This window comes from Brevundimonas viscosa (assembly GCF_900116065.1).
In the GTDB taxonomy this organism is placed as follows: Bacteria; Pseudomonadota; Alphaproteobacteria; order Caulobacterales; family Caulobacteraceae; genus Brevundimonas; species Brevundimonas viscosa.
The window spans coordinates 1-57,671 of record NZ_FOZV01000001.1 but is presented as its reverse complement, the minus strand read 5'-3'; the positions used below and the strand labels follow the sequence as shown (position 1 = coordinate 57,671).

Genomic DNA, 57,671 nt, shown 5'->3' with positions numbered 1-57,671 from the left:
CGCCCGCGGGCATGGCCGACGGCCTTTGGGCGCGCGAGTACGCCGGCCTGCCCGGCGTGCGCCTGATCCGGGTCGACGGCAGCCGGCACTTCATCATGGCCGACCAGCCGGCCCGGTTCGCCGGGCTGGTGGATCAGTTCCTGGCGGACTGACGCGCGGCGGTCACCGTGGCCACATTGCCCGGGAGCCGGCATCCTTCGAGGGGGCTTTCCTCGCGGCCGGCCGACCCGTCCGTCAGCCCCAGGTCGAGACAGTCGGTGGCCTGGATCGGAACCGTATCGGCGATGACCAGGCCGCCGCCCTCGACGCAGTCCACCTCGATCACCGGGGTGAAATCGGGGGTGCGGGCCACGATCAGGGCGTCGGCCACCTCGCACTGGATGTCGGCGCGGTCGAGAAGCTCGCCGGCGGCCCGGCGCGTTTCCGGCCGCGACATGTTCACCTCGAAGGGCGTGGTCCGGCCCCGGTTCAACTCGCGCCGCGAACTGCGCAGCCGACTGGGCGTGGTGGACATCAGGCCGACGTCGGACGGATTGCCGAGGACGTCCCGGCGGCTGTTGCCCGGGCCTTCGTCGATTCTTCCGCTCGAGGGAGGCATCTGCGCGGCGGCGGGCGTCGCCGCGATCACGAGCAGTCCAGCCGCAGCCAGCAGGAGAAGTTTCATGTCCGACCTCCAGTCGGCGTGACGTCCCCGGCCCTCACCGGCTGGCCGCCGAATTCATCGATATATGACACAGCCAGCAGCGAACGAAAAGTTGTGGAGGGGATGGCGATCTCGTAGGCGCCCTCGGCATAGGGGCCGACCTGGTAGGGCCCGATCAGGAAGGTCAGCCCGCCCGCCTTCCCCTGCACCGTGCCGCGGGTGAGGACGAACGGCGTGGTCGCCGCCCGCGGACACGACCACTCGCCGCCGCCGAGGGTCAGGGAGGCGCTGTCCGGCACGCGGGCGCGCTTGGCGGCGTTGACGGCCGAGCAGAGCGCCTGGTCCAGCACCGTCAGGTCCACGCCCTTCCGGAACAGGTCAGCCAGCCCGATCTCGCGCTTCAGCGCCTTGTCCCACAGCACCCCGGTCGCGAGCGTGTTGGGATGGGCGCCGCCCGAGTAGTCGTAGTCGACCCGCTTCAGGCTGAGCAGCTTTCCGGTCTCTGCGGCGACGCTGTACTCCACGGTCTTGGCGTACGGCGGCATCGACTCGTCGAAACCGGCCTCGGTGCGCTCGCCCTGGGCTCCCTCGACGAACTGGCGCAGCTTGCGCACCTCCTCGCTGTAGAGGCGGGCGTGCAGATCCGGCTGGGGCTTCAAGCCCTCGGGCAGGGTCAGGCCGACCTCGGCCCAGGGCGTCTTCGACTCGAACCTCAGCGGGGCCGCGGCGTCGGCCGGGGTGACGGTCGCGGCGGCGCCGCGCGCGGCGGGGGCGGGTTCCGCCTCACGCTCGCGGTTGCAGGCGGCGAGCGTCGCGGCGACGGCGGCGGCGATCAGCAGCAGGCGGGCGGGTGCGGTCATGCGGAACTCCTTCACAGCGGAAGCGTAACGGCGCCGAGGATGATGGCGAGAAGCAGGACGAGGCCCGCGTCGCGGTTAGACCTGAACAGTCTCAGGGCGAGGGCGGGGTCGTCCGGCCGCAGCCGCCGGGTCTGGCGCAGCAGGTGCAGGGCGTAGAGCGACAGCGTCAGCCAGAACAGCGGCCCGAGTCCGGCCGTCGCGCCCGCCGCGCCGGCGAGGACCGCGGCGACGAAATAGAACAGGCTGACCCCGGAGCGGACGCTCCCGCCCAGCCGCCGCGCCGAGGACTTCACCCCGACCATGGCGTCGTCCTCTATGTCCTGCAGGGCGTAGATGGTGTCGTAGCCGAGGGTCCAGAACACGCCGCCGAGGTAGAGAAGCAGGCCGGGGATCCAGGCCTGCCACGCCATGGCCAGCGCGTGGCTCCCCTCAGGCGGCGCCTGCCACCAGAAGGGACGCAACTCCTCGCGCAGTTCCGGCGCCAGGATGACGGCGGCGGCCAGCGGCAGGGCGGCGGCGGAGCCCATCAGGGCGCCCCAGTTGAAGGTCAGCCCCAGCCACGCCTGCGGCCACCAGGTGATGCGCTTCATGAAGGGGTAGGCGGCGACGAGGGCGAGGGAGGCGACGCCGAGCAGGATGGCGGTCCGGTTCAGGGTGAGCAGGACCAGCAGGCTGACGAGCGAACAGCCAATGACGAAGGCCCAAGCCTGCTTCACCGAGATGCGGCCCGAGGGGATCGGCCGCAGGGCCGTGCGCGCCACCTTCGCGTCGATGTCGCGGTCGACGATGTCGTTGAAGGCGCAGCCGGCGGCGCGCATCAGGCAGGCTCCCAGGGCGAAGCCGAGGAACAACCAGGCGTCGTAGAGGTCTGGCGCCTTGCGATACTGCGCCAGCGCCAGGGCGATCCCCTGCCAGCCCGGCAGCAACAGCAGCCAGATGCCGATCGGCCGGTCGAAGCGGCCCAGCCTGAGCCACGGCTTCAGCCCCTCCGGCGCATGCCGGTCGACCCAGTTGGCGCCGGCGTCGGGCAGGGGGGCGGAACTCATGGCGGAGGTTGTAGCGGGGAGGGGGCCTCGTTCCAACCGCCGGCGCCGCCCGGAATCAGAGCTCCAGCTTCTTCAGCACCGGCCGCAGGTTCGCCTCGGCCGCGCGGAAGTCCTTCCAGGGATCGGCCTTCCTGAGCAGGGCGGCGGCGTCGTGCAGCGTGTAGGCCTTCGGGTCCAGCCCCTTCCTCACCTGACCCCAAGACAGCGGGAAGGCGATTCCGGCGCCGGGGCGCGCGCGGGGGGACCAGGGGGCGACCGCCGTCGCCATGCGGCCGTTGCGCAGGTAGTCGAGGAAAATCTTTCCGCCGCGCGCCTTCTTGGCCAAGGTGGTGGTGAAGCGGTCCGGATGCGCCCGGCGCATGATCTCGGACACCTCCTTGGCGAAGGCCTTGCACTGGTCCCACTCGACACGGGCCTTCGCGTCGGCGCGGATGGGCACGACCACGTGCAGTCCCTTGCCGCCGGTGGTCTTGACGAAGGGCGTCAGGCCCAGCCCCTCCAGTTCCCTGCGCACCATCTTCGCGGCGTCGATGACGTCGTCGAAGTCGAGGCCCTCGTCGGGGTCGAGGTCGAAGGTGACCTGCTCCGGCGTCTCCGGATCGTCCGGCTTGCAGCCCCACGGATGCAGTTCCAGCCCGCCCGACTGGCCGATGGCCACCAGGCCGCCGACGTCGCTGACGCCGACGTAGGGCTTGCGCTCCTTCACGTCGATCAGTTTCAGCCGCGGGTTCGAGCCGGGCATGGCGTGGCGCTGGAAGAACTTCTCGCCGGTGATGCCCTCGGGCGCGCGGATGATCGACACCGGCCGATCGGCGACGTGCGGCAGGATGCGCTCGGCCGCCATCTCGTAGTAGCGGACCAGCTCCGCCTTGGTGATCGCCGGCTTTCCGTCGGCGGCGGGCCAGAGGACCTTGTCGGGGTTGGAGATGGTCACCCCGGACACGACCAGCTTGCCCTTGCGCGGCTTCTCGCCGGGGACGGTCAGGCCGGGCAGGTCGGCGGGGTCGCCCTTCTCCTTCGACGCCCTGGCGGGCGCCTGGGGTCGGTCGGTGACCTCCGCGGCCGGCTTGTCGTCGCGCAGCCCCTTGAAGGCCGCCTGGCGGATCGAGCCGGTGTCGGTGTAGCCGCCGTGCTCGATCTCGGCGACGAGGGTCGGCGTCGTCCAGTGGGTGGTCTGGCCGGCGGTGCGCGTCTTCTTCGGCGCGCCCTTGCCGACGAAGGGGCTACGGTCGGTCTCGGCCGCCTTCAGGGCCGGCAGCAGGGTCTTCAGCAGGGTCTGGTTGTAGCCGGTGCCGACGCGGCCGAGGTGGCGCAGCCCGTCCTTGTCCCTGACCCCGACGATCAGCGAGCGGAAGCGGCTGCCGCCCTCGGAGGTCCAGCCGCCGATGACCACTTCGTCGCGGCCGCGGCATTTGGATTTCAGCCAGGTCGTCGAGCGGCCGTCGGTGTAGGCGGCGTCCAGCTTCTTGGAGATGACCCCTTCGAGGTCCATGCGGCAGGCGCTCTCGAGGATGGCCTGGCCGGTGGTGGCGAAGTGGTCGACGTAGCGGATGCGCCCGCGCACCTTCTTCGGAATGCGGTCGATGTACGCCTGCAGGCGGGCCTTGCGGTGCGAGAGGGGCAGCTTGCGCAGGTCCTCGGGGCCTTCGAAGAGCAGGTCGAACGCGAAGTAGACCAGGTCGCCGGTCTTCCCGTCCGAGATCGCCGCCTGCAGGGCCGAGAAGTCCGGCATATGGTTCTCGGCCAGGGCGCACAGCTCGCCGTCGATCACCGCATCCGGCCACTGCGCCGCGTCGGCCGCCAGCTCGGGGAACTTGGTCGACCAGTCCAGCCCCTTGCGGGTGCGGATGGTGGCCCGCCCTCCGCCGGCCGCCACCTGAAGGCGATAGCCGTCGAACTTGATCTCGTGGGCCCACCCGCTCCCCTGCGGCGGATAGTCGGCCACCTTGCACAGCTGGATCGGCACGAAGGCATGCGGCCTGGCGGACTTCTCCGTCACCGCCGCCCGCGCCTTCGGCTTTGGCGGCGCCTTTCGGTCCGTCTTCTTCGGTGAGCCCCAGCTCTTCTTCCCCTCCGCGATCTCGGCCAGCGAACGGCCGGTGGTCACCGAGGCGTCGATCTCCATGTTGGCGTCGCCCTCGCCGGGCACGGCGAAGGCGTCCTTTTCCTTGATCAGCAGCCAGTTGTTGCGTTTGGACGGCTTGCCGCGGTCGCCCTTGAGCCGGATGAGCGCCCACTTGCCCGAGAGCCGCTCGCCGTGGAGCACCATCTTGACGTTGCCGCGGGCGAAGGCGGCGTCGAGGTCGTCCTCCTGCGGCTCCCACTCGCCAACGTCCCACATCTGCACCGTGCCGGCGCCGTAGTTGCCCGCCGGGATGGTCCCCTCGAACGAGCCGTAGTCCAGCGGGTGGTCCTCGACCTCCACCGCCAGCCGCTTCACCGCCGGGTCGCGCGACGGCGCCTTGGTCACCGCCCAGGACTTCAGCACGCCGTCCAGCTCGATGCGGAAGTCGAAGTGCAGCCGCGTCGCCGCGTGGCGCTGGATCAGGTAGCGCAGGCCGGACTTGCGGGCGCGGCCCTTCTTCCCGGCGGGCTCGGGCGTGGCGGAGAAGTTCCGCTTCTTCTTGTAGGTGTCGAGTTCGCCCTTGGCCGCCATGTGTTCCCGAACGCCCAAGCTGCGCCGTCGTTGCTAGGGATGAACGGTCTCGCCGTGCTGGGTGTAGTCGAGACCCTCGATCTCCTCCTCCCGGGTCACCCGCAGGCCGGTGGTGAAGCGGCAGACCATCAGGATCAGGAAGGTGCCGACGGCGGACCAGGCCATGACCGCGACGAGGCCGATCACCTGCTTCAGCACGTCGGCGCCGGCGGCGGCGGGGTTGACCGCCTCGCTGGCCAGGACGCCGGTCAGGATGGCGCCCACGATGCCGCCGACGCCGTGGACGCCGAAGGCGTCGAGGCTGTCGTCGTACTTCAACGAACGCTTCAGCCAGGTCACGCCGGCGTAGCAGGCGGGGCCGCAGAGCAGGCCGATAAGGCAGGCGCCCTTCGGGTCCACCAGCCCCGCCGCCGGCGTGACGCCGACGAGGCCGGCGACGAGGCCGGAGAGAAGTCCAAGGAGGGTCGGGCGACGGCGGGCGATCCACTCGACCGCCAGCCAGCCGAGGGCCCCCGCGGCCGCGGCGAGCAGGGTGTTGAAGGCCGCCAGTGCGGCGATCCCGTCCGCCGCCCAGGCCGAGCCGGCGTTGAAGCCGAGCCAGCCGACCAGCAGCAGGCCGGTCCCGATGGCGGTCAGGGCGAGGTTGTGCGGGGCCATGTTGTCGCGGCCGAAGCCGTGCCGGGGGCCGAGCACGAGACAGGCCACCAGACCCGCCACACCGGCGTTGACGTGGACCACGGCCCCGCCGGCGAAGTCGAGCACGCCCAGCGATCCCATCCAGCCGCCGCCCCAGACCTGGTGACAGATCGGCGCGTAGACCACGAGGTGCCAGAGGGTGAAGAACAGAAGGGCGGCCGGGAACCTGATCCGTTCGGCGAAGGCGCCGGCGATCAGGGCCGGGGTGATGATGGCGAAGGTCAGCTGGTAGGCGATCCAGAGGAACTCGGGCAGGCCGGGCGCGAGGGCGTGGGCGGTGGCGGGACCGACGCCATCGAGAAACGCCGACTGCAGTCCGCCGACCACGCTGTTGACCGGGCCGGGACCGGCGCCGAACGCAAGGCTGTAACCGGCGACGAACCAGAGGACCGTGACCACGACCATGGCGGCGGCGGCGTGGGCGATGGTCGCGATCAGGTTCTTGCGCCGCACCATGCCGCCGTAGAACAGCGCCAGACCCGGCAGGGTCATCAGCAGGACCAGGGCGGTGGACGTCAGGATCCAGGCGGTGGCGGCGGCGTCGAGATCCAGCGCCGTCTGGTGCGGCAGAAGCGGCAGGGCCAGCGCGGGCGTGGGCCCCGCCGCCGCAGCGCCGAGGAGGACAGGCAGAAGGAGGACTGATCGGCGCATGGCGCTCCGCGTTCGGCTGATGCCGGTCCGTGGCCCCACGCCCGACCCGCGGAACCGGATAGGAGCTTATTGCGCTGCAACGCGCAATATTTTTTCTTGTGCGCCGCAGCATGCTGCGGCGCCGCTTCCTGCCGCGGCTCGCGTCGCATGCCTGATGCACGAATTTGCCGGGCCGCCCCGACGAAAGAGGCTTGCCACCGGGCCGTGCGCGTTTACCACTTGCGTTTGCACGTTCCAGCGTCGCTCAGGGGGTTCTTCATGCGCACCATCCGCCTTGCCCTGCTCGGAGGCGCGGCTTCGGCCGTCCTGTTGCTCGGCGCCGCCGGCGCCCAGGCCCAGGTCGTCGACCTCGCCGCCGTCGCTCCGGCCGCCTCGGCCGTCCAGGCCAGAGAGCAGCTGCCGCCTCTGCCCGAGGTCGATATCCCCTACACCCGGTTCACCCTGAACAACGGCCTGACGGTGATCGTCCACGAGGACCACAAGGCCCCGATCGTGGCGGTGAACATCTGGTACCACGTCGGCTCCAAGAACGAGCCGCAGGGGCGGTCGGGGTTCGCCCACCTGTTCGAACACCTGATGTTCAACGGCTCGGAAAACTACAACACCGACTTCTTCAAGGGCACGGAGCTGCTGGGGGCGACCGACCAGAACGGCACCACCAACACCGACCGGACCAACTACTTCCAGAACGTGCCGACCTCGGCGCTGGACTCGGTGCTGTGGCTGGAAAGCGACCGCATGGGTCACCTCCTCGGCGCCATCGACCAGGCGCGGCTGGATGAGCAGCGCGGCGTGGTCCAGAACGAGAAGCGGCAGGGCGAGAACCAGCCCTACGGGCGGGTGTGGAACGCCATCACCGCCGCGACCTACCCGGACGACCACCCGTACGGCCACACCGTCATCGGCTCGATGGACGACCTGAACGCGGCCGACCTGCCGACCGTCCAGCAATGGTTCCGCGACTACTACGGCCCCGCCAACGCCACCATCGTGCTGGCCGGCGACATCACGCCCGAGGAGGCGCGCGAGAAGGTCGAACGCTACTTCGGCGACATCCCGCCCGGCCCGCCGGTGACCCAGCCGGTGCAGATGATCTCGCGGATGACCGGCGAACTGCGCGAGACCATGTACGACCGCGTCGGCCAGCCGCGTCTCTACAAGGTGTGGAACACGCCGCCGGGCGGCACGGCCGAGTCCGACTACCTCGGCATGCTGGCTCAGGTCCTGACCTCGGGCCGCAGCTCGCGGCTGTACCGCCGCCTGGTGTTCGACGAGCAGATCGCCACCCAGGTCGCCGCCTTCAACGCGGAGCGCGAGATCGGCAGCCAGTTCATGGTCATGGTCACCGCCAAGCCGGGCCAGGATCTCGACCGCATCGAGGCCATCGTCGACGAGGAGATGGAACGGCTGCTGCGCGACGGCCCGACCGCCGAGGAGCTGGAGCGGGCCCGCACCAGCGTCGGCGCCGCCTTCGTCCGCGGCATCGAGCGTATCGGCGGCTTCGGCGGCAAGTCCGACATCCTCGCCGAGAGCCAGGTGTTCCAGGGCGACCCCGGCGCGTGGAGGGCCTCCTACCAGCGCCTGCTGTCCGCCCGGCCGGCCAATCTGACCGAAGCCGGGCGCGAGTGGCTGACCGACGGCAGCTATTCGCTGCAGGTCCTGCCCTTCCCCGACTACGCAGCCAGCGCGACGGGCGTGGATCGCAGCCAGGGCATGCCGCCGCCCGGATCGACCGAACAGGCGGTCTTCCCCGACATCGAGCAGGCGCAGCTGTCGAACGGCATGAAGGTGCTGTTCGTGCGGCGCGAGAGCGTGCCCACGGTGTCCATGAACCTGATCCTCGACGCCGGCGCGGTGGTCGATGCGGACGCCCGGGCGGGGTTGGCCCAGCTGACGCCGTCGGTGATGACCAACGGCACCGATACTCTCGACGCGCTCGAGATCAGCGACCGGCTGCAGCTGCTGGGCGCCACCCTTGGGGCCGGCTCCGGCACGAATTCGACCAACGTCTCGATGACGGCGTTGAGCTCGCGGCTCGATCCGTCGCTGGACCTTTACGCCGACGTGATCCTGAACCCCGCCTTCCGGCCCGAGGACTTCGAGCGCGCGCGGGCCCAGCAGATCGCCGGCATCCAGCAGGCCGACCGCAACCCCGGCGCCATCGCCCGCCGGGTGCTGAACCGGGACATCTACGGTCCGGAGAGCCCCTACGGTCGTCCGGCTTCCGGGACCGCCGAAACGGTCGCCGCCCTGACCCCCGCCGACGCCGAAGCCTGGCACGCGACCTGGTTCCGGCCCGACAACGCCACCCTGGTGGTGGTCGGCGACACGACCCTGGCCGAGCTGACGCCGAAGCTGGAGCGGGCCTTTGCGGGCTGGCGGGCGCCCTCGACGCCGTTGCCGGAGCGGCCTGGCCCCGCCGACGCGCCGGAGGCGGGGCAGCCGCGGGTGCTGATCGTCGACCGCGCCGGACCGCAGTCGACCATCATCGCCGGCCGCGCGGTGGCGGCGTTCGATCCGGCCACGGAGGCGGCGATCGACACCATGAACACCGCCCTGGGCGGCGCCTTCACCAGCCGCATCAACATGAACCTGCGCGAGGACAAGGGGTGGTCCTACGGCGCCGGCGGCGGCGTACCCTTCGGGCGTGGTGAGCGGATCTATGCAGTCAGCGCCGGCGTGCAGTCGGACAAGACCGCCGAGAGCCTGGTCGAACTGCGGCGCGAGCTCACCGAGGTGGTCGGCGATCGTCCGCTGACCGACGAGGAGATCGCCGCGGCCCGCGCCAATATGGTCCAGGGCATGGCCGGCAACTGGGAGACCAACGCCGCCATCGCCGACGAGCTCCAGAACATGGTCGTCTGGGGGGTGCCGCACGACTACTACGACACCTACGCGACCCGGGTGAGCAGCATGGACGGCGCGCAGGCTACCGAGGCCGCCCGCGGGATCGTCGGCGACGGACCCACGACCTGGGTGGTGGTCGGCGACCGGGCCTCTATCGAGCCGAAGATCCGTGCGCTCGGCATCGGCGACGTGCAGGTGGTGGACATCCACGGCCAGCCGGTCCCGTAGGGCCGGGTCGCCGCGGACGAAAAGCGGGGGCGGGTCCGGCGAGGGCCCGCCCCTTCTTCGTCGGCGGCTCCTAATCGGGGGCCCGGCGCATTTCCGTGACGACGTCAGCGGGCGGTCGGCTGCTCATGGTCCCTGCGTTCGCGAGCCACGCGTCCAGTCGCGCGTTGATGGCGCGACAGGGGGCGATGTCGATGACCTGGGCGATGCAGGCGGTCTGGAAGGCGACGACCTCCGCGGCGGTGCAGGCGGCGCCCTCGCGCCAGCCGGTCTCGCTCAGGCAACCGCGTCCGTAGCGCCAGTGGTACTCGCTGCCGGCGGTGCGGCCGTAGCGCCAGAAGTAGGACGAGCCCGCTTCGCGACCGTAGCGCCAGAAGTAGGCCGACCCGCTCCGATTGCCGAAAACCAGATAGTAGAAGGAGCCCGTCCGGTCGCCGTAAAACAGATCGTGGCCGGAAGGGTAGCGGTCGCCGTACTCGAAGTAGTGACGGGAAAGCGGTCCTCGCCCGTCGTCCCATTCCCGTTCGCCCCAGGCGTAGCCGGGCGAGGTCTGGGGCGCGGCGGCGAGCACGGCGGCGGCGAGGGCGGCTGCGAGCATGGCGGGTCTACCGGTCGGAGTGGCGCATGCGCGCAAGGATGTCGGCGAAATAGCCGGGGCCCGCGAAGTCGGAGCGGGTCGCCCAATCGTCGAACAGGGCGTTGACGGCGCGGCAGGGGGCGATGTCGATGGCCTCGGCCACGCACAGGACCTGCAGGACTCTCACCTCCGCCGCGGTGCAGCTCGTGGTGTTGGCCCACCCGTAGCGGCTCAGGCAGCCGCGGCCGTTCTCCCAGTAATGCCGGCTGCCCGGCTCGTGCCCGTTCCTCCAGAAGTGGCGACTGCCGGGACGCACGCCATTCTCCCAGAAGTGGGACGACCCCGCCGAGGTGGCGTTGAACAGGTGATGGATGGACCCGGGCCGGGTGCTGTTGAGCAGGTAGTGGGCTGACGGAAACCCGGTCCGGTTCTCGAAATAGTGGCGCGACAGAAAGCCGGCGCCGTTGCGCCACTCGTGCTCGCCCCATCGTGCGGGTTCGCCGGCCGCTGGAGCGGTGGTCTGGGCGACGAGGGCGAGGGCGATGGCGGCGGCGAGCATGCAGGCTCCGTCGTGGCGCTGATGCCGCGAAGGCTGCTGCGGAGCCGCCGCAAGGTCAATGCCGCGGCCCTTCCGGAACCTGACGGGCCCGATGGTCGTCCAAGCGCTGAAAAACACCTCGTGGGGGCTGCCTCGGATGATCCGCTTGAAGGTGACGCTATGGGAGCCGTTGATCCGTACAGACAGATTCGATGAACCTGTCTGTACGCGCGGCGCCGCAGGCGGGCGCGCCAACAGCTTGCCGGGTCGCAACATTCGAAAGCTTCAGCAGCCGTTGAAGGCCTTTTGCAGCACGCTGGGTTCAGTCGGGTGCAAGGTCCGTGATCCCCAGCTCTTGCAGTGAGCGGGAGATGGGGCGCCGCCAACCCGTCTCGCCCCGGGCTCGAGCATCCGCGAGCGCATCCTCAAGAGCGAAGGGGTCATCGACGCGCAGCGCCTCAATGAGTGCGCCGGCCTGTGCGAGATCCTTGGCTCTCTTCAAGCGGCTCGCGGCGTCTCTCCGTTGGGCGAGGATCAGCTTGTGCACGGCGAAGCGCGCCGGCTGAGGTACGTTGACCAGAACGCCCGAACCCCAAAGCGCGGCTGTGCGCACCGCATCTTCGATCAGCCAGGCCAGATGCTGCAGCGGCGCCGCTCCTGCAGCCAGGGCTGCAAGTTCGAGCGGATTGGGATCGTCTCGTTTGCGGGTGGGCGTTACGAGCTCCACGAGATAACCGTCGGCGTTCCGAAATCTCGACCGAGACGCCTTGCGCGAAAGCTGTGGGAGCCCCTCGAACGTCTCGTCCGCGCGCTTGAGGATGGCCTCAAGCTTCTCGGGCGGATCGGCCGTGAGCGCAAGGCTGGCTGCAGCGACATCGACGTCGCCGGTCATGAGCGTCGGAGAAGGCAGACGGCTCCCCACCAAGGGTTCGCTGAGAAGGTAGGCAGAGGTTCCGACGAGCACGGCCCCAGCGCGGAACAGCCCGGCATGTGCGAGTGCATCCAGCACTGCTCCCATTGTTCGATCGGGAGCGGCAATTCCCTGGCTTCTGAGCGTCGACACCAAGCGCCGTCGTTCCGCTGCAAGCGACGCCCCGAGTTGAAGAGCCTTCGCATGCGCCTCGGCTTCCTTGTCGCCAGCCTTGCCGACAAACTGATCTATACGGGTGCTGCCGACCCGGACTTTCGCATAGATGTATTCGCCGGCCTGTGTCGTCCGACGATAGACGGATCCAGCCGCGGGAGCGGTCTCGAGCTGTTGTTGCAGCTCTGCGATGAGGGTGCGCAGCGTCGGGCTGATGGGTCGCCTCATACAGACACTTATGCCGAACCTGTCTGTATAAAGCGAGCGGTTCGTGACCGACGGTACGCGTGCGAGCGTGCTGTCTGCAAAGCGACCCGCGGCAGTCGCCTCAGACGTCGTAGAAGCCCCGGTACCACTCCACGAAGCGGTGGACGCCGACGTCGATGGGCGTCTTCGGGTCGTAACCGAGCGCCAGACGAGTCTCGGTCACGTCGGCTTCGGTGCGGGTCATCTCGCCCTCCTGGGTCGGCAGGACGTTGAGGATCGCCTTCCGCCCCAACGCCTGTTCCAGCACCTCTATGTAGCGCGACAGCTTTTCGCGCCGGCCGGCGCCGAGATTGAGCAGCCGCCAGGGCGCGACGCCGCTGGTCGCCTGGCCCGGTGCGTCGGCGCGCCAGGCCGGATCGGCGGCCGGGACGTCATCGAGGGCGGCGACCACGCCGTCCACGATGTCGTCGACGTAGGTGAAGTCCCGCTCCATGACGCCCTCGCCGTAGACGTCGATCGGCCGGCCCTCGAGAATCGCGCCGGTGAACTTGAACAGGGCCATGTCCGGACGGCCCCACGGGCCGTAGACGGTGAAGAAGCGCAGGCCCGTCGAGGGGATGCCGAAGATGTAGGCGTAGGAATGCGCCATCGCCTCGTTGGCGATCTTGGTGGCGGCGTAGACGTTGAGCGGGTGGGCGACCCCCTGCTGCACCGAGAAGGGCAGGGCCGCGGAGGCGCCGTAGACCGAGCTGGTCGAGGCGAACACGAGATGCTCGGCCTGCACCGCGCGGGCGCCCTCCAGCACGGTCAGGAAGCCGATGACGTTGGAGTCGACGTAGCTCTCCGGATTCTCGACGCTGTAGCGGATGCCGGCCTGGGCCCCGAGGTGAACGATGCGGCGCGGCGCGTGCTCGGCGAACAGGGCGCGCATGCCGTCGCGGTCGGCGAGGTCGAGGGTGTGATGGACATAGCCCGGCAGGGCCTGGAGCCGCTCAAGCCGCGCCCGCTTGAGGGCCGGGTCGTAATAGGCGTTGAGATTGTCGACGCCGACGACGGTCTCGCCGCGCGCCAGCAGCCGGCGCGCGGTGTGATAGCCGACGAAGCCGGCCGAGCCGGTGACGAGGACGGGACCCTTGCTCATCCGCCCTCGTTAGCTCCGGCGGGGCCGTTGCACCAGCGTCAGCGGGCGTAGCGCTCCTCGACGGGGGCGTAACGATCCCAGACGGCGCGGTCGGCCAGCGAGCGGAGCAGCTTGACGTATTCGGCGTGCGTCCAGGCCAGGGGAGTGGCGGAGTTGGTGCCCTGGCCGAGCTCGTAATCATGCGCCGTCGGGTGGCCGACGCCGTCCCATGCCTGCTCCGGCAGCAGCAGTCCGCCGTTGGCGAAGGATTCCATGCCGCGAACGTAGACGTTGCGGATCGGGGTCAAGTCGCTCTCGCCCCGCGCGAGGCGGACCGACAGCTCATAGTGCCCGCGCTCGCCGGTGAAGAAGGGCCACAGCCGGCCGCGCTGGCCGGGGTGCATCTCGCCGCCGACGCCGTAGTTCCCGCCGGTGTCGGTCTGCTCGCCGTAGCCATCGTTGCCGTAGCGGCGGAAGGCGGGGACGCCGTTCACGTCGTAGCGGACGCGAAAGCGATCCTCGCGGGTCTGGTCGTCGTATTCGGGCAGGGTGGCGAGGATGGAGGAGGCGCCCGGCGCGCGCACGCCGTAGCGGACCAACTCAAGGAAGCCGCCGTCGATGATCTTGTCTTCCGCATGCGCCGGCTGGCCGTTGTTCTCGCCGATCGGGGCCTTGTCGTTGGGATCCTCGTTGCGGGTGATGCGCACGAAGTAGCGGCCGTCGCCCCATTCGCCGTTGGTGGTGAACATCCGGCTCTCGATCTTCGAGGCGTAGTCGTCAGCGGCGGCCTGGTAGCGGTCGGCCGAGGCCGGATCGCCCGAGGCGCGGGCGATCTCGGCGGCCGTGGTCAGGCCGGCGATGACGGCCGCGGTGGTGGAGGGCGAATAGCCCTCCTGCTCCTCCCAGCGTTCCTGCTGGGTCCACGGCGGGGTGATGGTTCGGTCGTTCCAGAGGATGCCGACCGTGCCGCCGTCGACGAGGAAGTCGGCGGCCGGCTTGATCATCCGGCCGTACATGGCGGTCATCTCGGCGTCGGAAACGAGGCCGGCCTTCCACAGCTTCCAGCCCAGCATGATCGGCATGGCCGTCTGGTCGAGCTGGACCCCGACCCATTCGATCTCGCCGTCGACGTGGGTCTTCTGCAGGAACCAGCCGGTCGCGCCGGTATTGCCGGGGGTGTCGGCGTCGACCTGCACCTGCGGCAGGTATCGGAAGGCGGCCAGCGGGCTCTCCGTGTCGCCGAGCGCCAGCAGCGCCATGGCGACCTGGTAGAAGTCGCGCGGCCAGACCGCCTTGTAGCCGGTCGAGGGATTGGAGGCGTCGACGGTGTCGCCCCACGGGTTCGACAGCGAGGCGATCAGGGCGCCGGCGTGGGTGCGGTCCTCCTGCACCTTGAGCATCAGGGCCGAGGCGTAGGCCAGCCGGCCGCCGTCGGTGGACTGTTCGGCGAGGCGGGGCAGCTGGTCGAGGGAGGCGATGTAGTCCTCCCAGCCGACGCGCTCGCCCTCGCCGTTGAAGCGCGCGAGGACCTCGTCGAGGCCGGCGGCAAAAGAGGCGTCGGCTGCAGCGGCCGCGGCGGCGCGGGTGTCGCCGAAGCCGATCACGAAGTCGCGGGTCAGCGACTGACCGGCGCGGATCGTGGGCAGAGCGCCAGTCAGCATGATGTTGCCGGGGGCGTCGCCGGTCGTGCGGTAGAGGGCGTCGAGATCCCCGTCGGCGAGGTCGGTCAGACCGTCCGAGGCGCCGACGAAGCCGGCGCTGGCGGCCGCGAAGGGCTGACTGGGGCGCAGCGCCATGTGGACGTCGCCCTCCGAGGCGAAGAGGCCGCTCGTCATCGCCTCGCCCTGGTCGCCCACCCCGGTGTTGGCCATGTGCGGCTCAAGCAGAAGGTAGGGCGTGATGTCCCCCTCCAGCGCGCGGAGCGTCGTGCGGACCACCAGCGCCTGCCGCTCGGGATCCGTGAAGATGCGCTTCTCGATCTGGTAGCGACCAGCCTTGTCCGTGGTGATCACACGGTAGGCGGGGGAGAGGGGGCGCCCTTGCGCGTCCACGTGCAGATATTCCGTGCGGTGGGTGGTGTCCGTGCCCTCGACCGACGAGCCGTCTTCGGTGACCACGGCGAAGCGCAGCTGCTTGATCTGGGCCTCGTGGATCAGGCCGTACATGGTCTCGGTCAGGACACCGTCGGCGATGGAGAACCAGACGCGGGACACGTCGCCGGTGGAGCCCCCATCGCGGTACTGGCCGTCGACGTAAGCCTCGTACGAGGCGCCGGCGCCAGTCTTGGCGGCGTTGACCCATGTGGGCGCAGCGCCGGGCGCGCCGGGGGCGACCGAGGGGACAGGGTCGAGCGCTACGCTCCCGTCCGGCATGGCCGGCGTCGAGGCGCAGGCGCCGAGGGCGACGAGGGCGGTTCCGGCGAGGAGGGTCGGGATCAGGCGCATGGCGGGCTCGTCAGGCTAAAGGCGGCAGCAGGAAGGTCAGGGGGACGTCGAGGCGCTGGTTCCAGCTGGCCTCGTTGTGCGCGGCGCCGGGGAAGACCAGCGAGCGAAAGCGGTCGGGGCCCCAGCCGGCGGCGCGAACGGTTTCGTCGATGCGCGACTGGAACTCGGCGTAGAAGGTGTCGAGCGTCTCGTCGCCGCGATCGAAGTAGAGGCGATGGGCTCCGGGCGGCGGCAGGCCGTCGCGCACCACGCCGGTCCAGGCGGCGACCAGCCGCTCGCGCCACTGGTCAAGGGCGGCCGGGTTCTCCAGCGCTTCGATCTTCAGCGGCCAGTGGGTCGAGACGCAACCTGCCGCGCCGAAGACGTCGGGCCGGGTCATCAGGGCGTGGAGCGAGATCAGCCCGCCCATGCTGGAGCCCATGATCACGGTGTCGTCGCGGCCGGGGCGGGTGCGGTAGGCGCTGTCGACGAACGGCTTCAGCTCGTTGACGAGGAAACGCAGGTAGCCGTCCGAGAGCGGTTCGCCGCCGTAGATGCCGAGGAGGTCCGTCCGCATGTCCCCGGGCAGGGCGCGGATCAGGCCGGAGGGCAGGTATTCGCGCAGGCGCAACGGCGTGTTGCCGACGCCGACCACGATTGGCGTGCGGACCTGGCCAGTTGCAGCCAGGCGGGCCAGGTGCTCGTCCACGCCCCATTCGGCGCCATAGGGTGCGCGGCCCGCGTCAAACAGGTTCTGGCCGTCGTGCATGTAGAGCACCGGCCAGCGGGCGGCGGGGTTCTCGTCATAGCCGGGCGGCAGCCAGACGGTGATGTCGCGCGGCCCGGCGTGGGCGGAGGGGAAGGCGGGGTGTTCGACCAGCCGACCCTGCCGGGGGGCGTCGGCGCGCGCGGCCGAAGCCATGGGCAGGGCGGCGAGCCCGGCCAGCAGGCTGCGCCGCGACGGGGTCACGCGCCCTCCTTGGGGACCAGCAGGCTGGCGCCGGCGGCGATCAGGAAACTGACGGCGCCGAGGATGAGGGCGAAGATCGGCTGGCCGCCGAAGACGCCGTTCAGCACGGCCCCGAGGAGGGTGGCGGCGACCAGCTGGGGCACGACGATGAAGATGTTGAAGACGCCCATGTAGAGGCCCATCTTCCGGCCCGGCACGGCGTTGGCGAGGATGGCGTAGGGCATCGACACGATGCTGGCCCAGGCGAAGCCGACGCCGATCATCGGTAGCCACAGCATGGCCGGATCGCGGATCAGGAAGACGCCGAGGAAGCCGGCGGCGCCCAGCGTGAGGTTGACTGCGTGGGCGCCGCGCAGGCCGGTGCGGGCGGCCAGCACCGGGATCAGGAAGGCGGCGAGGGCGGCGACGCCGTTGTAGACGCCCATCAGCACCCCGACCCAGTTGGCCCCCTCGCCGTAGCCGGCCGAGGTCGGGTCGGGCGAGCCGTAGTGAACGGCGGTGACCGCCGGGGTCAGGTAGATCCACATGGCGAACAGGGCGAACCAGCTGAAGAACTGGACCACGGCCAGGCCCTGCATGGTCTTCGGCATGGCGAAGATGTCGCCCATGATGGCGGTCAGGGCGTTGGAGCGCCCGGCCGCCTCGAGGGCGCCTGCGGCCATCTGCATCAGTCCGAAGGCGAGCACGAAGCCGGCGAGGATGTAGAGCTCCTTCTGCAGCTCGAAGGCGCCCACCGCCGCCACGCTGAGAGAGCCGGCGAGAGCCCACAGAAGCCCGCCGGTGTACCAGGCCGATTGCGTGCGGGCGGCGCCCGGCGCGTGACCCGCGTCGCGCCCGGCCTCGAAGGCGTCGAGCTGTGCGGGGCTGTATTCGCGGGTGGTGAAGACGGTCCACAGCACCGCCGCCAGCAGGGCCGCGGCGCCGACGTAGAAGGAGATGCGGACCGCCATCGGCACCACGCCCTCGGGCGCGGTGGACGCAACCGAGAACCACTCAGTCAGCATCCACGGCAGGCAGGAGGCGAACACCGCGCCAGCGCCGATGAAGAAGCTCTGCATCGCATAGCCCGCAGTGCGCTGCTCCTCGGGCAGGTTGTCGCCGACGAAGGCCCGGAACGGCTCCATGGTGATGTTGATCGAGGCGTCCATGATCCAGAGCATCGACGCCGCCATCCAGAGCCACGGGCTGTGGGGCATGATGATCAGCGCCAGGGTGGTCAGGATGGCGCCGACCAGAAAATAGGGCCGGCGCCGGCCGAGCCGCGTCCAGGTGCGGTCGCTGAAATAGCCGACGATGGGCTGGACCAGCAGGCCGGTCAGGGGAGCCGCGATCCACAGGATGGCAAGGCTGTCGACCTCGGCGCCGAGGGTCTGGAAGATGCGGCTGGTGTTGGCGTTCTGCAGGCCGAAGCCGATCTGGATGCCGAAGAAGCCGACGCACATGTTCCATATCGACCATCCGCTCAGGCGCGGGCGCACGGCGGCGGCGGCGCCGGGAGCGAGGCCTTCGGGGGTGGTGGTGGTCATGGGCGTCGGCCTCCCCGCCGATCGTCAGGTCAACGGCGGGCGCGGCCCAGCGGCACGAAGCGGATGGCCTGGCCGCCGCCGGGGGCGAGGCGCAGGGTCAGCACGTCGGCCGAGGTGACCTCGCGGGCCGAGATGTCGATGGCTGTGCGGTGGTCGGTGAAGTTGGCCCCCGGACCGTCGGCGTAGATCTCGGCGCGGTAGCGGCGGCCGGGATCGAGGAAGCCGAGCGGGGCGGTCAGCACGCGCGGGCGTTCGTCGGTGATCGAGCCGAGGAACCACTCATCCGAGTTGCGGTCCTTGCGGGCGATGGTGACGAAGTCGCCGACTTCGCCGTTCAGCACCCGGGTGTCCTCCCAGTCGACGGCCACGTCCTTGATGAACTGGAACGGGGCCGGATTGGCCTCGTAGTTCTCCAGCAGGTCGGCGGCCATCTGGATCGGGCTGTAGATGACCACATAGAGGGCCAGCTGCTTGGCCCAGGTGGTGGCCACGCCCTCAGGGACGCGAGTCTGCATGCCGAAGATGCCGGGGGTGTAATCCATCGGCCCGGCCAGCAGGCGGGTGAAGACCAGGTTGGGTTCGTGCTCCGGCGGATTGGCCGGCTGGCCCCAGGCGGCGTACTCCATGCCGCGCGCGCCCTCGCGGCTGATGGTGTTCGGATATGTCCGGCGCAGGCCGGTGTCCTTGATCGGCTCGTGGGCGTTGACCGCGACCTCGTACTTCGCCGCCGTCTCGACGACGTGCAGGTGGTGCCGGGCCATGTGCTGGCCCTCGTGCCAGGCCAGGGCCGAGCCGCCGTTTCCGTCGGCCACGCGGGCCCCGCCGGCGTCGGCGACGTAGCCGGTCTTCACCGAATGCCAGCCGAAGCGCTGCATCTGCGCGAAGGCGGCGTCCAGCTGCTGCTCGTAGTGGAAGGCGTTGCCGCCGGTCTCGTGGTGGCCGACGATCTCGACGCCCTTCTGGCGGGCGTAGGCGGCGACGCGCTCGATGTCGAAGTCGGGGTAGGGCTGGGTGAAGCTGTAATTCCAGCCGGTCCCGAACCACTCGCCGTCCCAGCCGACGTTCCAGCCCTCGACCAGCACGCCGCCGAAGCCGTGCTCGGCCGCGAAGTCGATGTGGCGCATGGTGTATTCGGTGGTGGCGCCGTGCTTGGGACCCGAGTTCCAGCTTCTGGTGTCGAGGTGCATGTCCCACCAGATGCCGACGTATTTCATCGGCTTGAACCAGCTGACGTCGCCCAGCTTGTTGGGCTCGTTGAGGTTCAGGATCAGGCTGGATTCGACCAGCCCGCCGGCCTGGTCGGCGATCTGCAGGGTGCGCCAGGGGGTATGGAAGGGGGCCTCGCGCACGACCGCCGCGCTGGTCAGGCCCGGCGTCAGCATGGCGCGGAATTTGCCGCCCTCGACCCGGCGCAGGTTCATGCCGGAATAGTCGACCAGCGCCGCCTCGTGGATCGAGATGTGGGTCCCGTCCTCGAGCCGCATCGTCAGCGGGGTCTGGCTGACGCCGACCGCGTCGATGTCGGTCCGGTTGTAGAGGTATTCGGCGCGATTGTACTCGAAGGCCGGCAGCCACCAGGCCGTGCCCGGGTCGGCGACCGCGAACTCGGTCAGCTCGGCGCCGATGTTGACGGTCTTGAGGTTCTCCTGCTCCGGGAACTCGTAGCGGAAGCCGAGGCCGTCGTCGTAGAGGCGGAACACCACGTCCATGCGGCGCATGTCGCCCCAGCGTTCCTGCAGCTGGACGCGCAGCTCGTTGTAGCGGTTGCGGATGAAGCGGCGCTCGCCCCACGGCTGCTCCCAGGTCTCGTCATGGCTGGTGACGCTCTGATCGAGGATGCCGAAGGCGCGCTCCAGCTTCTTCGCGTCGGTGAGCAGGAAACCCAGCCGGGACGGGGCGATGATCCGCCGTCCCAGCCGGCTGACCGAGTACGAGACGAAGCCGTCGTTGTTGGCCTCCACCTCGACGGAGAGCACACCCTCCGGGGAGGCGGCGCGGGCGACGCCCGGCTGCGGCCCGCCGGCCGGGGCGGCTTCCTGGGCCGAAGCGGCGACCGGAACCGCGGCGATCGCGGCGCTGGTGGTGATCAGGGAACGGCGGTTGATCATCGGGAGACGCTCCGGGAACAGGGACTTGCCAAGCGCGGCCGCAGCGGCGCAGAACAAGCAAGGTTTGCAGCAAAATTTGCAGCCATGCCATTCGCGAGAAACCAAACGTGAGCCGCCGCAACACCCGCCTCGAGGATCTGGCCCGGCTGGCGGGCGTGTCGATCTCGACGGCCTCGCGCGCCCTCAACGACAGTCCGGCGGTGAACCCGCGGACCAAGCAGCTGATCTGGAAGCTGGCGCGCGAGCATGATTATCCCTTCCGGCGCTACATGCCCTCGGGCCCGGTCGGCGCGGAGGGGGTGATCGCCCTGGTCACGCCTCGGCCGCAGGGACGCGAAGGGCGGCTGAGCGACCCGTTCTTCCTGGAACTGCTGGCCGGCGTCGGCGAGGCGGCGCGCGAGCGCGGCTGCGACGTGATCCTGAGCCATTTCTCGCCGATCAGCTATGAGGATCTGGTCGCGGCGATGAACACCCGGGCCGACGGAGTGATCTTTCTCGGGCAGAGCTTCCTGCACCAGAGCCTGAACCGGCTGGCCGAGACCGACGGCCGCTTCGTGGTCTGGGGCGCCCAGATGCCGGACCAGCTGTACTGCTCGGTCGGATCGGACAACCTCGCCGGCGGCCGCCGCGCCACGCGGCATCTGGCGCGGCTCGGCCGCAAGCGCATCGTCTTCCTCGGCGATCTGGACCCGCCCGAGGCCATGCAGCGCCACCGCGGCTACCTGGAGGCGCTGGAGCAGACCGGGCTCGGCGTCGACCCGGAGCTGATCATCGAGGCCCATTTCGAGGTCGAGTCGGCCGAGGCCTCGGTCGACGGCCTGATCCGGCGCGGCGTACCCTTCGACGGCATCGTCTGCGCCTCGGACCAGATCGCGCTGGGCGCCGTGCGGGCCCTGTTGCACGCCGGCCTGCGCGTGCCGGAGGACGTGTCGGTGATCGGTTTCGACAACGTCCCGTTCAGCCGCTACGCCCGCCCGGCCCTGACCACGATCGCCCAGGACACCATGAAGGCGGGGCGGCTGCTGGTCTCCAAGCTGATCGACAACCCCGGCGACTCCGTCGGCCGGTCGGAACGGATCCCGACCGACCTGATCGTGCGCGAGAGCTGCGGGGGCTAGACTCATCCCTCCGCCAGGACCAGTCCGCCCATCGGCGGCAGGGTTCCGGCGGAGCCGGACGGAAGGTTGACGCTCTCCACCAGCCGCCAGCCGGGCGGCGGGCTCCACTCGACCGGATCGAGGCCGAGGTTGAACACGCAGAGCAGACGCTCGCCGCCGAGGACGCGTTCGAAGCAGATCGCCCCGTCCGGCGCGTCGAGCAGGCGCATGTCGCCGCGCGCCAGCGCCGGATGCGCCTTGCGCAGGGCGATCAGGCGGCGCGTGGCGTGCAACATGGAGGCGGGGTCCGCTTCCTGGCGATCCACCGCGAGGGCGAGGTGGCGCGGATCCAGCGGCAGCCAGGGTTCGCCGGTGGAGAAGCCGGCCCCGGGCGCGTCGGCCTTCCACGGCATCGGCGTGCGGGCGCCGTCGCGGCCGAGGGTCTGGGGCCAGTTGGCGATGGCCTCGGGGTCCTGCAGCCGTTCGAAGGGAACCTCCGCCTGGGGCAGGCCCAGCTCCTCGCCGTAGTAGACGAAGACGTTGCCGCGCAGGCACATCAGCAGCAGCATGGCCATCTCGGCGAAGGCGCGCGGATCGCGACCCCGGGACCAGCGCGAGATGGCGCGCGGCGCGTCGTGGTTGGAGAAGGTCCACGACGGCCAGCCTTGACCGTCCCGGCCGTGCCAGGCCTCGGCGCCCGCGCGCACCAGCTGGCATTCGAGCGTCGGGGCATAGAGGTAGAGGAAGCCGTAGGCGCTGTTCAGGCGATCGTCGCCTGAGGTGAAGGCCTGCATCTCGCGTTCGGCGTGGTCGCCGCCGACCTCGGCGACCGAGAAGCGGCCGCCGTAGCGGTCGGTGAGCGCGCGGATCCGCTTCAGGAAGTCGACGATGGCCGGGTGAGACTGGTTGTGGACCTTGTCCTGGAAGTCGAATGGCCGCGTCCGCTTGCCGCCCGGGGGCAGGGGCGGATTGTCCCGCAGTTCGGGGTCGTGCATGGCGAAATTGATGGCGTCGAAACGGAAGCCATCCACCCCACGATCCAGCCAGAAGCGCGCCGCTTCCAGCAGGGCGTCCTGCACCGCCGAATTGTGCACGTTCAGCTGCGGCTGCTCGGGCAGGAAGTTGTGCATGTAGTACTGGCCGCGCCGGGCGTCCCAGGTCCAGGCGGGACCGCCGAACACCGACTGCCAGTTGGTCGGCGGCGAGCCGTCGGGCCTTGCGTCGGCCCAGACGTACCAGTCGGCCTTCGGACCGTTGCGCGACTGGCGGCTCTCGCCGAACCAGGCGTGCTGGTCCGAGGTGTGGGCGAAGACGAGGTCGGTGATAACCTTCAGGCCCAGGCGGTGCGCCTTCTCCACCAGGGCGTCGAAATCGGCCAGCGTCCCGAAGATGGGATCGACGCCGCAATAGTCGGCCACGTCGTAGCCGAAGTCGCGCATCGGCGAGGTGTAGAAGGGGCTCAGCCACACCGCGTCGACGCCCAGCGAGGCGATGTGGCCGAGGTGGTCGGCGATCCCCTTGAGATCGCCGACGCCGTCGCCGTTCGAGTCGGCGAAGCTGCGCGGGTAAACCTGATAGATGACCGCCCCGCGCCACCATTCGGCGGCGTCGGCACGGGCGGCGGGATGTTCGAGAATCTGGGCGGTCACTCGGAGCCTTCGGAAACGCAGACGAGGTAGCCCAGGGCGGGCACGGAGACGGAGAGGGCGCCCGGCGCGGCGGCCCGGGCGGGACACTGGCCCAGCGCGGCGCGCCAGGCGAGGGAGGTCGTCTCGACGGGCACGTTGACGTCGCGCGCCGCGGTCGAGGTGTTGAAGACGACAAGGGTCTCGCCGGTCTCGTCGAGGCGCGAGAGGGCGAGGATTCCCGGCTCCTGGTCGGCGACCCGCACCTTGACCGCGCCGCGACGCAGGCGGACGTCGGCGGCGCGGACCCGGGTCATCTCCGCGATCCGCCGGTACATGTCGGCGCCTTCGTCGAAGGGGCCGGCGGCGGAACCGATGCGCCGGTCGTCGGCGTAGGAGGCGACGCGCGTTTCGAACATGTCCTGGCGCGCACGGCGGTCGTCGCCGTCGCCGGTGAAGCCCTGTTCGTCGCCGTAGTAGATCACCGGAACGCCGCGGCCGAGCAGGACCAGGGCGTGGGCCAGCGTCGCGCGGTCCAGCAGCTCCGCATCGGAGATGTCGGGCATGGCGTGCAGGATCAGATGGCCGATGCGGCCCATGTCGTGGTTGCCGGTGAAGGTCGGCAGCCGCCGGGCCGTCTCCACGCCGCCGGCGTAGATGGCGTCCTCCATCAGCAGGTAGCCCATGGCGTCCGGATGCTGGACGCCGGTGACCATGTTCTGCACCACCCGCTGGTAGGCGAAGTCGAGCACGGTCGGCAGTCCGTCGACGACCGTGTGCATGGCCGCCGTTCCGGATTGGAAGTCGTAGGTCTCGCCGAAGATATGGAAGTTGGGAATGCCGCGCGCGCGCGCCTTTTCCATGATCGCCGGCACGAAGGCCTGCCAGAATTCCGGGTTGACGTGACGGGCGGTGTCGATGCGGAAGCCGTCGATCCCGTAGTCGTCGATCCAGGCGCCGTAGATATCGATGAAGCCCTCGATCACGCGCGGATGCTCGGTGAACAGGTCGTCGAGACCGGCGAAGTCGCCGTCCATGCGCGCCTCGCTGTACCAGGCGCTGTTGCCGCGGTTGTGGTAGAATTCGACGTCGTTCAGCCAGGCCGGGACCTTGCGGGTCTCCTCGCCCTCCGGAACATAGGGCGTGTAGGCATAGTCCGGCCGCACCAGGGTCGTGAAGTCGCTGCCCGGCTCCCCGGTGAAGCCGGAATTGATCGCCTCGCCGTCGAGGCCGCCGCGGCGCTGGTAGGGATAGTCGCCCTTCCAGCGGTAGCCGCAGTCATTGTCCGGGCACTCCCGGTAGCGGATGACGTCGGCGGTGTGGTTGATGACGATGTCGAGATAGACCTTGATGCCGCGCGCGTGCGCCGCCCCGACCAGCGCCCGGAACTCCTCGTTGGTCCCGAAGTGCGGATCGATACGGGTGAAGTCGGTGATCCAGTAGCCGTGGTAGGCCGCGCTCTCGTGCCCGGACTGGCCCTGCACGGGCTTGTTGACGAAGGGCGGCGCGATCCAGAGCGCGGTCACGCCCAGCCCCTGCAGATAGTCGAGGCGCTCCGTCAGGCCTCGCAGGTCGCCGCCGTGATAGAAGCCGGGGTCGGTCGGGTCGTAGCCGGTGGCCAGACGATCGCCGGACAGGCCGCCCTGGTCGTTGGACGGGTCGCCGTTGGCGAAGCGGTCCGGCAGCAGGAAGTAGATCACCTCGTCCTCAGGCGGCCGCTCCCGGAAGCCGCCGGCGGACTGGGCCGCGGCCGGCGCGGCGAAGGCAGCCAGCGCGGCCGTCAACAGGAGCGCGCGCGAGAAGCGGGCCGGCATTGACCGTCCGGGCATGAAGGCGTCCTCCGAAGCGTCCGCCGGCGACATTGGCCGATGGATCAGTTTGCAAGAGTTTGCAGCGGGCGCGCCCGGTGTCAATCCGGCGAAAATACAGAACGAAAATACGGCCCCCGCAGCGCGAATCCCATTGTGCGGCGCGGCAAGGATTAACAGATCGTCACATTTGGGACACGGTGAAGGCGCTCGTGCCGCCGACCGCTTGCGTGTTTGCGATAAGTTTGCATAACTTTGCGATGACGCTGGACGCTTCCACAGAAATGCGCCGGCCCCAGGGAGGTTATGAGATGAGAACCCAGGTCACCCGGCGTGCGCGCCTTCTCGGTGGAGCCGCTCTCGGCGTCGTCGGTTTGCTGGCCATGGCCGGCGCGGCCCAGGCCCAGAGCCAGGACCCGCAGGACGAGCCGACCGAAATCGGCGAGATCATCGTCACCGGCATTCGCGGTTCGATCGAGGCCTCGATTTCGGAGAAGGCCAACAACACCTCGATCGTCGAGGTGATCTCGGCCGAGGACATCGGCAAGCTCCCCGACGTTTCGATCGCCGAGTCGCTGGCGCGCCTGCCGGGCGTGACCTCCCAGCGTCTGGACGGGCGCAGCCAGCTCATCTCCATCCGGGGCCTGGGACCGGACTTCACCACCGCGCTGCTGAACGGTCGCGAGCTGGTCACGACCGGCGACAACCGCGGCGTCGAGTTCGACCAGTTTCCCTCCGAACTGCTCGGCAGCGTGGTCGTCTACAAGACCCCGGACGCCGAGCTGGTCGGCCAGGGGCTGGCGGGCACCGTCGACCTGCGCACTATCCGCCCGCTGGCCTACGGCCGCCGCGCGATCGCGGCGAACTACCGTCACGAGTGGAACGACATCGGCGCGCTGAACTCCGGCACGACCGACCAGGGCGACCGCTACACCCTGTCCTACATCAACCAGTTCGCCGACGACACGGTCGGTCTGGCGCTGGGCTGGGCCCACATGAGCTCGCCCTACCAGTCCGAGCGCTTCAACGCCTGGGGCTATCCGACGATCGACATCAACGACGACCGCTTCGGGCAGACAGTGGGCGGTGTGCGCGTGGCGCGGCCGGGGTACGAGGAGGAGATCGGCCAGCTGGTCACCGGCGGCGTCAAGCCGTACGTGATGTCTTCGGAGCTGGAGCGCGACGGCTACATGGGCGTGCTGGAATGGCGCCCGAACGACCGCCTGCACACCACCTTTGACGCCTTCTACTCGCAGTTCGAGAACACCCAGGTCCTGCGCGGGATCGAGTTTCCGCTATACTGGGGCGGCTCGGCCGGCGCCTGTCCCGGGACTCCGGACGTCTGCCGCCCGGCGCCCACGCTGCGCCCCGACGCGGTGGTCGAGGACGGCCTGATCGTCGCGGGCACCTGGGACAACATCAAGGGCGTCGTCCGCAACGATCTGAACAAGCGTGACAGCGAAATTCTGGCCTTGGGCTGGAACACCGAACTGGTCGCCAACCAGGACTGGACGCTTGAACTCGACCTCAACTACTCGAAGGTCGAACGCAGCGACATCATCCTCGAGACCAACGCCGGCACCGGCCGAAACGTCGCCGGCGCGCTCGACACCCTGGGCTTTGAGCTGACCGACGACGGCGTCACCCGCTTCACCAGCCAGCTGAACTACGCCGATCCGAACCTGATCCGCATCACCAGCCCGCAAGGCTGGGGCGGGGACGTGATTCCGGAAGGCCAGGCGGGCTACATGAACACGCCGACCGTGACCGACGAGATCCGGGCCGTACGCCTGTCGGGGACCCGCACGCTCAGCGGCGCGCCGTTCCGCTCGATGACCTTCGGCGTCAACCACTCCGAGCGCGAAAAGGTCTTCATCAACGACCAGTTCTACATCGGCGTCCCGGGCGGCGGCGACCTGGCGGTGCCTAGCAACCTGCTGCTGGCGCCGACCGACCTCGGCTACCTCGGCATCTCCCAGGTGATCAGCTATGACGCGCTCGCCCTGGTCAACAGCGGCGCCCTGGACCTCATCCGGAACCCCAACGCCGATGTGATCACTGGCAACTGGGAAGTGACCGAGAAGGTCACGACCGCCTACGCCATGTGGGACATTGAACATAACCTGTTCGGCCGGCCGCTGACCGGCAACGTCGGCGTCCAGGTCGTCCACACCGACCAGATGTCGGACGGCTTCTCGGCGCGCCAGGTCGGTCCGGGCGTGGCCGAAACCATCGCGGTGACCGGCGGGGATGCCTACACTGAGTTCCTCCCCAGCACGAACCTGAACGTGGAGATCGCCGACGACACCTTCGTGCGCTTCGCCCTGGCGCGCACCCTGGCCCGGCCGCGCATGGACGACATGCGCGCCTCGCGGAACTACTCGTTCAACGTCGCCAACAACATCCCGGGCGCCGAAGCCGACAGGAACTCCCCCTGGAGCGCCTCGAGCGGCAATCCCGAGCTGCAGCCCTTCATCGCCGACGTGGTCGACTTGTCGCTCGAGAAGTACTTCGCCAACCGGCGGGGCTACGTTGCGCTGGCGGGCTTCTACAAGCACCTCGAGAGCTACGTTTACACCCGCAACCAGATCGTCGACTTCACGGGCTATCCGAGCGGAGGCGTGACGCCGGTGATCAACCTGGGTCTCTCCTCGTCTCCGGACAACGGCGAGGGCGGCTGGATCCAGGGCGTCGAGTTCGCCCTGTCGACGCCGTTCGACATTTTCCACCCGGCTCTGGAAGGCTTCGGCCTCATCTTCAGCGCCTCGGCGACCGACAGCGAGATCCAGCCGGATCCGACCCAGGCGCCAACCGCCCTGCCGGGCCTTTCGGAAACCGTGGTCAACGGCACGGTCTATTATGAGCGCAGCGGCTTCCAGGCGCGCCTCTCGACCCGCTACCGCTCCGACTTCCTTGGCGAAGTGGCCGGCTTCGGCAACGGCCGCACCCTGCGCTCGGTGGCCGGCGAAACGGTGCTGGACGCCCAGGTCGGCTACGAGTTCCAGGACGGTCCGCTCGACGGGCTGTCGATCCTGGCCCAGGCCAACAACCTGACCGACGAGCCGTTCAAGACCTTCCAGAACGGCGACGAGCGTCAGACCATCGACTTCCACCGTTACGGCCGCACCTTTGCGGTGGGCCTGAACTACCGCTTCTGACCGACCCCAACCGGTCAGGGCAGGGGGGCCGCTTCGGGAAACCGGGGCGGCCCTCGTCTTTTCGACGCCTGCGGGCCACTTTTGGTTACGGCCGGCCGCAAAGCGCTGGACGCGGACGCCGCCGGATGGAAGCAAGGACGCCAGGACAAGGCCGCGCGTGCGCACGCCGGCCGCCGGGGAGAGACATGACCGACACCACAGCTTCGCCGCCGTCGCGGACCCAGGGCACGGGCCTCGCCTTCGCCTATGTGACCACCCTGTTCTTCGCCTGGGGCTTCGCCACCTCGCTGATCGACCCGCTGATCGCGGCGGTCCGCAAGGTGTTCGACCTCAGCACCGCCGAGGCCATGCTGACCGCGTCGGCCTGGTTCATCGCCTACGCGGTGGTGTCGGTGCCCGCCGCCGCCGTGCTCAGCAAGCTGGGCTACAGCCGCTCGATCATCTCGGCCCTGGCCGTCATGGTTCTGGGCTGCCTGATCGTGCCGGTGGCGACGATCATGGACTGGTATCCGGGCGTGCTGATCGCCCTGTTCGTCATCGCCTCGGGCGTGACCCTGCTGCAGGTCGCGGCCAACCCGCTGGTTGCGGCGCTCGGCTCGCGCAAGTCCTCGCACGCCCGCCTGAACTTCTCGCAGTTCTTCAACTCGCTGGGCACGACGGTCGGCCCCTGGCTCGGCTCGACGGTGCTGCTGACCGGCGGCGTGTTCGCCGCCGGGGCGGTGGTGACCGCCGCGACCCGCGACGAGTCGCTGCGCAGCATCGACTTCGCCTTCCTGGCGCTCGGCGGCTTCTTCGCCGTGGTGGCCTTCTTCATCTTCACCGCCCGCAAGAAGATCAACGCCGCGGCGGCCGGGGCGGACGAGGGCGGCGGCGTGGCCTCGCCGCTCAAGGCGTTCGGCTCGAAGTGGGCCCTCTTCGGCGCCCTGGCGATCTTCATCTACGTCGGCTCCGAAGTGACCATCGGCGGCCTGCTGACCAACTTCCTGCACAGTCCCACCATCCTGAACATCCCCGAGGCCGACGCCGGACGCATGGTCAGCCTGTACTGGGGCGGCGCCATGGTCGGCCGCTTCATCGGCGCCCTGCTGCTGACCCGCGTCCGGGCCGGCGTGCTGCTGACGGTCAACACCGCGATCGCCGCCGTGCTGTGTCTGGTGGTCACCCAGACGACCGGCGAGACGGCGGCCTGGGCGGCCATCGCGGTCGGCTTCTTCAACTCGATCATGTTCCCGACCATCTTCACCCTGACGCTGGAGCGATCGGGCGCGCCGGCCTCGGCGACCTCGGGCCTGCTGTGCACCGCCATCGTCGGCGGAGCCGTGCTGCCGTACATCGCCGGCCACCTGGTCGACGACGCCGCGGCGGTCTTCAATCCGGCCTTCTACGTGCCGCTGGTCGGCTACATCCTGCTGACCGTGTTCGCCATCGCCTGCGCCCGCTCGAAGGTGCGTGACGGCGACGTCGTGGCGGCGCCCGCGTCGCACTGATCGGCGTGAGCGCGCAGGAACAAGGGCCGCCGGGGCATCCCCGGCGGCCTTTGCGCATTTCGGAGAGTGCGTCCTAGACTGGACGCCTGACGACCGGGGAGCCGTATGAGCCGTCGCCTGTTCCGCAGCCTGTTCGCCGCCCTCCTGCTGGCGCTCGCCGCCGGTCCCGCCTGGGCCGAGGTCACCCTGACCTTCTACGCCCATCCCGGCGCGCGCATCCGCGGCGGCGAACTGCTGTTCCCGCACGCCTTCGTCCACGCTGTCGGCGTCCTCGACGACACGGGCGAGCCGGTCGACTGGGCGGCCGGGTTCACGGCGAAGAACCCGGGGCCGCAGCTGCTGTTCGCACGCGGCGCCGGCGTGGTGCTCGAGCCCGACCCCCGCTATGTCGGGGAGGGGCGGCCCTATCTGTCGCTGACCGTGGACGACGCCGTCTACCGCGCGCTCCGCGCCCGCGCGGACTGGTGGAACGGGCCGGAGGGATCGGTCTACGATCTGCGCCGTCGCAACTGCATCACCTTCATCGCCGACCTCGCCCGGCTGGCGGGGCTGCAGACGGCAGGCGAGCCATCGATGAAGCCGGGAACCTTTCTCGAGGCGACGGCGGCGCTGAACCCCGCGGCGGCCTGGACGGGCGGGTCGCCGGAGTTCGCTGCGCGCCCGGACACTGTTCCACCTGTGGTAGTAGTTCCCGCACCCGCGGCTGCGACCGGCCTCTGACCACGGCGCTCTGAGACTTCTGTCCGGATCCGGGCGTCCACCGCAGCGGGCTGCAGCGCGGGGAGCGCACCCTGTCGCCCTCTAGCGGTGAAGCTCCGGAAATCGATTGCCAATCGCCGGTGACGGGTCATAGGGTCTGGAACCAGTATTTCGGGGATGTGGGCGATGCGCAACCGTAGCGTGAAGGGCATGATCGTCACCGCGGCGGTCGCGGCCATGCTGACGCCTTTGGCCGCCTGTGGCGGCGGCGGCGGCGGCGCCTCGGGCGGGGTTGTGACGCCAGTGCCGCCTCCGCCCCCTCCGCCTCCGCCGCCCCCTCCGCCTCCGCCGCCACCCCCTCCGCCGCCGCCGCCGCCCCCGCCGCCGCCTCCTCCTCCTCCGCCCTCGCCGACCTCGGCGGAGTACCTGCGCAACTACGGCGTCGGGAACTCGGGCGCGATCACGGCGTGGAACGCGGGCGCGACGGGCGCCGGCGTCAACATCGGGGTCATCGACTCCGGCATCGATTTCAACCAGGCCGACATGGTCGGCCGGATATCGCCGCTGTCGATCGACGTGGTGGCCGGGCGCAACACGCCCACCGGCACGATCGGCGCCGGCGGCGAGCCCGCCCACGGCACCACGGTCTCGGGCGTGATCGCCTCGAACTTCAACGGCTTCGGCACCATCGGGACGGCCTATGAGTCGACCATCATCTCGATACGGGCCGATGTCAGCGACTGCACCGATCCCGAGGACACCGTCTGCTTCAAGTCCACGGACCTGATCGCCGCCATCGACTACGCCATCGCCAACAGGGTGCCGATCGTGAACATGTCGCTGGGCGGCGAGGGGCCGCTCGGCGCCGGCTTCGAGGCGGCGCTGCAGCGGGCGGTCAACGCCGGCATCGTGTTCACCATCGCCGCGGGCAACGCCGGCGACGAGCCCACCGGCGGCAACCCCGAATGGCCCGGCCGGTACGCCACCGACATTCGCTTCGCCGGCAGCATCATCGTCGTCGGGGCGCATGACGCCGCCAACCAGATCGCCGCCTTCTCGAACCGGGCCGGCGTCTCGGCCGCCAGCTACATCAGCGCGGCCGGCGTGGACGTCATTACGGCCTGCGCCGGAACCTCGTGCTGGCGTGTGAACGGCACCTCCTTCGCCGCGCCTGCGGTCGCGGGGGCTCTGGCCCTTCTGCTCGACGCCTTCCCCAACCTTTCCGGCCGCGAGGCGGTCGCCATCCTCCTGCAGACCGCCCGCGACGCCGGCGACGCCGGGACCGACACCGTCTACGGCCGGGGCCTGCTGGACATCGCCCGTGCCTTCCAGCCGGTCGGTTCGACCAGCGTGCCGATGGGGTCGGGCGCCACGGTGTCGGTGACGAGCACGCGCTTCGCCTACACCGGCGCGGCTTTCGGCGACGCCTTCCGCCGCGGCCAGGGGCTGCAGACCGTTGGACACGACTCGTTCGACCGCCTGTTCCGCGTCGATCTGGCGGCGGCCTTCGGCGAGGCGCCGCGCGGCGAGCGCATCCGCATGCCCCAGGTGGAGCAGCGGCAGGCGCGGCTGACCGTCGACGCTCCCATGGGCGGGCAGCTTTCGCTGACGAGCAGCACCATCCTCGAGGACGACGCCTTTGACCCGGCGGCCGCCTCGCACGCCCTGACGCCCTGGCTCGACGACCGCCGGCGCGAAGACGTGATGGTCGAGTTCTCGACCGACCGCGGCGCGGTCGCCGTCTGGCAGGGCCGCAACGGCGCCCGTTCGCCGTTCGAGCTGGGCGCCGGCGACGGCTTCGCGTCGCTGGCCCAGGTCGATCGCGCGGTGCTGGGGGCGGTCCGTGTCGGCGACCTGACCTTCACCGCCGACGCGGGCTCGGGCGACCGGGCCATGCCGTTCCGCCAGGCCGAGGACGATGTCTCGCGCTACGCCCGCTTCGCCATGAACTGGCAGGCTTCGGACGCGGCGCGCCTGACCTTCGCCGCCGGCGGCCTGGACGAACGCATGGGCCCGCTGGGTTCCTATGTGCCGGTCGGCTCCGGTTTCGAGATGCCCAGCGACACCACCTTCGCCGGCGTGTCGGGCCAGTTCGATCTGGGGTCCGGCCTGTGGCTGGACGCCGAGATGGGCTTCGCCCGCACCGATCTGGCCGGCGAGTTCCTCAGCCTGTCCGAGCAGGCGCTGAGCTCCAGCTGGCGGATCGGCCTGACCACCTTCTGCAAGGAGCTCGGCTTCGGCTGCCGCTCGCTGACCTGGTCGATCTCGCAGCCGCTGCGGGTGGAGCGCGGCGAGTTCAGCGCCTGGCTGGCGGACGCCCCGCTTGAATATTTCGATCCGCTGACCTTCTCGGAGCGCCGCTTCTCGGCCACGCCGACCGGGCGGCAGATCGATTTCTCGCTGGGCAGCCACCACGCCCTTCCCGACGGCTCCGAGCTGGCGCTGCGGGCGGTGGTCACCCGCGACGACCGCCACCAGCGTTCGGCCGAACCGGCCTACGCCCTGCTCGGCAGCTGGCGGAGCAGGTTCTAGATCGGAGCCTGAACGCCACTGGCGGCCGGCTGATCGAGCGGGTAGAGCGTAACCGCTAGGTAAGAAGAGCGCGCCATGGTTGTATATCCAGTCATCCTCTGCGGGGGAGCAGGCACCCGCCTCTGGCCGGCCTCCCGCCCCGCCAACCCCAAGCAGTTCCTGGATCTTCTCAGCGATCTTTCACTCTTCCAGGAAACGGCCAAGCGTGTCGTGCCCCTCGCTGACGGCGGCGGCCGCCTGATCATTGTCGCGGGTGAAAGCCACCGCGGCGCCATCGTTGAGCAACTTGCACGACTGTCACTGAATGCGACGGTGCTGCTGGAGCCGGAAGGGCGCGATTCGGCCGCGGCTATGGCCGCGGCAGCGCTTTGGATCAGACGGGAGGCGAAAAACGGGATCGCCTTGTTTGTCGCGTCCGACCACCACATTCCCGATGCCGATGCCTTCAGGTCGTCTGTGAAGGAGGGTTGGAATGCCGCGAACGCGGGCGAGATCGTCACCTTTGGCGTCCGGCCAACAGAGCCGTCGTCAGCCTACGGTTACATTCAGCCTCAAGGTCCGGGCTTGGCCAAGGTGGAAAGATTCGTCGAAAAACCGAGCGGGGAGACTGCGGAGGCTTACCTTCGCGAAGGCTTCCTGTGGAACAGCGGCAACTTCATGGTGCGGGCCGACGTCCTGCTAGCGGAGCTCGAGGCATTCGCACCTGCAGTGACCGAGGCGGTTAGCAGGTCGCTTCCGAATACGCCGGCCGACATACTCCAGCTGTCGGAGGCGTTCAGGGGCTCGCCGAAAATCTCTATTGACTACGCTGTGATGGAGCGGAGCGACCGCGTTTCGGTCCTTCCCGTCGACTTCAGCTGGTCCGATCTGGGCGCATGGGATGCGGTGGCCTCGGCAGGGTCGGCAGACAAGGGTCTCTGGGTCGGAGCCGACGGCGACGCCTGTCTTGTCCGCGCCGCGAAGGGAATGGTGGTGGCTACGGCAGGTGTCAGGGATCTTGCGATCATAGCTGAACCCGATGCCGTGTTGGTCTGCAGTCTGAGTCGAGCTCAGGAGGTGAAGGGGCTCGTTGAGCGGATTCGCGTGACCTCTCCAGCACATGCGGACGGACGCTCACCCCCGCCAAGTTTTGAAGATCAGGTGCAGTCCTTCGACCGGTGGATGCGCCTGAACGCCTTTCCGGTGTGGGCGACGCTGGGCGTCGACCAAGATGGAGGTTTCCGGGAGACGCTCCAGTCCGACGGTGCGTGCGCGACCCTCTTCCGGCGAGCGCGCGTGCAGGCGCGGCAGGCGTGGGTCTACAGCGTCGCCGGACGCGCGGGCTGGGCCGGTCCCTGGCGGCGGCTGGTGGTCGAGGGGCTGGATCGCTTCGAGGGCGCCAACCGGCGCCCCGACGGGCTGTACCGCACCCGCGTTTCGGCGGAGGGCGCGGTGCTGGACGACACGGCCTCGCTCTACGACCAGGCCTTCGCCCTTCTGGCCTTCGCCGCGGCCGCGGAGGCGGGCGTGGAGCGGGAGCTGATGTCCGGACGGGCCCATGCGCTCCGCGAGGCCTTGGCGGGATTGGCCCTGCCCGGCGGCGGCTGGCGCGAGGACGCCGGCCATCCGCACCAGGCCAACGCCCACATGCACCTGTTCGAGGCCTGCCTCGCCTGGGAGGCGGTTGAGCCGCGGCGGGAGTGGACCGCCATGGCCGACGCGATCGCCGCCCTCGCGCGGCGGCATTTCATCGACGCTGACGGCGGCTTCCTGCGCGAGTTCTTCGCCCCGGACTGGAGCCCCGCGGCGGGAGAGGCCGGGCGCCTGGTCGAGCCGGGCCACCAGTTCGAATGGGCCTGGTTGTTGACGCGCTGGGGCCGCGCCCGGGGGGACGACTGGGCGGCCGCGGCGGCGGAACGGCTTTACGCCGCGGGCCTGCGCGGCATCGACGCGGTGCGCGGGGTGGCCGTCGACGAGCTGGACGACCAGCTGAACGTCCGTTCGGGACGCGCCCGACTGTGGCCCCAGACCGAGCGGCTGAAGGCGGCGCTGATCCTCGGCGACCGGGTTCCCGCGTCGCACGCGGCCGAGGCGCTGAAGGGCCTGCAACGGTATCTTGAGCCCACCGGCCTGTGGCGCGACAAGCTCGAACCGGATGGCCGCTTCATCGACGAACCTGCACCTGCGAGTTCGCTCTACCACATCGCCGCGGCCTGGCTTCAGCTGCGCGAAAGCACAGGGGCGGGACGTCCCGCCCACGAACTCGCTTAAAGGAAGGTCCGGCTTTCGCCCACCGGGGGCGGCGTCATCCGACCGACCGGAAGAGCGGCCACCTCGCCGTAAAGACCGGCCGTGCGAGGGCGATCCGGCGCAAGAGGCGGCGGTGTCGGACGTAGCTCTTCCTGGTTACGCATCTCGCTAATCTCCCCTGCGAGCGGCAGGGCCCCTTAACGCCGCCTTTCGCGCCGAGGATCAAGCTTCGCCGCTCTTCAACTCTTTGGGTTTACGTCAGGCGCAAAGCGCGACGTTAGGCGCTGGCGGCGAAGCTGCGCTAAGGATGATCGTGTGGGGTTGAAGGAGAAGCCGGGGTGATCGAAGGCAGGTCGGTTCTGGCCGTCGTAACCGCCCGCGGCGGGTCCAAGGGCCTTCCCGGCAAGAACTTGCGCACGTTGGCGGGTCGGCCGCTGATCGCCTGGACGATCGCCGCGGCGCAGGCTGCGGGTGCCGTCGATCGCCTCATTGTGTCCTCGGACGACGCCGAGATCATCAAGGCGACGCAGGCCCTCGGCTGCGACGTGCCGTTCCGCCGATCGCCGGAGCTATCCGGCGACGCGGCAGGATCGCTCGACGTGGTGCTGGACGCCCTCGACCGGGTTCCCGGCTTCGAGGTGGTGGTGTTGCTGCAGCCGACGTCGCCGCTCCGGACCGCCGCCGACATCGACGGCGCCCTGGGACGCATGGCCACGACCGGGGCGCCGGCCTGCGTCTCAGTGACCGAGGCGCCGATGCACCCATGGCTCGCCTATGGGCAGGACGCCCGGGGGCGACTGGATCCGTTCTGCGCGCCCCCGGGCGGCGCCAGCCTGCGTCGCCAGGACCTCCCGCCGGCGTGGATGCTGAACGGCGCGGTCTACGCCGCCGAGGTGGATTGGCTGCGCCGCGAGCGGAGCTTCCTGAAGCCCGGCGAGACCGCGATCTGGCAGATGCCGTCGGAGCGCTCGATCGACATCGACACCCTGGAGGACTTCGAAGCCGCCGAGCGGCTGATGCTTGGCTGAACGGTCAGGGCAGCAGCTCTTCGCCGGCGGCGCGCTTCGCCTCGATCTCGCGCTGCACCCCCTCCAGCGCCCGCGCCCGCGAACCCGCGGAGGCGTGGCCGATCTGGGGGAAGCGCACGCGCCAGTTCGACTCGCCGAAACGCCGCCAGAACGGAGCGGCGGCGGCGGGATCGTAGCCGGCGCGGGCGGACAGGTAGAGTCCCACGCGATCAGCCTGCTGCTCGGCGCCGCCCCCGCCGCCTTGCGTCACCCAGGCCTCGTCGTTGGTCTGCCGCGCCGCGCCGCCCGCCTCGCTCCAGTGGCGGTGGCGCAGCACGTGGTGGGCCAGCTCGTGGCCGAGGATGACAGCCAGCTCGTCATCGCTTGCGGCGAAGCCCGCCAGCGCCGTGCTGATGAACAGCCTGCGGCCGTCAGCGCGAGCGTTCAGTTCGTCCGACGGGTTCAGCTGGACGTCGTAGCCGCAGGCGTGCTCCGCCTGCACCGCCAGCTCCAGCGTCTGCGCACCGCGCTGCACGCGGAAGCGAGCGCCGCCGTCGGCGAGCGCCTCGTCGACCACGCGCAGGTTGCGACCCAGACCGTCCCAGCTGGGCGCGCCAGCATGATCGCCCGGCGCCAGGGGCCGTCCGTCGGCGGCGAGCAGCAGGTCGCCAGGCTGGAAGCCCGCCGCGGCAGCCGGCGATCCCGTGGGCGACGACAACACCCCCGGAAGGTCCCCACGCAGGCCGAAGCGCTCCGTCGCATGCGGCCGCAGGTCCTCGCTGTACTGCTTGGCCGAGTGCAGCGCCCAGCCGGCCGACTGCCGCACCGCCGGGCACAGGGCGGCGTTGGCTTCCGACAGCCGCCACGCCACCCGCGCCACCCGCTCGTCGAGGTCGGTCAGGGCGGACAGGCGCAGGGCGGCGTCGTTTCCGGCGCTAACGGAGGGCGCGGACGCCGGCGTCTGGCTGCAGCCGACGAGGGCGGCGGCGAGCGCGGCGGTCACGGCGACGGAGAGGAGGCGAGGGGCCGGAGCCATGTCTTCAACAACACCATCCGGGCCTTCCGCACAACATGCCGGCGCCACGCTTTGTCGGTTCCTTAACGGGCGCTAATCACCTTGGGCGCAGGCGGGCGTGGAACGAATCGATGAAGCTGGACGGCAAGCGCATCCTGGTCACCGGCGCGGACGGATTCATCGGTTCGCATTTGACTGAGCGGCTGGTCGCGCGCGGCTGCGAGGTGCGCGCCTTCGTCCAGTACAACAGCCTGGGCTCCTGGGGCTGGCTGGATGAGAGCCCGGCCGAGGTCCGCAAGGCGCTGGACGTGTTCGCCGGCGACATCCGTGATCCCCACGGCGTCCGGACCGCCATGACCGGGTGCGACGTGGTGCTTCATCTCGCCGCCCTGATCGCCATCCCCTACAGCTACCACTCGCCCCAGACCTACGTGGAGACCAACGTCCTCGGCACCCTGAACGTGGTCCAGGCCGCACGGGACCTGGGCGTCGCGAGGGTGGTCCACACCTCCACCAGCGAGGTCTACGGCACCGCCCGCTTCGTGCCGATCACCGAGGACCATCCGCTGCAGGGCCAGTCGCCCTACTCGGCCTCCAAGATCGGCGCAGACCAGATCGCGCTCAGCTTCCACGCCGCCTTCGGCACGCCGGTGACGGTGCTCCGGCCGTTCAACACCTACGGTCCGCGCCAGTCGGCCCGGGCGGTGATCCCGACGGTGATCAGCCAGATCGCCGCCGGCGCGCGAGAGATCCGGCTGGGCGCGCTTCACCCGACCCGGGACTTCACCTTCGTGACCGACACTGCCCGCGCCTTCGAGGCCCTCGCCGAATGCGACGCGGCCGTGGGGCAGGTGGTCAACGCCGGCAGCGGCTTTGAAGTCTCCATCGGCGACACGGCCCGGACCATTATCGAACTGATGGGTCGCGAGGTAGCGATCGTCGCCGACGAGCAGCGCCTGCGTCCCCAGGCCAGCGAGGTCGAGCGGCTGTGGGCCGACAGCGAACGCATGCGCCGGTTGACTGGCTGGACGCCGGAATACGGCGGCGGCGAGGGATTCCGGCGGGGGCTTCAGGCGACCGTCGACTGGTTCTGCGACCCCGCCAATCTCGCCCGCTACAAAACCGATCGGTACGTGCTGTGATGGGCGGTCTTGTGGAGCAGATCGTCGAGGCGGTGCGCAGTGTGGTTCCCCCCTGTGCGGCGCCGGCCCCGCTCCACGCACCGGAGTTTAGGGGCGCTGAGAAGGCCTACCTCGCCGATTGCATCGATAGCGGCTGGGTGTCCTCGGTGGGCGCCTATGTCGACCGGTTCGAACGCGAGCTGGCGGCCCTGACCGGCGCGGCCCGGGCCGTGGCGGTGGTCAACGGCACCGCCGCGCTCGACGTCTGCCTGCGGCTGGCCGGGGTGCAGCCGGGCGACGAGGTGCTCGTCCCCACCCTGACCTTCGTGGCCACGGCCAATGCGGTCGCCTATCGCGGGGCGACGCCGCACTTCGTGGATTCGGAAGGGCTCACTCTCGGTGTGGATCCGTATCGGCTCGACGCCTATCTCGACCGGATCGCGCGGGTGACGGACGGGGCCTGCGTCAACCGACGCACGGGGGCCCCGATCCGCGCCCTGGTCGCGATGCATGTCTTCGGCCATCCGTGCGACATCGACGGGCTGGTCGAGGTCGCGAACCGCTGGCGACTGGTTCTCGTCGAGGACGCAGCCGAGGCGCTCGGCTCGCGCTGGCGCGGACGCCATGCCGGGACCTTCGGCCGGCTGGGTGCGCTGAGCTTCAACGGCAACAAGATCGTCACCACCGGGGGCGGCGGCGCGGTGGTAACCGACGACCCCGAACTGGGCCGGCGGGCGAAGCATCTGACCACCACGGCCAAGGTCCCTCACGCCTGGGCCTTCGATCACGACGAGATCGGCTGGAACTACCGCCTGCCGAACCTCAACGCGGCCCTGGGCTGCGCCCAGCTGGATCAGCTCGACGGAATGATCGCGCGGAAGGCCCGGCTGGCCGGGAGCTACGCCGCCGCCTTCGCCGGTCTGGAGGGCGTGAGCATGCTGACGCCGCGCGAGGGCGCGGAGGTCAACCACTGGCTGAACGCCCTGATCCTCGACAAGCCGGATATGGCCGTTCGCGATGCGGCCCTCGAGACCCTCAACGCCGCCGGCTTCGGCGCACGGCCGCTGTGGACCCTCATGCACCGGCTGCCGATGTACGCCGGCTGTCCCCGCGACGAACTGCCTGTGGCCGCGGCGCTGGCGGCGCGGGTGATCAACCTGCCCAGCAGCGCGGCGCTGGCGGACGCATGACGGCTGCGCGCGCCATCTGCGTGGTGACGGGCGGGAGGGCTGAGTACGGCCTGCTGCAGCCGGTCATGCAGGAGATCCGCGCTGCGCCGGATCTGCAGCTCCAACTGGTGGTCACCGGCTCCCATCTGGAGCCCCGCTTCGGGATGACCGTCGAGCAGATCGAGGCGGACGGCTTCGCCATCGACGCCCGCGTGCCGCTCGGCCTGGCGCAGGACGCCCCGGGCGATATCGTGCGCGGCATGGCGCGATGCCTGGCCGGGGTGTCGGACGTGCTGGACCGGCTGAATCCCGACCTCGTGCTGCTGCTGGGCGACCGTTACGAGATCCTCGCGGCGGCGCAGGCCGCCCTCATCCACGGCGTGCCGGTGGCGCACGTCGCCGGCGGCGACGTCACCGAAGGCGCTTTCGACGACTCGATCCGCCACGCCCTCACCAAGCTGGCCCACCTGCACCTGACCACGAGCGCCGAGGCCGCCGGGCGCGTGGCGCGGATGGGCGAGGAGCCCTGGCGAATTCACGTCGTCGGCAGTCCGGGCCTCGACCAGCTGCGGCGGCTGGAGTTGCTGGAAGGCGAGGCGCTGGAGGCGGCGTTGGGGGCGCCTCTCGGGGTGCGCAACCTGCTGGTGACCTGGCACCCGGTGACGCTGGAGGCCGACCGCGGCCTGGCCGGGTTCGAGGCCCTGCTGGCCGGCCTCGATACGCTCCCGCGCGAGGTCGTGAAGTGGGTCACCCGTCCGAACGCCGACCCCGGCGGCGCTGCGGTCGAGGCGGCGCTGGACCGCTGGGCGGCCGGCCGGGACGACGTGCATGTGTTCGCCTCAATGGGGCAGCTGCGCTATCTTTCGCTGATGGCCCAGGTCGATGCGGTTGTCGGCAACTCCTCGAGCGGCCTTTACGAGGCGCCGTCATTGGGCGTGCCGACGGTCGACGTCGGCGACCGCCAGAAGGGCCGGTTGGCCGCGGCCTCGGTGATTCACTGTCGCGGCGAGCCGCAGGCGATCACGGACGCGATCCGACAGGCCTTCGATCTCGACGGCGCCGGTGTCAGCAACCCCTACGGCGACGGCGACAGCGCGCGCCGCATCGTCGAGGTGCTGCGCGCCGCGCCCGACCGTCGGACCCTGCTGGCCAAGCGTTTCCATGAGGCGTCGTCGTGAGCCGGGTGTTCGTCATCGCCGAGGCGGGGGTCAATCACGACGGCTCGCTGGACGACGCCCTGCGCATGGTCGACGTCGCCGCCGAGGCCGGCGCTGACGCCGTCAAGTTCCAGACCTTCGACGCGGCGCAACTGGTCACCCGCCGCGCCGCCAAGGCCGCCTACCAGGCGCGCAACACCGGCGCCGACGACGGCCAGCTGGCCATGCTGCGACGGCTGGAGCTGGACCGCGACGCCCACTGCACGCTGGCGCGGGCGGCTGAGGCGAAAGGGGTGCGCTTCATGTCCACCGCCTTCGACATGGACAGCCTCGACTTCCTCGCCGGCCTGGACATGCCGGCGATCAAGATACCGTCCGGCGACCTGACGTGGGGTCCGATGCTCCTCAAGGCGGCGCGTCTCGGCCTGCCGCTGATCGTCTCCACCGGGATGGCGACGCTCGGGGAGATCGAGGAGGCGCTGCAGGTGATCGCCTTCGCCCTCACCCGCGACGGGCTGCCCGCGGGGTCGCAAGAGCTGAAGGCGGCGTTCGCCGAGCCCCAGGCGCAGGCGGCCCTGCGCGATCGGGTCACCCTGCTGCACTGCACGACCGAATATCCGGCTCCCCTGAGGACTGTGAACCTCCGGGCGATGGACCTGATGCGCGAGACGTTTGGCCTGCCTGTCGGCTACTCCGATCACACGCTCGGCACGACGGTGGCCATCGCCGCCGCCGCGCGCGGGGCGACGGTGGTCGAGAAGCACTTCACCCTTGATCGCGCCCGCCCCGGGCCGGACCACGCCGCCTCGCTGGAGCCGGACGAGCTGGCCGCCATGGTCGCCGCCGTCCGCGAGGTCGAGGCCGCGCTGGGCGAGGCGCGCAAGGGGCCCGCGGCCGAGGAGATCTCGAACCGCGCCATCGCCCGTCGCAGCCTGGTCGCCGCCCGCCCCGTCGCCGCCGGCGAGCCGTTCAGTCTCGACAACCTCACCGCCAAGCGGCCGGCCGACGGTCTGTCGCCGATGGAGGTCTGGCCGCTGCTCGGCCAGCCCGCGGCCCGCGACTGGGCCGAGGACGAGGCGATCACCGCATGAGCGACCGGCCCGTCATCGTTGTGGGCGCCGGCGGGCACGGCCAGGTCGTGGCCGAGGCGCTGCAGGCGGCCGGGCGGCTTGTCCTCGGCTTCGTCGACCCGGGGCTGCCGGCTGGCGCCGAAATCGCCGGGCTGCCGGTGCTGGGCGACGACGCCTGGCTATCGCCGGACGGCGGGTACGAACTCGCAAACGGGCTGGGCGGGACGGGGGCCGCTGCGGGGCAGGGGCGTCGCCGGGCGGTCCAGGCGGGGCTTGAGGCCGCCGGCTTCCGCATCGCCGAGGTCCGGCATCCCAGCGCCGTCGTCTCTGCGCATGCGGACATCGGCCCGGGCGTCCAGCTGCTGGCCCGCTGCGTGGTGCAGACGGGCGCCCGGATCGGGGCGGGGGCGATCGTCAACACCGGCGCCATCGTCGAGCATGGCTGCCGGGTCGGGCCCTTCAGTCACTGCGCCACCGGGGCCATCCTGTGCGGAGACGTCACGGTGGGCGAGGACGCCCACATCGGGGCCGGCGCGGTGATACGCCAGGGCGTGGCGCTCGAGGACGGGGTGGTGGTCGGAGCCGGCGCCGTGGTGCTGGGGCCGGGAACGGGGCCGGGAGTGCTGGTCGGCGTGCCGGCGCGGCGACGGGGGCAGGGATGAGAGACTGGAAGAAGACGCTGATCGGCCCGGAGGCGACCTTCCGCGATGCCCTGAAGGCGATCGACGCCACCGGGACCGGCATGGCCCTGATCGTGGACGCCGACCGGCGTCTGATCGGAGTCCTGTCCGACGGCGACTTCCGGCGCGCCCTTATCCGCGGGGCCGGGCTGGAGGATCCGGCCGTCTCGGCCGCCAATCGCGAGCCGGTCTGCATCGACCAGCACCAGGACCGCGCCGCCACCCTGGCCATGCTGCGCGCCCACTCCCTGCGCCAGCTGCCGGTGCTCGACGCGGAGCGGCGCGTCGTCGGTCTGACCACGGTGTCGGACTTCCTCAACATTCCGGTGCGCAGCAATCCGGTGGTGATCATGGCCGGCGGCAAGGGCGAGCGGCTGGCCGAACTGACCCGCGACACGCCCAAGCCGATGCTGAAGGTGGGGCCGCGCCCGATCCTCGACACCATCGTCGGCAACCTGGCCGGCCAGGGCTTCCGGCGCTTCTGGTTGGCGGTGAACTACAAGGCCGATCAGATCGAGCGCCATTTCGGCGACGGCTCGGCCCTGGGGCTGGACATCCGCTACCTGCGCGAGTCCAAGCCGCTCGGCACCTGCGGTGCGTTGGCCCTGCTGCCCCGGCCGGACGAGCCCTTCGTGGTCACCAACGGCGACGTCCTCGCCAAGGTGGACTACGGCCACGTGCTGGACAGCCATCTGGAGGCGGGCGCCGACGCCACCGTGGTCGTGCGCGACTACCAGATGCAGGTGCCGTTCGGCGTGATCGAGGGATCGGACGGCCGCATCCTGCGCATTGCGGAGAAGCCGACGCAGAGCTTCACCATCAGCGCCGGGGCCTATGTCCTGTCGCCGTCCGCCCTGCGCCTGATTCCGGAGGACGCCTACCACGACATGCCGATGCTGCTGTCAGAGATGATCGGCCAGGGCATGACGGTGCGGCAGCAACCCGCCGAGGGGTACTGGATGGACATCGGCCGCCCTCCGGACTATGCGCAGGCGAACGCCGATTTCGGTGCCGTCTTCGGGGGTTAGCTGCGCACCGCCCTTTTGCGGTCGCAGGCGGCGGATAGGGGGAACGGCGCCGGACCGGCGACGCTGGCAAGGATGTTGGCGGCCGCCCCGGCGGCCGCGATCGTGAAAATGCGATGATTTCGACGCTCTTCAAGAAACGGCGGCCCAGGGTCGCGGCCCCGGAACGGCCGGAGACGCCGCGGGGGACTGTCGTCTGGGCCATCGGCGACATCCACGGCCGCCTGGACCTGCTCGAGCCGCTAGTCGAGGCGATCATGGCCGACGCTGCCGCCAGCGCCGCGGAGCGCAAGGTGGTGGTCTTCCTCGGCGACTATGTGGACCGGGGCCCGGACTCGCGCGGCGTGATCCGCTATCTCGCCGACCTGCCGACCGATCGCGGGATCGAATGGCGCTTCCTCAAGGGCAATCACGAGGAGGCCATGCTGGACTTTCTCGACGACCCGTCCGCGGGCGCCCGCTGGTGCGAGTACGGCGGCGACGCGGCGCTGCGCTCCTACGGCCTGCGACCGCCGGAACTGAAGCACAAGGTCGAGGCCTGGGCGCGCATCTCCGCCGATCTTGACCACAAGCTGACGCCGCGCGAGCGCGCCTTCCTCGAGAACCTCGAGTTTAGCATCTCGATCGGCGACTACTTCTTCGCCCATGCCGGGGCCCGGCCGGGCGAACCGCTCGATCGCCAGTCGGAGCGGGACCTGATGTGGATCCGCAACAGTTTCCTCGACAGCGACGTGGCGTTCGAGAAGGTGGTGGTCCACGGCCACACGCCGACCCGCGAGGTGCACGTCGACCGCCGCCGCATCGGCGTGGACACCAAGGCGTACGACAGCGGCGTGCTCAGCGCGGTGCGGCTGGAGGGGGCTGTGCGGGTGGTGGTGCGGGCGGTCGAGGGCGAGACCGGCGTTGAGCGGGAAGTGCTTGCCGCCTGAGACCGGTCCAGGCACCCCGCCGGATCAGCGTGAGCGGCTTCGCCTGTGCCGCTCCGGCGACAGCTCCGCATCGGCGCGAACCGCCAGCTCGAGCAATCCGCAGCAGAGGGCGAACACCGTAGCCAGCGCGGCTGTCCGTAAGGGATAGTCGGCGGCGGAATGCAGAAGAACCGCGCCGATCGCGATGGTGGATGCGCGCTGAAGATCCCGCTGCGTCGATACACCGGCGCGCCAGGCGGTCCAGCTACGTCTGGCGAACCACACAAGGAAGGCGATGATCAGGGCTGCGCCAAGCCACCCTGCCTCAAGCCAGGTTTCGAGGTAGTCATTGTGCGCTTGGTTGAAGAAGGTCGGATCCAGCCGCTCCAGCGGCTCCACCGAACGGTAGATGGTGTCGAACGAACCCAGACCCGAGCCAAGCGGGAGGTGCGACTCGGCAGCCTCGGCGACGATCGGCCAGTTCTCGAATCGCCCTTCGGGCGCCCCGGCCGGATCGAAGCGCGCCAGCAGGGGCGCGGCGGCAAACGCTCCGACCGCCGCGATCGCGATGGCGGCGCCGCCGACCAGGCCCAGCAGGAGAGGGCGCGGGCGCCCGCGCCCGGCCGCCGCCCAGGCCGCCAGAAGGCTGGCACCGAGCACGGGGGCGAACAGCACGACGCCAGCCCGCGATCGGATGACGCCCAGCGCGACAGCTGCAAGCGCGATGTAGAGGATTGAGAGCCACAGGGGCAGGCGCGAGCCGCTCCTTCGCAGGGAAGCCGCTCCAAGGACGGTCGCGAACGGAACGCCGATGAGGACGAGGGTCGCCAGATGGTTCCGGTTGGCGAAGAAGCCGGTCACATTGCCCGCGTCCGTCGTCAGCCACGGATAGAGCTGGTTGCCGCCGCTTGCGAGCTGGGCGGCGCCCAGCAGGATCGAGAAAAGCGCCGCGCCGAGCAGGAACTGCACCAGACGCTGCCGATCCTCTGCCTGAGCCACAAGCAATCCGACGAACATCGCCAGTGCCGGCAGGAGGGCCAGAAACGAGCGCCAAGTCTTGTCGGGCGTCAGGGTGAGCGGAAGCCACCCCTGCGGAATGCCCGTCACCTCAAGCGCGAGGACCAGCTGGTCGCGCCCGGGGAGACCTGTCCAGACCGCGGGCGGAAGAGGGATCAGCTGGAGGAGGGGGAGTGCAGCGACAGCGACAGCCAGACCGAGGCCGAACCTATGGGCGCTGAGATCATCCCGCTTCAACAGCGCCAGGAGCCCGAGCACCAGCAGCGGCAGGGCCGCCAGCTCGACGAGGGCCAACCGCAGTTCGTGCTGGCGGCTCGCCCCACCGAGCACAATTGAAAAGGCCAGCAGAACCAACGCCGCTAACGCGATGCCGCCCTGCTGGCCTAATCTGAACTTCACGCTACCGCGCACGGAAATCGGCTACGCCCCGCCGCGGTTGGATGATCTTAGTCGCTCTCGCTGTCGTCGTCGCTGGCGACCACGACGGTCGCCACGACAACGGCGGCGCCGATCAGCAGCACCGGCAGCGGGATGCCAGCGAATTCGCTGGAGGCTTCAGTGGTGGCGCCGACACGATCGCCGACGCGAGCAACGGCGCTGTTCGAGCCAGCGGCGGCCGCTTGGCCAGCCACGAGCAGCAGACCCGCCGTAACGGCGGCAATGGTCTTACGCATGCAATGTCCCCTTCAAGAAACGGTTTCTCCCGGACGTTGCTACGCCCAGAGTTCGACTTCTATACGGAGGGCGCGGGCGGGAGGCAAGTGAAAAACCGGTAACGGGCACAACCGTAGGTGCCGGACTCGCCGTGTCATTCCACTGCGGATGCAGGGACCCGAGAAGCAGGAGTAGAGGAGGAGTAGATCTGCAGCTTGTCAAACCAGGCAGCGATGGTCGTGCGGCGGTCACCGGGAACGGCGACCAGCTGCAGCCACTGGGCCTGGCAGTTCTCACGAGGGACGGAGAAGGATTGGCGGAAGCGGCTCCACTCTGCGGACCCGTTGCGGAGTCCGGAGCCGGGCCCGCTCACGACAGCGCCTGTCCCGGCGCAGACTATCTGCCACCCAATCTGCATCTCGGGTCGCGGAGTTTCGGCTCGCCATTCGCCTTCGAGCCGGTACGCGCCAGGGCTCAGCAGGAGAAGCTGACGCGTGAAAACACCGGAGGCGAAGCCATCGTACTCCAGCCGGAAGGCTTGATTCTCCGCCCGAAGATCGTCCTCCACCACCGCTGTGCCCATTCCGGCTCCAGTTTCGACGGTCCATCCGAAGGGGGGGAGCTGGTCCTCGATCTTGGTGCTGAAGTCGCCGTTCTGCAGGAGGAAGTTCACCGGTGGACGACCCAGACGGTGGCGTATCTCAAGAATGCCTTCGAACCTGCCCGCGGCGAGCCAGGCGGTGTAGAGGCGCTGGAGCTCGTACGCGCTAAACGGGGCGTCGGTCGGCTCCAGCGCGACGGCGAGGCCCCCGACCACCGGAGCGCCGTTCTCCGCTTCGTGGAGATGCTCAAGGAAGGCCAGTCTCCAGGGCGGGTTCCTCGAGAGCAGTTCGGCGATCACCGGAAGCGCGCGCGGGTCCTGAACGGCGGCGGCTGTGAAAAGTCGAAAGACCGACGGATAGAGATCGGATCTGCGACGCGCCAGCGTGTCGGCGTGCGCAAAGGCGGATCGGTAGTCACCGCGTCGAAGACGGTTTTCGACCAACCAAGCGTGGGCCGGATCGTCCCGCAGGCTCCAGTTCCCTGCGAGCGTCAGCATCTCGTCGGCGCGATCCGTATCGCCGAGTCTGGCCTCCGCCAGCCCACGCACCCGCAAGGCGCGGGCGTTGAACGGTGCTCGGGAGAGGGACTCCGTCGACAGGGCCTGAGCATTCTCGAAGCGCTCCGCCAGCAGTTCCGCTTCGGCCGCGCGTCTGAGCACCTCTGGCGATCCCGGCGCAAGGCGCACGGCAAGTGCCGGCGGACTACGATCCGCCAGCGGTGTCTTAATGATTTCCCACCCGAGCCACACGGCCCCGGCCATCAATGCGTAGCTCAGAGCCTCGCGCACGGGCAGGCCCCTTCTGCGTGCAGCTCCGGCCGGACCCGCGGTCACCGCTTTCCAGCCTTGCGCCCCTTGCCCGACGCGGCGGAGCCGGGACCGTAGTGGTAGTCGTAGGCGTAGTCGTACCCGCCGTACTGAACCGTCTTGGTGTTGAACTTGGAGAGCACGGCGCCGAGGATGTGACCGTTCCCGACCGCGAGGCGTCGGAGCGCGCCTCTGGCTTGGGCACGGCGTGTGCCCTTGGCCTCCAGGACGAAAACAGTTCCGCCCACGGCCGAGGCCAGCAGCGGCGCGTCGGCGAAGCCCAGCACCGGCGGCCCGTCGATGACGACGTGGTCGTACACGCCAGCGGCTTCCTCAAGCACCCGCTTCAGACGGTCGCCGCCCCACAGTTCGGCCGGGTTGGGCGGCAACGGGCCGCAGGGAATGAAGTCCAAACCGTCCTGGCCGGTGGGCTTCACCAGGCTGCCGAGTTCGGCTCCACCCGACAGGAGGTTGCTCATGCCGGCATCGTTCTCCACGCCGACAACCCTGTGCATTGACGGGTTGCGAAGGTCGCCGTCCGCCAGCAGCACGCGCCGGCCGAGCCGGGCGAGGTTCACCGCCGTCGCGTAAGCCGTGGTGGACTTGCCTTCGGCCGGACGGGAGCTGGTGACGAGCAGATTGGCCGGCGCGCCGTTCGGCGTCGAGAACTGTAGGGCAGTGCGAAGGGAATAGTAGGCTTCGGAGAAGTTCGACCGAACATCCTTCAGGGCTTCCTGGGGCGTCACGCCCTTATCCAGTAGCGGAATGACGGCGAGGAGGGGCAGGCCCAGCTTGCTTTCCACGTCGTCCGGAGTGGCCAGAGTCTCGTCGAGGGCCTCCATGATGAAGGCGGCGAGCACGCCCAGACCGAGTCCCAGCAGGGCCGCCAGAGCCAGGTTCACTAGTAGGCGGGGCTTGGATGGTTCGTCAGCTGGAATCGCGCGGTCGACAATCGAGATGTTGTTGGCGGCGACACCGCCCGTGATGCCGACCTCCTTGTAGCGCTGGAGGAGACCGTCGTAGAGCGTCCGGCTCGTGTCCACCTCACGCATCAGGATGTTGTACTGGACGCTGCGGTCCCGCAGGTCGAGAACATCGCCCTTAAGGCGCTCCACCTGCGCCTGGAGCTCCCGCTCCTCATCGAGTGCAACGGTGTACTGGCCGCGAATCGAACCACGAATTCCGCTCGCCACAGCTTGGATCTGCGCGTCGAGTTCATCGATACGAGCCTTCAGCTGGATCATCTGCGGGAACGCCGGCTGGAAGATCTGCAGCTTCTCCTCATATTCGGCCTGAACCCTGGCGCGCTCTTCCGTCAAACGCTGAATGGCGGGGTTCTGAAGGACCTCAGGCAGCGTCATCAGCGCCGCGGAGGAGGCCTGCCGCCACTTTGCTTCGGCGGCGATGCGCTCAGAGCGCGCCTCTGCAAGCGCGCTGTTGAGAGTGGAGAGGTTCATGCCCGCGAGGCTCTGGGCCTCCCCTCTTGAGGAATCCGCTTCACGAAGATTGATGATCTGCTGATTGGCAGCATAAGCCACCAAGGCTCGCTCGGACTCCTCCAAGCGAGCCTTCGTCTGGGCGATCCGCTCTTCAAGAAACTGCCGGGCGTAGGAGGAGGACTCGTACTTACGGTCCAGGTTCGACTGGATAAAGTTCTCGGCAAAAGCGTTCGCAATCCTGGAAGCCAGTTGCGGATCGGGGCTTTCGAATGTCACGGTCACAAGTCGGGAGCCGCGGACCGGGGAAACGCCCAGGTTCTCCTTGATGGTCTCCAGCACCAGCTCTCGGCGCCGTGCCGCCTGCTGCGCCGCGCTGCCCTCTTCCCGCCGCGGAAGGTCGACGCCCATCTGGTTGAGGAACGCGTCAGAGCTGGCGAGACCGAGACTGTCCACGACCCGTTCGGCGAGCGACCGACTACGCAACAGCCCATACTGGGTCTGGAAGAACTCCTCCCCCTGGATCATCGATTCCCGAGGCTGGACCTCATCGACGTTTAGCACCCGGGCAGCTTCCCGGTCGATCTGGAGCGTCACCGAAGAGACGTAGATCGGCGTCATCAGTAGCGTCGCTGCGAGGCCAACGACGATCGCTGCCAGCAGAGATCCGAGTATCGGAAGACGGTACTTGATCGCCAGCCGCCAGTACTCAGAAACGTCGAATACTGGTTGCGATCCGTTATTACCAGGGCTTTGGGCCCCAGGAACCGTCCACGGGTCTGCACCCACACGGCTTCCGTTGAGGTTATTGTGAACCATATGTGCCTCATTGTGCGCGCCAGCATTCCGGCGCCCTGTCAAGTCCGTCCCGAGTTGCCTAAGCCGATTGGCGAAACTGAACGAGGGGATCTTTCAGGAGGTCTCTCACCTATTCAGGCGACGACGAAGGGATGACGAAGGGCCGCTCCTGTCTTCGGCACCAGTCGACCACCGGAGGAATCTACGTTCATCCCTCAATAGGAGCGGAACACGGCCAATCCCGGAAGGGCTGCCAAAGCTTCGCGCAGCAAGACGCTCATCTGCGACGTGTCGACGACGACGATATCGTCTCCCATCAAGACCGGGTCCGGGGCCTCGCCCATGCGAATCGCGATGAGATCGAATACGGCGACTGTCCTCTGATCATCCACGGTCCTGAAGACGGCAACGTTGCGAAGATCGGCTGTGCGAGTGGCTCCCTTTGCCATGGCAACCGCCTGTTGCAGCGTCGTCCGCCCCTTCATCTCGAAAACGCCCGCCTCTGTGACAGCTCCATCGACAGTGATCTTCTGGCTGGAGGATTCGGTGACCGACACCGTCACTTGAGGATCGTGCATGTACCGATTCGCCAGGCGATCTCGGATCTCCGCAGCGAGCTCGGACGGTGTTCGTCCGGCAGCGCGAACGCTGCCGATCAGCGGCAGCTCTACAAGACCCGACGTTCCCACGCGAAGTTCATCAAACGATAGGTCTTCGACTTGGAAGACACGAACATTCAGGATGTCCTGAGCGGAGATACGATAATCGCTCTCCAACGCCGGTATATCGACCTGCGTGGACAAAGAGACGGTTGATAAGGGAGCTGCACGAGAGGCGGCGCAAGCCGGGAGGCTGGCTGCAGCCAGGACGACAGCAATGGTGCGAAGCATGCTCTATGAACCCGAAATTGAACGCCTTCCGAGGTAGGATCTGAATCTCCAAACCCAGAAGCTCCCGTGGAAGATGCCTTTAGTCGAAAGGGCGGCTCCTGAACAGTAGGATGCTTGTCCGCGTTGACGTCGCTCGTAGGAGTGTCTAGCCGGGGGTTTTGACGCCTCCTTGGGGGCTGGCGGCAAGGTGCACCAAATCATTTCGACATGGCTCAACCGTCTTCGCGGTGTGACGGTCCGTGTGGCGGGCCGGAGGGGGCTTGTGTTCCGTGGAGGAATGTTGATTGGTGCCTACGCAGCGACCTCCGCAGTGGTGTTGGTATCCGCCGTTGGGCTAGGACAAGTAGCATCGCCCGCGGATCTTGCAGGAGTGCTGAGCGCCTTCTTCATCATCACGCTATCAAGCGGCTTGGAGCCCGGTACGACAAAGGCCCTGCTCGTTGGTGGCCTCTCGCCAAACGTCACCCGTTCGCAGTTTCGCGCTATCGCACTGGTGAGTGCGCTTAAATCTGCTGTCGCATCGTTGCCGCTTGGACTCCTGTGGTCCCTCTCCGACAGGGCAATGCCGCTGTCGGCCTTGGTATGGCTGCCGATCCTCGTTCTTTCTGGGTTCTTGGCGACAGACTTCCGGGTGCTACTGGATGCGCAGGGGCGGCACACAGCCGCTATCTGGCTCAAGCAGAGCAGCTTGCTGATTGGTCTGGCCGTGCTGGCATGCGTGATTGCCTTGGGCGCGAGCCTTGACCTCGCCTTGGCCATTGCTGGCGTGATCCGATTTGTGTGGACCAGCCTTCTACTGGCCTGGATGTATCAATCGGCTAAGCTCGGACATTCGGACGAAGCGAGGCTGCTGCAGTCGTCCGCAGGATGGTTCCTCGACCGGACTTGGCTGGACTTCGCCGTGGTGTCCGCCCTTGCCGCCGTGAGCGGATCTCTAGACCGGATTGTAGCTCTACGCTTGCTCCCGCCCCAAGAGTACAACGCCTACTTCATTCTGTATGAAATAATGACGAAGCTTTGGCTGCTGCCTTACATTGCTGCCCCAATCCTCTTCGCGCGGCGCGCATCGGGCTGGGTGAACGAACGCCTGGTGTTAGGGCTGTACGCCCTTATTGGGCTGACCGGCGTGGCTTTTGTGGCTGGTCTGATCGCCATGGCGGCTAGTGTTCCTGGAATTTTCCAGTTCGCTACGGGTCTCTCCACTGCCCCGCTCGGCCCCCTAGCATTATTCGGGCTGGGCGTCGTCGTCTCAAGTTTCACGCAACTGATCTTGGTCGACCTACAGGCGCGAGCCAAGGCGCGATGGGCGACGCTCGTTACGATTGGAAGTCTTGTCGTCTCAGGCGTTCTGTTTTACGCGCTCACCTCGTGGTGGGGCCTCTCCGGCCTTTTGACTGCGTGGATTGTAAAGTCCTTGGTTGAACTCGGCTTGTCACTTGGAGGATTGAGACGTGCAGTTGTCCGGTAATGCCTGTAGCTGTCCCAACAAGGGGCCAAACCAAGTGCTGTTTACTGCCAAAGATATCAACTTCAGAACAACTGAGGTGGAGAGCAATGTCCTTCGCTGCCAATCTTGTGGCTCTATATTTCCGGAACTTTTCCCAACGCATGACACGTTGGCAGAGGCTTACCGCAACTATTATACGGATGTACGGGGCCAAAGCAGACAGACATGGGGTCAGAGGCTGATCAATGCCACTCGAAAACGCTATCTTATGCGAGAGACCCCTGTTGATGCTAAGAGGGTGCTGGATTTCGGATGCGGATCAGGGGCATTCTTGTCGAGTTTGGTCAAGGCGGGCTTTGAGGGAGAGGCTTGGGGAACCGACCTGCTGAAACCGAGCAATCTGCAGCCAGAAATTCGGTGGATCGACGAAAGCGATCTTGAGGAGGGGCCAAAGTTCGACTGGATCACCCTGAGCCACGTTCTCGAACACGTCGAGGACCCTAGGGGCCTGCTCGCAAGGCTTAGCAGGCGCTTGACGCCCGGCGGACGCATTTGGATATCGACCCCGAACGCTGATAGCTTTTTGTTCCGGACGATGGGCAGGTGGGCGCGAGATGTTGACTTCCCGCGTCACAGGGAAGTGTTTTCCAAGGGTGGGTTGCGAGAATTGCTCTTCGATGAGCAGTTCGACGCGTCTTTTCTCTCGCCGCCAGCAGTGAACGCGGCGATGAACGCGCGCTCCTCGCTGGGGAGCATTCGAGCCGACGGCAGCGCTTCTTCGCGTGAGAGCGTCGGGGCCATTGTTTCGACTGTGCTCTTGCTGGGCATTTCCCCATTTTTTCCGGGCATAGCGCCCGAATTGGTGGTCGTGTGCAGCCCGCAGCGAGCGCCACAGTGATCTGAGGTTCGCCCCTAGCTTGACGCTTGAGGCCGCGAGGGTGAGGTGGGCCGACGGCTCAGAGGTGATTGCCAAGGTGTTCAGTGACGTGACTGACGTGACCCCCTGAAACTCCTCCAGGAATAGCTAGAGTCCGCCCCTCGAAAGGACGGACAGAATGAAGCGGTCAAGGTTCACGGAAGAGCAGATCATTGGGATCCTGCGGGAGCAGGAGGCCGGTGTAGCGACGTCGGAGGTCTGCCGGCGGCACGGCGTCAGCTCGGCGACCTTCTACAAGTGGAAGGCCAAGTTCGGCGGGATGGACGTGTCGGAGGCCAGGCGGCTGAAGGCGCTGGAGGACGAGAACGCGAAGCTGAAGCGGATGTTGGCGGACGCGATGCTGGACAACGTCGCGCTGAAGGACCTTCTGGGAAAAAAGTGGTGACGCCCGCTGCGCGTCGTGAGGCGGCGGCGCACCTGCGGTCTGCCTACGAGATGAGCGAGCGGCGGGCGTGCCGGGTGCTGGGCGTCGATCGTGCGAGCGTTCGCTATCAGGCCGCCCGGCCGGGCGACGGAGTCCTGCGGGATCGACTGAAGGCATTGGTGCAGGAGCGGCGGCGGTTCGGCTATCGACGCCTGCACGTGCTGCTTCGACGCGAAGGCCACGCGGTGAACCGCAAGCGGGTCCAGCGGCTCTACCGCGAGGAGAAGCTGTCAGTTCGCCGCCGCGGCGGTCGCAAGCGGGCCATGGGCACGCGACGACCGCTGGAAACGCCGTTGGGGGCCAACCAGCGCTGGTCGCTGGACTTCGTCTCCGACCAGCTGACCGACGGCAGGCGCTTCCGCACCCGCGAGGCTTTGAGCCTTGTGGTCGACACCTCGATCAGCGGCCAGCGCTTGGCGCGGGAGCTGGACAAGCTCATCGCCCGTCGCAGCCGTTCCGCCGTGATCGTCAGCGACAATGGGACCGAGATGACCAGTCGGGCGATCCTCGAGCGGACCAACCGCACTGGCGTCGCCTGGCACTACGTCGCGCCGGGCAGGCCGCAGCAGAACGGCTTCGTCGAGAGCTTCAACGGCAGGCTGCGGGACGAGTGCCTGAACGAGGAGGTCTTCGCCTCCACGGCCGGAGCACGCACCGTCATCGAGCGCTCGCGCACCGACTACAACCACGTCAGGCCGTCCGCCCACGGGGGACTGACCCCAGAGGCAGTGCGCCTGAACCTCGCAGCCTCCCGGCTTCGCAACGTAACCAGCTGCGCCGGACGGCCGCTCCCGTCCGCGCAGCAGATCGGCCATCAAACCCTCGGCCTCTCATAATGATCGAGGGAGCTGAGGGGGGGGGCTCAGCGTGGCTGAGCTAGGAGCCCCACACGTCCGCGCGCGTCCACCCGTCGAGGATCGCCGGGCTCTGCGCCATTCGTCCCCGATGAGTCGGATTGATCCAAGGTTCTGGCGCTATTACTTTTCCAGACGGGTAAGACCTAAGAACAGCCGCCCACCAACCGAACGTACTGTTTGATATAACCAACGTTTTAAATCTCGTCAGCATACGGAAGTCGATCCCTGGCGAGCCGGAGATAGTCTCGTCGACGAATGTTACGTGGTGCGGACAATTGAACTCGGCTCGAAGTCCTTCGATATCATCTGAAAATACATAGAAATGGCGGATTCCCTCGGCCGAAAGCATCTCCATTGACCTATAGTAATGCGCGAGCGGTAAGCTGTAGTGCGGCGCGTTTGCAGCAGCGGTCAGGTAATCCCCCCGGCGGATCTGGAGTGCCGCCGAACTCTCAATATCAGGTTCAAGAGCCTGGAAAGCACGATCAGCAGCAGAGTCGATGTCTGCCCGGAAGCGCAGACGCGCACGGACCCGGTCGAGGATAGCCTCGTCGTAGGGCTGATCCTGCCAGTAACCCCTGAAATAGCGCGGGGCAGAATAGCTAGATGCCGTCTCGAGACCGGACGTTCTGTCAGTTTCCCAAGGCCGTAGCGGTCCGAGCACGTGTGAAAGACGCGATACTGCGCGCTTGACCTCATAGCTACAAAGCAGAAGCGACAATCGCTTCACGTCCCGAGGTTCGGCCCGGGGCAGATCTAGGTCGAAATAGCGCTCAATCGTGAGCCCGCCGTGCAAATCATAATGTTCGAAGTCAGAAACGTCGTACAATGTCTGACGGCCGGTTTCTCGCTCTAGCGCCAAGCCGAAAAGATACTGAAAAAGCTGGTTACCCAAGCCGCCGACGATGTTAACAATATTGGGGCGGGCCATCAGGAGCGTCTCATAGCGTACTTCACTCTCAAAGCAGCGGAAATGATCGCCGCTCGGCGGCGCGTCAATCGCCCCTGAGTGCTCACATAACTGAGTTCTTGTAGGTGGAGCTGTTCGCGCTCAAGACCTGCAGATATCTGGCTCGGATGGTGACCAATAGAGCCGATTACAACATGGGGTAATCTGGCAGTCCGCTCAGCGCTCGTTAGCAGCCGAACGTAGAAATCCACATCCACGAGCCAGGTGAGAGTCGTATCAAACCTCCTCTCTGACGCGTTCCGAAAGACCACGGATGCCGTGGAGCCTATCCAGTTCATCGCATATAGGGTCCATACAGGGAATGATATCCTATCCGAGATGCTGGAAACAATACCGAACATTGACGGCCGATCCAACCCGATAACATGGCTTCTCGCCACAACAACGTCATTACCCTCAAGTAGTAATTCACAGGCACGGCATAGAAAACGCCGGTCCACCATGAATTCATCTTGGTGCATCAAATGAATGAACTTCCCTTGGGCCGCGTCCATTCCCGCGTTCCAGTTCTCTATCGGTCGTCCGCTCCTCGGACCTTGCACGTACCGAAGATTCCCGAAATGGCTCTGAAGCATTTGCACAAAATCGGCGATATCCTGTGAGCGGGAGTCGTCCGTAACAACCACTTCAAGATCTACCCCCTCCTGGGTGAGCGCCGACAAGACGCATCGGCTGAACATCGCTAAATTCTCGAAGCTGGGAATGACGCAGCTCACAATGGGACTGCCTGCCGCGACAGCTCCGTCTCGACCACGGGTCTTCGCCTTCATCAGCACTTGTGAGTTGTCCCTCTATCCCGGCGGGTCAGTTCGACCTCACGGGAGTTCTAATCAAACCACGCTGGCTGTGGCCAACGCAAAATGACAACGGCCCGACCAGACACTGCCGAAGCTTGTACACCGACCCGCGGCTGACCATGGGCCCTGGCTTCCTGTGCCGACTGCGACGGGCCCGTCATAGCTGACGACGCCCATCCTCGTCCTTGCGGAGCCCGGAGCGGCGCGGTGCGAGTGTTGATCGCCAGTCGTGCTTCTTCGGGGAAGCGGGCTCAGGTCAACGCGGGCTACTCTTCGGCTCACGCGGGGGTCACGGGCTTCAAACAGGTCTTGGCCGAAACTTGTACCAAGCGCGCATCTTTCTGACAGACTGTCAGGCAGGCAAAGAACACGATCGCGCCAAGGGGACCAGTCAGGGCTCCACCAAAGAACAATTCGGCTGTCATTAGGGTGAGGATCACCACAGGTGGGTGAACCCGATCTCGGTTTCCTGCGATGGCGATAGCGCAGGCAAGCAAGAACAGCGCGGTGGGCAGCACACCATAGGCGATAGCCAGATCAAGCGCCTGTGACTCGGTCACACCCGCCATGGAGAGGTTCATATAGGTTGCAATCAAATCACCTGCGGCCCGGTAGACGACGCCTTCACCGAGGATCGGATTTTGCATCGCCCGATGCCAACCGTCTTCAAGAAGCATGGCTCGGAGCTTGTTTCCGAGGTCGGCGTAGTCGGCTGTGAAGGTCCGAAGCAGCAGAAAACCGGCAATCGATACGGCCAAGGGCAGAAGAGGAACCTTCCGGCTCCACGGGTGGTAGATGAGCGGCACAGCGAGCACCGTCAGAACCAGATAGCGTCGGGCATCGATCAGGAACAGAGAGGCGAGAAGCACTAGCCCCGCAAGCACTAGGTATGGCGTGACGCGAACCCTCGCTAGCGACGCGACGTAACACGCGGCAAAGAATGCAACCAATCCCGCCGCATGGGTATTGCCCGCCAGTCCAGGATAACGCTGCCGACGCCCGAACTCGTCGACCCGCGCGGACATTTCCGGTAGCTCAAAAAGCCCCGCGACAGCGAGGAAGTTCGCTGCGGCATCAACCAGTGCAACGACCAAGCAGACCTGAAGCACAGCCTTAATCAGATCGTCCTGCCGGGGCGCGAATATCAGCATGGCGGGGACGGCAAACTGGAGCGCGAACACTCCCCACTCATTGATCGTATAGCCCCGCACCACCGCGACAGTAACCGTGGACATCAAGAATCCGCCGAGGGCCGCCAGAAGCAACCCGATGGAGAGATTTCGGGGCGAGCCGATAGGCTCTGGGCGATCCCGAATAGAGAGAACCACCCTCGCCGCGAGCGCCCCGAGGGCGATGGCCGTCAGGACCGGGGTCATCCGCCAAGGGAGGAGGGTGTCGAGATAAAACACCCCCACGCATGCGATTGCGACAATGTAGCATAACCCCATGCCGGCGCTTTAGCACCGGCGTCGTCGCATTGCCAGATCATGGAGCGCGTGACGTGATCCTGCGGTGACCGCTGAGGCGCCCCTTCTAGATCTCTCGTTTTTGAGTGAGAGTCCGTTCCACCAAGGAGACGGACGTTGTGACGTGATGGTGTGGACGACCTTCCGCCTAACCGACTGTTCTGGCGGTGTCGTCATCAGGGACGGCATGTGTGGACGACCTCCAAGACGCAAGAGTGGAAACAACGTTCGCGCTCGGTCGAGGTGACGTGACCCCCGTTTCTCATCCAGCCATAACAAGAGTCCGTAGTTGATCTGAGCTGGGGTTGTTGGGGTTGGCAAGAGGCCGGTCTGCGCAGCCATCAACCAGCGCAGCAGGCCGGCCGATCTTTCCGGCAAGCGCCTCGGCATAGGCCTTCGGCGTCAGCCAGCCGAGCTTGGAGTGCGGCCGGGCTTCGTTGTAGTCGCGCCGCCAGGATTCCAGCACGATGCGGGCGTGTGGCAGCGACCGGAACAGAGTTTCGTTCAGCAGCTCGTCCCGTAGACGGCCGTTGAAGCTCTCGTTGAAGCCGTTCTGCTGGGGCTTGCCCGGCGCGATGTAGTGCCAGCCGACGTTGGCCTCGTCGG

44 protein-coding genes (1 of these 44 running past the window's edge) are annotated in these 57,671 nt (G+C 68.3%); 19 read left to right on the top strand and 25 right to left on the bottom strand.

Translation table 11 applies throughout. The features are described from left to right. Positions 1-152 carry the 3' end of an alpha/beta fold hydrolase gene (locus BM333_RS00220; RefSeq protein WP_092306122.1) on the top strand. It extends 796 nt beyond the left edge of the window, so only the last 152 of its 948 coding nucleotides appear in the window; its start codon lies beyond the left edge, outside the window; its stop codon occupies positions 150-152. On the opposite strand, the gene BM333_RS00215 is transcribed toward BM333_RS00220, so the two are convergent. From BM333_RS00215 to BM333_RS00195, 5 genes are read right to left on the bottom strand one after another with little or no spacing between them, the layout of a single operon-like run. After that, positions 134-664 (bottom strand): hypothetical protein, encoded by a 531-nt coding sequence (locus tag BM333_RS00215; protein ID WP_092306121.1) that lies wholly within the window; start codon positions 662-664, stop codon positions 134-136. The genes BM333_RS00220 and BM333_RS00215 overlap by 19 nt on opposite strands. Beyond that, positions 661-1,503 (bottom strand): DUF3298 and DUF4163 domain-containing protein, encoded by an 843-nt coding sequence (locus tag BM333_RS00210; RefSeq protein ID WP_092306120.1) that lies wholly within the window; start codon positions 1,501-1,503, stop codon positions 661-663. The genes BM333_RS00215 and BM333_RS00210 overlap by 4 nt, the downstream gene beginning before the upstream one ends. 11 nt (positions 1,504-1,514) lie before the next feature. Further along, positions 1,515-2,549, bottom strand: coding sequence for a UbiA family prenyltransferase (locus BM333_RS00205; RefSeq protein ID WP_092306119.1), 1,035 nt, complete (start codon positions 2,547-2,549; stop codon positions 1,515-1,517). Between the two features lie 55 nt (positions 2,550-2,604). Further along, positions 2,605-5,205, bottom strand: coding sequence for a DNA ligase D (gene ligD, locus BM333_RS00200; RefSeq protein WP_092306118.1), 2,601 nt, complete (start codon positions 5,203-5,205; stop codon positions 2,605-2,607). 33 nt (positions 5,206-5,238) lie between these two features. Further along, positions 5,239-6,552, bottom strand: a complete 1,314-nt coding sequence (locus BM333_RS00195; RefSeq protein WP_092306117.1) for an ammonium transporter — start codon at positions 6,550-6,552, stop codon at positions 5,239-5,241. Between the two features lie 258 nt (positions 6,553-6,810). Here BM333_RS00195 and BM333_RS00190 point away from each other — a divergent pair, with 258 nt between their 5' ends. Beyond that, positions 6,811-9,627 (top strand): M16 family metallopeptidase, encoded by a 2,817-nt coding sequence (locus tag BM333_RS00190; protein ID WP_177221764.1) that lies wholly within the window; start codon positions 6,811-6,813, stop codon positions 9,625-9,627. A gap of 70 nt (positions 9,628-9,697) precedes the next feature. Here the strand turns inward: BM333_RS00190 and BM333_RS00185 are convergent, their stop codons facing one another. From BM333_RS00185 to BM333_RS00150, 8 genes are all read right to left on the bottom strand, one after another. Further along, complete coding sequence (locus BM333_RS00185; protein WP_092306115.1) at positions 9,698-10,222, bottom strand: hypothetical protein; 525 nt, start codon at positions 10,220-10,222, stop codon at positions 9,698-9,700. 7 nt (positions 10,223-10,229) lie between these two features. Continuing rightward, complete coding sequence (locus tag BM333_RS00180) at positions 10,230-10,760, bottom strand: hypothetical protein (protein ID WP_092306114.1); 531 nt, start codon at positions 10,758-10,760, stop codon at positions 10,230-10,232. A gap of 301 nt (positions 10,761-11,061) precedes the next feature. Then, positions 11,062-12,051: a GSU2403 family nucleotidyltransferase fold protein gene (locus BM333_RS00175; protein WP_092306113.1), complete on the bottom strand. Its 990-nt coding sequence runs from the start codon at positions 12,049-12,051 to the stop codon at positions 11,062-11,064. 100 nt (positions 12,052-12,151) lie between these two features. Continuing rightward, positions 12,152-13,171, bottom strand: a complete 1,020-nt coding sequence (locus BM333_RS00170; protein ID WP_092306112.1) for an NAD-dependent epimerase/dehydratase family protein — start codon at positions 13,169-13,171, stop codon at positions 12,152-12,154. Between the two features lie 38 nt (positions 13,172-13,209). Beyond that, positions 13,210-15,594: a glucan 1,4-alpha-glucosidase gene (locus tag BM333_RS00165; RefSeq protein WP_092306111.1), complete on the bottom strand. Its 2,385-nt coding sequence runs from the start codon at positions 15,592-15,594 to the stop codon at positions 13,210-13,212. A gap of 10 nt (positions 15,595-15,604) precedes the next feature. Further along, complete coding sequence (locus BM333_RS00160) at positions 15,605-16,543, bottom strand: alpha/beta hydrolase (protein WP_092306110.1); 939 nt, start codon at positions 16,541-16,543, stop codon at positions 15,605-15,607. Further along, entirely contained in the window at positions 16,540-18,069 is a 1,530-nt protein-coding gene (locus tag BM333_RS00155; protein ID WP_092306109.1) for an MFS transporter, read from the bottom strand. The genes BM333_RS00160 and BM333_RS00155 overlap by 4 nt, the downstream gene beginning before the upstream one ends. Positions 18,070-18,098: 29 nt before the next feature. Continuing rightward, positions 18,099-20,177 carry a glycoside hydrolase family 97 protein gene (locus BM333_RS00150; protein ID WP_092306108.1) on the bottom strand — a complete coding sequence of 693 codons (2,079 nt, stop codon included), beginning with the start codon at positions 20,175-20,177 and terminating at the stop codon, positions 18,099-18,101. 107 nt (positions 20,178-20,284) lie between these two features. On the opposite strand from BM333_RS00150, the gene BM333_RS00145 reads away from it, so the two are divergent. Beyond that, the gene (locus tag BM333_RS00145) at positions 20,285-21,295 is read left to right on the top strand and encodes a LacI family DNA-binding transcriptional regulator (RefSeq protein WP_092306107.1); all 1,011 of its coding nucleotides are present in this window, start codon (positions 20,285-20,287) and stop codon (positions 21,293-21,295) included. Positions 21,296-21,297: 2 nt separating this feature from the next. Here BM333_RS00145 and BM333_RS00140 read toward each other — a convergent pair whose 3' ends face one another. Both BM333_RS00140 and BM333_RS00135 read right to left on the bottom strand, forming a co-directional pair. Further along, on the bottom strand, positions 21,298-22,923 hold the full coding sequence (locus tag BM333_RS00140; protein WP_245777092.1) for an alpha-amylase family glycosyl hydrolase: 1,626 nt from the start codon (positions 22,921-22,923) through the stop codon (positions 21,298-21,300). Continuing rightward, positions 22,920-24,728, bottom strand: a complete 1,809-nt coding sequence (locus BM333_RS00135) for an alpha-amylase family glycosyl hydrolase (RefSeq protein ID WP_245777091.1) — start codon at positions 24,726-24,728, stop codon at positions 22,920-22,922. The genes BM333_RS00140 and BM333_RS00135 overlap by 4 nt, the downstream gene beginning before the upstream one ends. 290 nt (positions 24,729-25,018) lie before the next feature. On the opposite strand from BM333_RS00135, the gene BM333_RS00130 reads away from it, so the two are divergent. From BM333_RS00130 to BM333_RS00105, 6 genes are all read left to right on the top strand, one after another. Then, entirely contained in the window at positions 25,019-27,865 is a 2,847-nt protein-coding gene (locus BM333_RS00130) for a TonB-dependent receptor (RefSeq protein ID WP_092306106.1), read from the top strand. Between the two features lie 185 nt (positions 27,866-28,050). Next, positions 28,051-29,352: a sugar MFS transporter gene (locus tag BM333_RS00125; RefSeq protein WP_092306105.1), complete on the top strand. Its 1,302-nt coding sequence runs from the start codon at positions 28,051-28,053 to the stop codon at positions 29,350-29,352. A 105-nt stretch (positions 29,353-29,457) separates the two neighbouring features. Then, positions 29,458-30,072, top strand: coding sequence for a hypothetical protein (locus BM333_RS00120; RefSeq protein WP_092306104.1), 615 nt, complete (start codon positions 29,458-29,460; stop codon positions 30,070-30,072). Between the two features lie 165 nt (positions 30,073-30,237). Beyond that, the gene (locus tag BM333_RS00115; RefSeq protein ID WP_245777090.1) at positions 30,238-32,583 is read left to right on the top strand and encodes a S8 family peptidase; all 2,346 of its coding nucleotides are present in this window, start codon (positions 30,238-30,240) and stop codon (positions 32,581-32,583) included. A gap of 75 nt (positions 32,584-32,658) precedes the next feature. Continuing rightward, positions 32,659-34,833, top strand: coding sequence for an AGE family epimerase/isomerase (locus BM333_RS00110; protein WP_092306103.1), 2,175 nt, complete (start codon positions 32,659-32,661; stop codon positions 34,831-34,833). A gap of 317 nt (positions 34,834-35,150) precedes the next feature. After that, the gene (locus BM333_RS00105; protein ID WP_092306102.1) at positions 35,151-35,840 is read left to right on the top strand and encodes an acylneuraminate cytidylyltransferase family protein; all 690 of its coding nucleotides are present in this window, start codon (positions 35,151-35,153) and stop codon (positions 35,838-35,840) included. Between the two features lie 4 nt (positions 35,841-35,844). On the opposite strand, the gene BM333_RS00100 is transcribed toward BM333_RS00105, so the two are convergent. Beyond that, the gene (locus BM333_RS00100) at positions 35,845-36,855 is read right to left on the bottom strand and encodes a M48 family metalloprotease (protein ID WP_092306101.1); all 1,011 of its coding nucleotides are present in this window, start codon (positions 36,853-36,855) and stop codon (positions 35,845-35,847) included. Positions 36,856-36,965: 110 nt separating this feature from the next. Here BM333_RS00100 and BM333_RS00095 point away from each other — a divergent pair, with 110 nt between their 5' ends. The 7 genes from BM333_RS00095 to BM333_RS00065 all read left to right on the top strand — a co-directional run bounded on the left by BM333_RS00095 (position 36,966) and on the right by BM333_RS00065 (position 43,985). Next, a complete protein-coding gene (locus BM333_RS00095; protein WP_092306100.1) occupies positions 36,966-37,976 on the top strand; it encodes an NAD-dependent 4,6-dehydratase LegB in 1,011 nt (336 codons plus the stop codon). After that, entirely contained in the window at positions 37,976-39,145 is a 1,170-nt protein-coding gene (locus BM333_RS00090) for a LegC family aminotransferase (RefSeq protein WP_092306099.1), read from the top strand. Before BM333_RS00095 ends, BM333_RS00090 begins: the two co-directional genes overlap by 1 nt. Further along, positions 39,142-40,302 (top strand): UDP-N-acetylglucosamine 2-epimerase, encoded by a 1,161-nt coding sequence (gene neuC, locus BM333_RS00085; protein ID WP_092306098.1) that lies wholly within the window; start codon positions 39,142-39,144, stop codon positions 40,300-40,302. Before BM333_RS00090 ends, neuC begins: the two co-directional genes overlap by 4 nt. Further along, positions 40,299-41,372 (top strand): N-acetylneuraminate synthase, encoded by a 1,074-nt coding sequence (gene neuB / locus BM333_RS00080; RefSeq protein WP_092306097.1) that lies wholly within the window; start codon positions 40,299-40,301, stop codon positions 41,370-41,372. Before neuC ends, neuB begins: the two co-directional genes overlap by 4 nt. Beyond that, the gene (locus BM333_RS00075; protein WP_092306096.1) at positions 41,369-42,013 is read left to right on the top strand and encodes a NeuD/PglB/VioB family sugar acetyltransferase; all 645 of its coding nucleotides are present in this window, start codon (positions 41,369-41,371) and stop codon (positions 42,011-42,013) included. The genes neuB and BM333_RS00075 overlap by 4 nt, the downstream gene beginning before the upstream one ends. Then, complete coding sequence (locus BM333_RS00070) at positions 42,010-43,059, top strand: nucleotidyltransferase family protein (protein WP_092306095.1); 1,050 nt, start codon at positions 42,010-42,012, stop codon at positions 43,057-43,059. The genes BM333_RS00075 and BM333_RS00070 overlap by 4 nt, the downstream gene beginning before the upstream one ends. Positions 43,060-43,172: 113 nt before the next feature. After that, positions 43,173-43,985 (top strand): metallophosphoesterase family protein, encoded by an 813-nt coding sequence (locus BM333_RS00065; RefSeq protein WP_092306094.1) that lies wholly within the window; start codon positions 43,173-43,175, stop codon positions 43,983-43,985. A 24-nt stretch (positions 43,986-44,009) separates the two neighbouring features. On the opposite strand, the gene BM333_RS00060 is transcribed toward BM333_RS00065, so the two are convergent. The 5 genes from BM333_RS00060 to BM333_RS00040 form a co-directional block, all read right to left on the bottom strand. Next, positions 44,010-45,380 carry an O-antigen ligase family protein gene (locus BM333_RS00060; RefSeq protein ID WP_177221763.1) on the bottom strand — a complete coding sequence of 457 codons (1,371 nt, stop codon included), beginning with the start codon at positions 45,378-45,380 and terminating at the stop codon, positions 44,010-44,012. A 47-nt stretch (positions 45,381-45,427) separates the two neighbouring features. Continuing rightward, the gene (locus tag BM333_RS00055; protein ID WP_092306092.1) at positions 45,428-45,655 is read right to left on the bottom strand and encodes a hypothetical protein; all 228 of its coding nucleotides are present in this window, start codon (positions 45,653-45,655) and stop codon (positions 45,428-45,430) included. 134 nt (positions 45,656-45,789) lie between these two features. Then, a complete protein-coding gene (locus BM333_RS00050; protein ID WP_143105737.1) occupies positions 45,790-47,025 on the bottom strand; it encodes a tetratricopeptide repeat protein in 1,236 nt (411 codons plus the stop codon). 41 nt (positions 47,026-47,066) lie between these two features. After that, entirely contained in the window at positions 47,067-49,298 is a 2,232-nt protein-coding gene (locus tag BM333_RS00045; protein ID WP_092306090.1) for a GumC family protein, read from the bottom strand. A gap of 194 nt (positions 49,299-49,492) precedes the next feature. After that, a complete protein-coding gene (locus BM333_RS00040) occupies positions 49,493-50,167 on the bottom strand; it encodes a polysaccharide biosynthesis/export family protein (protein WP_092306089.1) in 675 nt (224 codons plus the stop codon). A 370-nt stretch (positions 50,168-50,537) separates the two neighbouring features. On the opposite strand from BM333_RS00040, the gene BM333_RS00035 reads away from it, so the two are divergent. The 3 genes from BM333_RS00035 to BM333_RS00025 all read left to right on the top strand — a co-directional run bounded on the left by BM333_RS00035 (position 50,538) and on the right by BM333_RS00025 (position 53,811). After that, complete coding sequence (locus tag BM333_RS00035) at positions 50,538-51,635, top strand: polysaccharide biosynthesis protein (protein ID WP_143105736.1); 1,098 nt, start codon at positions 50,538-50,540, stop codon at positions 51,633-51,635. After that, a complete protein-coding gene (locus BM333_RS00030) occupies positions 51,619-52,512 on the top strand; it encodes a class I SAM-dependent methyltransferase (protein WP_143105735.1) in 894 nt (297 codons plus the stop codon). The genes BM333_RS00035 and BM333_RS00030 overlap by 17 nt, the downstream gene beginning before the upstream one ends. Positions 52,513-52,669: 157 nt before the next feature. Further along, a protein-coding gene (locus tag BM333_RS00025) for an IS3 family transposase (RefSeq protein ID WP_245777089.1) occupies positions 52,670-53,811 on the top strand; the annotation gives its coding sequence in 2 pieces (ribosomal slippage) (positions 52,670-52,928 and positions 52,928-53,811; 1,143 coding nt in all). A gap of 40 nt (positions 53,812-53,851) precedes the next feature. Here BM333_RS00025 and BM333_RS00020 read toward each other — a convergent pair. The 4 genes from BM333_RS00020 to BM333_RS16070 form a co-directional block, all read right to left on the bottom strand. After that, positions 53,852-54,763 carry an alpha-1,2-fucosyltransferase gene (locus BM333_RS00020; protein WP_092306086.1) on the bottom strand — a complete coding sequence of 304 codons (912 nt, stop codon included), beginning with the start codon at positions 54,761-54,763 and terminating at the stop codon, positions 53,852-53,854. Further along, complete coding sequence (locus BM333_RS16310) at positions 54,763-55,572, bottom strand: glycosyltransferase family 2 protein (protein ID WP_092306085.1); 810 nt, start codon at positions 55,570-55,572, stop codon at positions 54,763-54,765. Before BM333_RS16310 ends, BM333_RS00020 begins: the two co-directional genes overlap by 1 nt. A 305-nt stretch (positions 55,573-55,877) precedes the next feature. Then, positions 55,878-57,008: a hypothetical protein gene (locus BM333_RS00010; RefSeq protein ID WP_143105734.1), complete on the bottom strand. Its 1,131-nt coding sequence runs from the start codon at positions 57,006-57,008 to the stop codon at positions 55,878-55,880. A 319-nt stretch (positions 57,009-57,327) separates the two neighbouring features. Then, the coding region (locus tag BM333_RS16070; protein WP_245777088.1) for an integrase core domain-containing protein at positions 57,328-57,671 on the bottom strand (344 nt) is incomplete at its 5' end.

Excerpts from the sequence above, each read along its gene's own strand:
- BM333_RS00215 (WP_092306121.1), bottom strand. The coding sequence starts at position 664 with ATGAAACTTCTCCTGCTGGCTGCGGCTGGACTGCTCGTGATCGCGGCG.
- BM333_RS00210 (WP_092306120.1), bottom strand. The coding sequence starts at position 1,503 with ATGACCGCACCCGCCCGCCTGCTGCTGATCGCCGCCGCCGTCGCCGCG.
- BM333_RS00205 (WP_092306119.1), bottom strand. The coding sequence starts at position 2,549 with ATGAGTTCCGCCCCCCTGCCCGACGCCGGCGCCAACTGGGTCGACCGG.
- ligD (WP_092306118.1), bottom strand. The coding sequence starts at position 5,205 with ATGGCGGCCAAGGGCGAACTCGACACCTACAAGAAGAAGCGGAACTTC.
- BM333_RS00195 (WP_092306117.1), bottom strand. The coding sequence starts at position 6,552 with ATGCGCCGATCAGTCCTCCTTCTGCCTGTCCTCCTCGGCGCTGCGGCG.
- BM333_RS00190 (WP_177221764.1), top strand. The coding sequence starts at position 6,811 with ATGCGCACCATCCGCCTTGCCCTGCTCGGAGGCGCGGCTTCGGCCGTC.
- BM333_RS00185 (WP_092306115.1), bottom strand. The coding sequence starts at position 10,222 with ATGCTCGCAGCCGCCCTCGCCGCCGCCGTGCTCGCCGCCGCGCCCCAG.
- BM333_RS00180 (WP_092306114.1), bottom strand. The coding sequence starts at position 10,760 with ATGCTCGCCGCCGCCATCGCCCTCGCCCTCGTCGCCCAGACCACCGCT.
- BM333_RS00175 (WP_092306113.1), bottom strand. The coding sequence starts at position 12,051 with ATGAGGCGACCCATCAGCCCGACGCTGCGCACCCTCATCGCAGAGCTG.
- BM333_RS00170 (WP_092306112.1), bottom strand. The coding sequence starts at position 13,171 with ATGAGCAAGGGTCCCGTCCTCGTCACCGGCTCGGCCGGCTTCGTCGGC.
- BM333_RS00165 (WP_092306111.1), bottom strand. The coding sequence starts at position 15,594 with ATGCGCCTGATCCCGACCCTCCTCGCCGGAACCGCCCTCGTCGCCCTC.
- BM333_RS00155 (WP_092306109.1), bottom strand. The coding sequence starts at position 18,069 with ATGACCACCACCACCCCCGAAGGCCTCGCTCCCGGCGCCGCCGCCGCC.
- BM333_RS00150 (WP_092306108.1), bottom strand. The coding sequence starts at position 20,177 with ATGATCAACCGCCGTTCCCTGATCACCACCAGCGCCGCGATCGCCGCG.
- BM333_RS00135 (WP_245777091.1), bottom strand. The coding sequence starts at position 24,728 with ATGCCCGGACGGTCAATGCCGGCCCGCTTCTCGCGCGCGCTCCTGTTG.
- BM333_RS00130 (WP_092306106.1), top strand. The coding sequence starts at position 25,019 with ATGAGAACCCAGGTCACCCGGCGTGCGCGCCTTCTCGGTGGAGCCGCT.
- BM333_RS00125 (WP_092306105.1), top strand. The coding sequence starts at position 28,051 with ATGACCGACACCACAGCTTCGCCGCCGTCGCGGACCCAGGGCACGGGC.
- BM333_RS00120 (WP_092306104.1), top strand. The coding sequence starts at position 29,458 with ATGAGCCGTCGCCTGTTCCGCAGCCTGTTCGCCGCCCTCCTGCTGGCG.
- BM333_RS00115 (WP_245777090.1), top strand. The coding sequence starts at position 30,238 with ATGCGCAACCGTAGCGTGAAGGGCATGATCGTCACCGCGGCGGTCGCG.
- BM333_RS00110 (WP_092306103.1), top strand. The coding sequence starts at position 32,659 with ATGGTTGTATATCCAGTCATCCTCTGCGGGGGAGCAGGCACCCGCCTC.
- BM333_RS00100 (WP_092306101.1), bottom strand. The coding sequence starts at position 36,855 with ATGGCTCCGGCCCCTCGCCTCCTCTCCGTCGCCGTGACCGCCGCGCTC.
- BM333_RS00095 (WP_092306100.1), top strand. The coding sequence starts at position 36,966 with ATGAAGCTGGACGGCAAGCGCATCCTGGTCACCGGCGCGGACGGATTC.
- BM333_RS00090 (WP_092306099.1), top strand. The coding sequence starts at position 37,976 with ATGGGCGGTCTTGTGGAGCAGATCGTCGAGGCGGTGCGCAGTGTGGTT.
- neuC (WP_092306098.1), top strand. The coding sequence starts at position 39,142 with ATGACGGCTGCGCGCGCCATCTGCGTGGTGACGGGCGGGAGGGCTGAG.
- BM333_RS00075 (WP_092306096.1), top strand. The coding sequence starts at position 41,369 with ATGAGCGACCGGCCCGTCATCGTTGTGGGCGCCGGCGGGCACGGCCAG.
- BM333_RS00070 (WP_092306095.1), top strand. The coding sequence starts at position 42,010 with ATGAGAGACTGGAAGAAGACGCTGATCGGCCCGGAGGCGACCTTCCGC.
- BM333_RS00065 (WP_092306094.1), top strand. The coding sequence starts at position 43,173 with ATGATTTCGACGCTCTTCAAGAAACGGCGGCCCAGGGTCGCGGCCCCG.
- BM333_RS00055 (WP_092306092.1), bottom strand. The coding sequence starts at position 45,655 with ATGCGTAAGACCATTGCCGCCGTTACGGCGGGTCTGCTGCTCGTGGCT.
- BM333_RS00045 (WP_092306090.1), bottom strand. The coding sequence starts at position 49,298 with ATGGTTCACAATAACCTCAACGGAAGCCGTGTGGGTGCAGACCCGTGG.
- BM333_RS00040 (WP_092306089.1), bottom strand. The coding sequence starts at position 50,167 with ATGCTTCGCACCATTGCTGTCGTCCTGGCTGCAGCCAGCCTCCCGGCT.
- BM333_RS00020 (WP_092306086.1), bottom strand. The coding sequence starts at position 54,763 with ATGGCCCGCCCCAATATTGTTAACATCGTCGGCGGCTTGGGTAACCAG.
- BM333_RS16310 (WP_092306085.1), bottom strand. The coding sequence starts at position 55,572 with ATGAAGGCGAAGACCCGTGGTCGAGACGGAGCTGTCGCGGCAGGCAGT.